This is a genomic window from Streptomyces sp. NPDC051109, assembly GCF_044455885.1.
Lineage (GTDB): Bacteria > Actinomycetota > Actinomycetes > Streptomycetales > Streptomycetaceae > Streptomyces.
Genome location: NZ_JBITFF010000007.1, coordinates 280166 through 336724, shown reverse-complemented (window position 1 = coordinate 336724; position 56559 = coordinate 280166). Strand labels below are relative to the sequence as shown.

Genomic DNA, 56559 nt, shown 5'->3' with positions numbered 1-56559 from the left:
GCGCCTCGTCCTCTTCGACGAGCAGCCCGTCGAAGTACGCGTCAACGGCCGTCCACGTCTGCTGCCCCATGAGCATTTCGGTACTCCCCTTCACCCGTGAGTAAGTTCCCATAGGAAACTTACATGACATCCGGCATCTTCCAACAGGTTGCCGCGCAGGCGAGGGTGGGCGCGGAGGGGCCTTCGACTGCGGCTGCGGGTGCGGCTGCGCGGACGTTTCCCGGTGCGCCCGGTCGTGATGACACGGGTCCGGGCCGCCGCCGGAGGTGTGGCGACCCCGTCGACGGCGACGTACGGCGCCCGGCGGGCGACGGCCGGGCTGATCGTGGCCGAGCGGGCTCGGGCCCGGCGCGCTTTCGGCAGGATTCCGGCACGCAGACGGGCGAAACGGGCGTGGCGGGGGTTTCCGGGCGGCCGGCCGGTCGTTACGGGAGAGGAGGAAGGAGGTCCGCCATGCCCGCACACGGACCCGCGAAGCACCCCACGACCGAGCTCGACGCCCGTTACAGCTCCGCCCTGAACCCCCGCCCGGGCGCCGAGGACGTGAGCGCCACCGACTGGGCCGACGCCCAACGGCAGTTGGAGTCCGCCGAGATCTTCTGGCTGTCCACGGCGCGAGCCGACGGCCGGCAGCACGTCACTCCGGTGATCGCCGCCTGGCACGACGGGGTGCTGTACTTCTCGACCGGTCCGAGCGAGCAGAAGGCGAAGAACCTCGCCCACGACGGCCACTGCGCGCTGACCACCGGGGGGAACTCCCTCACCGAAGGGCTCGACCTCGTGGTCGAGGGCACGGCGGGGCGGGTCGCCGATCCGGCGCTGCTGGAGGAGGTGATCACGGCGTACGAGACGAAGTACGGCGCACACATCACCTCTCCCGAGGGCACGTTCCACGGCATCGGGGACGCGTTCCGCAAGGGCGACGTGATCGTGTTCGCGGTCCCGCCGTCCACGGCCTACGGCTACGGCCGCAGCGACGGGGTGTACACCCACACCCGCTGGACGTTCTGAGCCGCGGGCACCGCGAAGGCGGCGCCACACCGTCCGCGCGTGGGCAGGGGATCCGGTCCCGCCGCGGGGCCGACGGGGTGCCGGACGTACCACTCGGGACCACGGCGGCCACGGCCTCGTCCCGAGGTGCGTCGCACGACCGTGGTCGGCCCGGGGCCGAGGACGGGACGCGGGCGTCGGCGCAGCCCGGCAGGCGGGGTGCACGCACCGAGGATCTCCAGCGCAGCGGCGGGTTCGGCAGCGCGCCGGGTACCTGCCGTCCGTGTCGCGGTCACCACCGCGGTCCGGACGCCGGCGGCCGTGTGCCAGTCGCCGGCGGCCGCGTGCCGACGGCCGTGTGCCGGGCGCCGGCCGCCGTGTGCCGGGCGAGGACGCCGCCCGCGAACAGGGCTTCGCTGTCGGGATGGGCGAAGGAGGCCAGGACGTCCGGCATCGGCATGAGGCGTCACCTTCCTGAGGTGCTTTCACCGGTACCCGCCGTGTCAGTGGCACACCCTTCTGCCGACTCGGGGGGTGTCCGTGGGGGAGAGCCGTCGTCGGGTCGTGCGGCGGCGGCTCTCCAGGGGAGGGGCGGGTCAGGGGCAGCCGGTGCGGGTGTCGCCCGGGTCGGTGGTGCAGGTGTCGGTGCCGGGGCCGCCGTTGGCGGTGTCGTTGGCGGAGACGCCGTCGGTGGTGGTCAGGCGGTCGTTGCCGTAGTCGCCCGTCAGGGTGTCGTTGCCCGGGCCGCCGTTCAGGGTGTCGTCGCCGAAGCCGCCGTCGAGGTCGTCGTTGCCGTAGCCGCCGTAGACGGTGTCGTTCCCGTAGCTCGCGCGGACGGTGTCGTTGCCGCCGAGGCCGCAGACCACGTCGTTGAAGTAGCCGCCGTTGAGGGTGTCCGCGCCGGTGGTGCCGATGATCGTGCAGCCGTGGGCGTTGTTCACGGAGGTGGTGGTCGTCGCCGTGTTGTTGGAGGTCGAGGGGTCCTGCTGGGCGGCGCTCGCGACGGCCGTGCTCGTGACCGTGCCGGTGGTCCGGGGCTCGCCCGTCACGGTGACCGTCGCGCTCGCGCCCGGGGCCAGGGAGCCGAGGGCGCAGGTGGCCCCGGTCGCCGTGGTCGTACACGTACCCTGCGAGGCGGCGGCCGAGGTGAGGCCCACGCCGGCTCCGGAGAGCGTGTCCGACAGCGTGACGCCGGTCGCGGTCGCGGTGGAGGCCGCGGAGTTGGAGACCGTCACCGTGTACGAGGCGCGGTCGCCGATGCTCACGGTGGCCGTACCGCTCTGCACCACCGACAGGTCCGCGCTCGGCGGCGGGGGCGGCGGCGTGCCGTCGCCGCCCTGGTAGCGGGCGAGGGCGAAGGCGTAGCCCGCCCCGACGCCCGCCGCCACGATCTTGCCGTCCGGCTGTACGAGCACCCCGCGGGCGTCGTCCCAGTCCAGGAAGCCCGTGACCACGAAGCCGTCGCCGCCGAAGCCGGTGTCCACCGCGCCGTTGGTGTTGAACCGGGCCAGGCCGAAGTCGTTGGCCTCCTGGCTGTTCGGGTCGTCGGCCTGCCCCGCGATGACGATCTTGCCGTTCGGCTGGAGCGCCAGGGCGTTCGCGCCTCCGCCGTCCCCGGGGAAGTGGACCGAGGTGCGCCCGCCCGTGCCGAAGGCGGTGTCAGGGCTGCCGTTCGCGTTGTAGCGCAGCAGGGCGACGCCGACATCGCGGGATCCCGCGGCGACGATCTTGCCGTCCGGCTGTACCGCCACGGCGTTGCCGAACTCGGTGCCGCCGAAGTCCGCGGTCACCATGCCGTCACCGCTGAAGGTGGGGTCGAGGGTGCCGTCGGGCAGGTAGCGCGCCACGCCGATGTCGAAGGCGGTGTTGCCCACGTACCCGACCGAGACGATCTTGCCGTCCGGCTGGAGGGCCATGCCCCGGGCGGTGCCGCCGGCGTCCTGGGGCGAGGCGGGCGTGAAACCGGCGACGACCGCGCCGTCGCCGCCCAGGCTCGGGTCCAGGTGTCCGCCGGTGTCGAGGCGGACCAGCGCGAAGCCCCCGCCGCGGCCCTTGCCCGCAGCGATGATCTTCCCGTCGGACTGCACCGCCACGTCGGCGCCGTCCGCGGATCCGCCGAACTCCTCGACCCGTACCAGCCCGCCGTCGCCGAAGCCCGGGTCCAGGCTGCCGTCCGTGTTGTACCGGGCCACGGAGAAGAAGCAGCACCCGCCGCCCTCCTCCGCGACGACCTCGGTCGTGCCCACCACGACGATCTTCCCGTCCGAGGGCTGGACCGCCACCGCGTTGGCCGCGTGGGCGCCGCCGCCGAAGTCGCTCGTCACCGTACCGTCCCCGGCGAAGCCGGAGTCGAGGCTGCCGTCGGCGTTGTACCGGGCGAGCGCGAAGCCGCCCTCGCTCATGCCCGCCACGACCAGCTTGCCGTCGGCCTGACGCGCGATGTCGTGCCCTTCCGCGTACCCGGGGAACGGGGTCACCACCCGGCCGTCCGTCCCGAACGACGGATCCAGATCGCCGGGCGCGGCCAGCGCGGAGGCGGGCAGCGCGAGTACGAGGGCCAGGCCGAGCGCGGCGGCCAGTACGCCGGTCGTCCCGCCGGGTCCGCGGCGCCGCCGTGACGGTCTCAGGTGTGCGTGGGTCATGGGCGTACGAACCTCCGGCCTCGCGGGGTGCAGTGAGCAGCGCACAGCTTCGTACGGGAGCCCGCCCGCGCCCCGCGAGCCGTGCCGCACTGCGCCCACTGGGCCCCGCGAACCACCCCGGCGGGGGAGCGCGCGAGGGGTTCGGCGGGGTGGTCGGGGTGCTCAGCCGGCGGCGCCTCCGAACCACTTGGGCAGGTGGCGGAGCAGGTCCTGCTGGTCCTCGCCGACCCACGCCACATGGCCGTCCGGGCGCAGCAGCACCGCCGGCACGTCCAGTTCGTCACTGACGTCGACGACGTGGTCGACCCGGTCCGACCAGCCCGCCGCCGAGAGCCGGCCGGTCTGGTCGAGGAGCAGGCCGCGGCCGCCGCGCATCAGCTCGTAGAGGCGGCCGCGCTTCAGCGCCACGTCCCGCATCCGCCGGCCGACCAGGTCGTGGCGTCGGCGGCCCTCGCCGCCCTCCTCGCCCTCGCCGAAGTCGTAGCGGACGGAGATCGCGGTGATCTTCTCGATGAGGTACCGGTTCACCTCCTCGAAGTCCATCAGTTCCGCCAGGAGCCGGCGCACCGACTGGGGACCGGGCTCGGCGGACATCAGCTGGATCTGCGCGCGGGTGTTGTCCAGCACGGCGGCGGCCACCGGGTGCCGTTCCGCGTGGTAGCTGTCCAGCAGGCCGTCGGGTGCCCAGCCGGAGACCTCGGCGGCCAGTTTCCAGCCGAGGTTGAACGCGTCCTGGACGCCGAGGTTGAGCCCCTGCCCGCCGGTCGGCGGGTGGATGTGCGCCGCGTCGCCGGCCAGCAGGACACGGTCGACCCGGTACCGCTCGGCCAGCCGCGTCGCGTCGCCGAAGCGGGAGAGCCAGCGCGGCGAGTGCGCGCCGAAGTCGGTTCCGGCGAAGGCGTGCAGCTGCTGCTTGAACTCGTCGAGGGTCGGCGCGGCGGTACGGTCCTCGGACACGCCCGCGGCGGGCGCGATGACGCGGTAGAGCCCGTCCCCCATGGGCATGGCGCCGAACAGCAGCTGGGTCTTGCGGACTTCGGCCACCACGGCGGCCACCGTCTCCGCCGGTTCGGCCAGCTCCATCACGCCGAGCAGCGTCTCGACCCTGGCGGGCTCGCCGGGGAAGCCCACGCCGAGCAGCTTGCGCACCGTACTGCGACCGCCGTCGCAGCCGACGACGTAGCGGGCGCGCAGCCGCGTGGTGTCGGCCAGCTCGACGGTCACCCCCTCGTCGTCCTGGCTCAGCCCGACCAGCTCACAGCCGCGCCGGATCTCGACGCCGGCCTCGACGGCGTGCTCCGCCAGCAGCCGCTCGGTGATCTCCTGCGGGATGTGGAGGACGTACGAGTGCGTCGTGTCCATCCGCTCCGGCCAGGAGGTGCCGAGGCCGGCGAAGAAGCCGCCCACCGTGAACTGCCGCCCGAGCGGCAGGAACCGATCCAGCAGACCGCGCTGGTCCATCACTTCGATGCTGCGCACGTGCAGACCTTGGGCGCGGGACTGACGGGTCGGCTCCGTTTCCTTCTCCAGCACGAGCACCCGCACACCGTGCAGCCGCAGCTCGCCGGCCAGCATCAGGCCGGTCGGTCCGCCGCCGACCACGATCACGTCCATCATGAAAACCCCCAGGTACGTAGACAAAGGCGTGTGTACTGCGCGAATCCCTGATTTCGGCAGGTTCTGGCCTCGGTCGATGATTGTGCGGTACGACGGGGGCCTTGCGGCAAGCCCCCCAGTGCGCTATATGTTGAGAGTGGCAAGGAGTGGGTAACCTCCTTGTCTTTCTCTTTGTTCGCGGCCCGGCGGCTTCGCGCACGTTCCGTCCGGCGTCGAGGAGCGCGGCGGCGAGAGCGTGCGAGTTCGCGGGGGAACATTCCGGCGCGCCGCCTCGTTGGTCCGGGGTCCGCTGCTCTGTCCCGTGAACCGCAGGAGTGCCGTGCCCGTACCCGGAACCTCGCCCAGCCCCGCCGTACCCCCTCTCCCGCCGCTCCCCGCCCAAGCCGAGCGCCTGATCGAGCTCGGGGTGCACGAGCTCGCGGGGATTCCCGCCGATGAGCTGCGTACGTTCGCCTCCGCGGCGGACGCCGGAGGCGGGCACGGCGGCGACGCCCTGCTCGCCGTCCACCCGGACCGCGCCCCCGCCTCCGCCCTCGCGCCGCTGCTCCGCCGCGAGGGCAAGCCCGGCTTCGTCGTCACCGACATGCCCGACGTCGACGGCTTCTCCCCGCTCGACGCCATCGAGCTGTCCGACGCCCCTCTCTACGTCCTCACCGGCCTCGACCGCGGCGACCACATGGCCAACTGGAGCCCGGAGGAGGCGCTTCCGGCGCTGACGAAGGAGGAGCGCACCCCGCTGCTGCTCAGCGAGGGCATCCACTGGGTCCTCCAGCAGCCGGCCGCCCTGGAACGAAACCGGTGCTTCATGACCATCGGCTCCCGGCTGCGGAAGGCGAACGGCACCCTGGACGCCCGAACCCCGGCGATCTGGATCAGCAACGGCACGGGTCGGGACGGCCGCGAGCGGCGCAACGCCCCCAAGATCGGCTGGTGTTGGTGGGGCAACCGCCACACCTGGCTCGGCTTCGCCTCGGCGGCGCGCCGCGCGACCTAGGTGGTGTGCCCCGGTTGACGTCGGGGCAGCTCGGCGCGCCGCACCGCGTCGGAAGCCAGGACGACGACCCCGCCCAGGCCGGCGAAGACGCCGCAGCCGGCGAACACCGGCGCCGCGCCCCAGGCCCCGATGGCCGCTCCGACCAACGGGTAGCTCAGGGGCGCGAGGCCGACCATGGTGAGCATGACGACGGAGGTCACCCGGCCGAGGAAGGCGGGATCCGCGGCCGTTTGGATGAGGGTGCTGTCCACGCTGCCGAACACGCCCGCGCTCAGCCCGATGCACGCGGCCAGTACCACGGCGATCCAAAGGCTGGGCACCAGCGCGATGGTGGCCGCACCCGCGCAGCCCACCAGCAGCGAACCGGCCAGCATCAGGCCGGCGCGGGGCAGCCATCCGGCTATCGCGAGCAGCGCGGCGCTCGTCGCGGCCCCCGCACCGAAGCCGCTGACGATCCAGCCGTAGCCGGCAGGTCCCCAGCCGCGCTCGGCGTTGAGGAGCACCATGCCGACGCCGAGGGTGCCCGTGAGGCCGAGTTCGCAGACGGCGCCGGCGGCGACGAGCGGCCCGATGAGGCGGTGGCGGCGGATGTAGCGCAGGCCGTCGATCAGGTCCTTCCGTGCGGTGCCGGGCGCCGGCCGCTCCGCGGCAGGCGCTCCGGCGGTCCGCATCCGCAGCGTCAGCAGGAGCGGCAGCGATAGCGCGAAGAGCAGGCCGGCCACAGTGAAGGCGGCCGCCACGCCTCCGAGCCCCATGGCCAGGCCGCCGATCGGCGGCCCCGCGATCTGGCTGAGGCGCATCGACAGGGACCGCATGCCGGTGACGCGGGCGAGCTGGTCGGGGCTGGTGATTCGTGGCGGGAGGGCTCCGACGGCGGGTACGAACAGCGCGTCCACGGCGCCGAACACGAGCGCCACCACGACCAGGATCCACAGGGCCGGCGCCGTCAACGCGACGGCAGCGGCGACACCGAGGATGAGCAGACAGCGCACCGCGTCGCTGCCGAGGACCACCCGGCGCGGGTCGAACCGATCGGCCACCACTCCTCCGCCGAGCATGAGCAGTGCCCGTGGCAGGGCCCCGGCCGCCATGACGAGCCCGACTTCGGCGGGGCCGGCGGCCTGCTGGGCGGACCAGCCGAGGGCGACGAAGTACACGCTGTCGCCCACGAGGGAGGCGGTGTACGCGGTGAGCCAGCGCAGCACGTTGGCGTCGCGGTATGCGGGTGGGGTGACGCGTCCGGGCGGAGCGGTCAACGGGGTGGCCATGGCGGGGCTCCAGCGGATCGGGACGGGGGGCCGGATCGGGGACGGGGCGGCGTCAGAGCGGGAAGGGGAAGCCGTACAGGTACACGGACACGCGCTCGCGGTCCTCCGTCGCGCCGGCTGCCCGGGAAGCCTTCCCGCGCTCCCGCCAGCGCCGGGCCACCGCCTCCAGTTCGTCGTTCATCTCAGCGAGTTCGGCGGGAGTCAGGTCGAGCATCCACTCGGAGCTGAAGGCGGCGTCGGTCCAGGCCTTGCCCCAGGCGTCGGTCTGGTCCAGGTACGTGCGGTACTGGGCGACGCGGGTGTCGTGGATCCCTCGGGTCACCGCTCCCACGGCGGCGACCCCCTCGGGCGTGCCCGCGAAGTCCGAGCTGCGAAAGCCCCACCCCTCCTCGGACGCCACCTGCCACCAGCGCTCGCGGCCGTCGGTGCTCCGGCTGCCCGCTTCGGCCACGAAGCCGTGCTCGGCCAGCTTGCGCAGGTGGTAGCTGACCAGCGACGGCGTCTGGCCGACCTGCTCGGCGAGTTGGGAGGCGGTCGCGGTGCCGGCGGCGTACAGCAAGCGGTAGAGCTGCATCCGCAGGGGGTTGGTGAAGGCCTTCAACCGGGAGAGGTCGGTGATCTGCTCGGGCTGGGGCTTGGGTTGCATGTCAGCACCGTAGGTATGAAGCAGAAGTTGCGCAATATTATTTTCGGAAATCCGCGGCGGAGGAGCGCTCCGCAGAGGGCTTTCGGGTCCCGGTCGCCCCCGTGGAGGGGGTGGCCGGGGCAGCGGGTACCTTCGGGGCGACTACCAGGTGGGGGAGACGGGCACATGGACGAGCGGCTCGAAGCCGAGGGCGAGGTTGCGGTGGCGCGGCTGGCCATCGACAGCGGGGACCTGGAGCACGCGGCGGCGCATCTGGGGAACGCCCTGACCGTCGCCCCCCAACTCCCCGACGCGTACGAGGCCCTCGCCGAGCTCGCCGTGGCCGCCGGTGGCAACGCCGCCGCGTTGGGGCTGTTCGACATGGACGAGCCCTACATCGGCACGGTCGCCTGCATCGCCCAGCTCCACGCGGCCGCCGGCCGGTGGGACTCCGCCCTCCCGGCACTCGCCTCCGTGATCGGCGCCGATCCCGAGCGGCCCTGGGCCGAGGTCGCCTGGCTGGCCGACCCCGCGCTGCCCGGCCTGGTGCCGCCGGACGCCGTCACGCAGGCCGTCGCCGTACTCGTCCGCACCCTGCCCGAGCCGCTGCCGCCGCAGCTCCGCGAGGGTGTCGGGCCGTTCTACGCCCTGGTCCGGGCCTGTGTGACCGCCCATCCCGGGCACTCGCTGCTGCACACCATGGCCTCCACCCTGGCCCGCCGCTTCGGCGACATGGCCGAGGCGGTCGAATGGGCCGAGGACGCCTGCCGCCTCGAACCCGGCCACTGGCAGGCGGTCGTCCTGGGCGGCGCACTGCGCGCCGCCGGACGCCCGGACGAGGCCTTGGCCGTATGGGAGGCGGAGATCGCCCGCGACCCCTCCGACGTGGATCTGTACGTGGACGTCGCCGAACTCCACCGGCACGGCGGCCGCCCCGCCGAGGGCCTCGCCTGGCTCGACCGCGGCCTCGCCGTCGAACCGGAGCACCCCAAGGCCCTGCCCGCCTCGTTCGCCCTGCGCCACGCCGTCGACGGAGGCACGGCGCAGCTGCTGGCCCTCTCCGACCATCTGCGCGCCCACCCCGAGCACGGCTACGCCGCCGCCCTCCTGGCGGAGCTGTGCGAAGACGAGCCGTGGCTCGGACACGTACACCCCGCGTTCGAGGCGAGCGTCAACGTGCTGCACCGGATGCTCGCCAACCCCAAGACCGCCCGCGACCACGAAATCGAGCTGCTCGGCTCCGCTCTGGAGGCCCCCAGCACACGGCTCGCCGTACGCATGGGCTTCCCGAACTCGAAGATCGACTACCAGTCGGTGGCCGCGCCCGACCCCCGCGTTCCGCAGTACGAGGTCGTCACGCCGCTGTGGCGGTTCGACGGCCCCCAGGGGCTCGACGCCCGGCCGGCCCTCGACCCGCCCTCCGCCGAGTCCGCGGAGCTCGTGCGCGACGTCACCGCCCTGGCATGGCCGGCGCCGGTCGCCGCGTACGACCACGCCGTCCGGCTCTCAGGCCTGGACCCCGAGGACCTGCTCGCCCTCTGCGTACACCCTCCGCTTCCCCGCCGGGACGAGCAGGGGGCGTACCTGCTGGGCCGCCAGCCCGAGATGTGGGTCCGTGCCGTACAGACCTTCGCTTGCCTGGGGATCGCCCATCACCGTGCGGACGAGCCCTGGATGGACTCCCGCCGCAGGGCCCTGCTCCTCGACCTGCTCTTCGGCCCCGAGGACTGGACCAACGAAGCGGCCGGCTTCGCCCTCCTCGCCACGGCCTGGGCGGACCCGGAAGCCCGCGAGGACGTCGGGGTGCGCCTCGTCGACCGCATGATGGCGGTCGGGAAGGCCTGGCGGGAGCGCGACGCGACGAGTCTGGCCTCGCTGTGCCGACTCGTGCTCGCCTGCCCGTGGCTGGACGAGACCTTCCTCGACCTGGCGGAGAAGATGCTCTCGGCGGCCAAGGAGTTCGACGCCCGGTCCCCGGAGGGCGACGAGGAACGCCGCAGCGGCATCACCGCCGAGCTGGAAGCGCGGCAGTCACGGGAGAGCGCACCGGCGGCGCGGGGCTCGAAGCCCCGATCGCTCCTGGGCCGGCTCTTCGGCCGCACCCGCTGAGCCGGGCACCGGGTCAGCGGACCCGGTCGTGGACGAGGGCCGGCACGCCGCGTTGCACGGCGGTCCGGCCGAAGGGCGCCCACTGCCCGACCGGGGAGGCCGTCGTGCAAGAGCGCGGGCCGGCGGACAGAGCCTCTGAGGGCGCCGATCCCGCTCGGCCTCCGCTCAGCGCCTGCTCAGCGCCTGCTCAGCCCCCGGCCGGCCACTCCTTCGGCCACTGGTCCGGCCACGGGTTCGACCAGGCTCCGGCTGCCTCCGCCTGGGCCGCCAGGGAGAGGAGGAGGGGTTCCGAATCGGCCGGGCCCAGGAGTTGGGCCCCCAGGGGGAGGCCCTCGGCGGTGAAGCCCGCCGGGACGTTCACCCCCGGCCAGCCGAGGACGTTCCAGGTCCAGGCGTACGGGCACGCCGCGATCATCGCCCGGTCCGTGGCCATCGCCCCGAGCCCCGCCAGGGCTCCTATCCGCAGCGGGGGAGTGGCCGTCGTCGGGGTCAGGACCACGTCGAACCGGCCGAAGATCTCCCCGACCCGTCGCCGCAGCAGGCCCTCCGCCCGGCGGGAGGCCCGCAGGGGCAGGCCGCCCAGGATCCGGCCCGTGCGCATCGCCTCGTGGGTGCGCGGGTCCAGCAGCGCGGGATCCGGCACCCGCGACGCCCAGTCCCGTACGCCCCCGGTCGCGCGGGGGACGAAGGTCAGGCCGATCTGCCCGTAGCGCGGGTCCTCCGGGACCACCTCGTGGCCCAGGGCCTCCAGCCGGACCGCCAGCCGCTCCACCGCCGAACGGACCTCCGGGTCAAGGGACTTCGGCGTCGCCGTGAAGGCCATCCCGAACGACAGGGCGATGCGCAGCCGGCGCGGCGTGCGCCGGGTCGCCTCGACCGCCGAGACCGGGGCCGGGCGGTGCCGGTCCCCGGCGTGCGGGCCGCTAGCGGCGTCGAGCAGGAGCGCCGCGTCGCCGACGCTGCGGGCCAGCACGCCGTTGACGGTCAGCCCGTGGAAAGACTCCGGCTCCGGCCAGGTGGAGATGCGTCCGCGCTGCGGCTTGACGCCCACCAGATGGGTCCAGGCCGCGGGGATCCGTACGGAGCCCGCCCCGTCGGATCCCAGGGCCGCCGGGACCAGGCCCGCGGCCACGGCGGCCGCCGAGCCGCCGGAGGACCCGCCGGGCGTGTGGGCCGGGTTCCACGGATTGCGGGTCTCGCCGAACGCCGGCCCCTCGGTGAACGGCCACTGCCCCAGCTCCGGCGTCTGGGTCTTGCCGATGACGACCGCGCCGGCCGCGCGCAGCCTGCGTACGGCCTCGCTGTCGGCGGTCTTGGGCGCGAACTCCCCGGCGCAGCCGAACGCGGTCGGCTCCCCGGCCACGTCCATGTCGTCCTTGACCGCTATCGGCACGCCGAGCAGCGGGAGCCGCTCACCGGCGGCCAGGCGGCGGTCGGCCGCGTCCGCCTCGGCGAGCGCAGCCTCGGCTCGTACGATCCGGAACGCGTTGAGGGCGGGCTGCGCGGCGGCGATCCGCTCCAGCGCCTCCTCGGTCAACCGGCGTGCGCGGACGCCTCCTTCGGCGAGCGCCCGCGCCGTGTCCACCAGACCGGCGGAGACGGAAGGGACGGAAGTGGAGACGGGCGAGACAGCTGAAGACTTCGTACCTGATGACGCCACCGACATCGGACCTCCCCGTTACCGCTCGGTAGGACCGAAGGTAACGGGGAGGGCCCGCGGGTGGCTAGAGCGGCTGGATCCAGCCCTCCAGCGAGGCCGTGAACCCGTCGAAGTCGTCCCGGTGGATGGTGTGTCCGGCGCCGGCGACGGACCGCACCTCGAAACCGCCCTCCTCCAGCAGCGCGGCGTCCCAGACGGCCGGGGTCTCCAGCTCCACGTCGATGTCCGCCTCCTCCCAGCGCGGGTTCATCGCCCGGATCTGCTCCCTGGGCGCGGACTTGACCTGCGCGAGCAGCTCCGGACCCATCCCCTCCGCCGGATCGGCCAGATGCCAGGCCGGGTCGCTGAACACCGCCCGCTTCGGTTTCAGCCGGTCCACGGCCAGCGAGAGGGTCAGCCCGCCTGGCGAGTGGCCGATGGCCAGGTCGGCGCCGGCGGGCAGGGTCTCGGCCACGTCCTGCGCGAAGAGCTCCGGGCCGTACTCGGCCCGCCCGCTGGCGCCGTGGCCCCGCAGGTCCACGGCGATGATCCGGTAGCCGCGCTCGGCGAGGGCGGGACCCGCCCGGCGCCAGGTCCGGGGGTCGGCCATGATGCCGTGGATCAGGAGCGCGACGCGGTCGTCCCCGCCCCAGGTGTGGGTGCGCAGCTGCACGGTGATGCCTTTCTGACGAGGAACAGGGGGCGAGGGGGGAGGAGGTTCCCGAACGCGGCGCCGGTGCGCCGCCCCTCACCGCACGCTGCGGGTCGGCTTCACCGCCAGCGCGCCCGCCACGGCCAGGACCGCGGCGACGACGAACAGCGCGGTGGCCAGGTACGAGCCGAAGGCGAGCCCGTTGACGGCCGTGAAGGCGAGCACGGCCGTCCGGCTGTCCGACGCGGCCGGGATCGCGAGCGCGACGGCCGACAGCAGGGCGCAGGCGCCGACGAACGGCTCGCGGCGGTGGAGCCGGTCGGAGAGGTCGGAGAGGTACCCGCCGAGGACCGTGGAGACGACCATCGCGATGCTCGTCAACGGCATCAGCACCGCCACCGCCGCCTCCGGCTCCATGCCGTCGGGCAGCACGGTGTGGTCCTGGAGGACGTACAGCTCGTACCCGCTGACCGCGAAGTACCCGAGGACGAGCAGCGCCCGCCCGGTGAACGCCCAGCGGACGTCGTGGTCGCGCAGGGCGCTGGTGAACGCGGCGAGCCGCTCCTTGACCGGCAGCGGCGCACGCGCCGGTAGCGGTTCCTCGCGGGTGCAGGCGGTGAACAGGACCGCGGCGCCCGCCACGATCGCGCCCGGAGACGAGGCACCCGGTGCGGCTGTCCTCCGAGAACGCGGCGCCGATCAGCGCGCCGAGGGCGTAGCCGAAGGGCAGGCCGAGCCCGACGGCCGCGGAGGCCTTGCCGCGGGCCGACTTGGGGACCGGGTCGGGGACCACGGAGGTGATGGCGGCCTGGTGGACGTGCATGACGGCCCGGCCGAGGCACCGGGCGACCGTGATCAGGCGGATCGTGTCGGCGGCGCCGAGCAGGAACATCGCCGGTACGGCGGCGAGTCCGCCTCCCGGGATCCGGGGATCGCGCCGCCCGCTGCGGTCGGACAGGGCGCTGGCGACGGGGTGGAAGATCGTGGCGAAGATCGCCGAGACCCCCGCGATCAGGCCGAAGTCGGAGACCTTGGTCGCCGCGTCGATGTCCTCGACCTGGAGGGCGAGCAGGGCGCCGGCGCCGCCGACGTAGAGCGTGTACATCGCGCTGTTCCCGACGAGCGGCAACGGGAAACTGGTCGCGTCCGGGAGCGCGAGGGGCGCCGTTGCCGCCGGTGGCGGCGGGTGCGGCGGACGCGTCGTCGAGGGCGGCTCCGGCGGTGTCCGCCCTCCCGGGCGGGTTCTTCGTGCGGACGGGGGTGGGTGGAGCTGAGGCGGGGGGTGCGGGAGGGGGTGTCGGGAGGTACGGGGAAGGAGTGCAGGGAGGGGTACGGGGAGGGTGCGCGCCGCCCTGGCGCGGCGGCGGGGGTGCGACGGAACACGGCAGGGCGGCGGCACGCCGGGACACGGTCGGACACGTGCCGGAGGGCCCCGGGAAGCGGATGTGACGCGCCGGATCACACGGATCAATGAATCGTGTAACCACTGGGTGGCATTCGTTTCCGGCCATGCGCCGGCCCCCGGGTGCAATCGGTCTGGAAAGATGCCACGGCAATGTCACAGTCATCGAAACCGCCGCAGCCGGCCCCCGTGCCGACCAGCGCCGACGTGGCCCGTCTCGCCGGCGTGTCGCGCGCGACCGTCAGTTACGTCCTCAACAACGCGGAAGCCGTCCGCATCAGCGAACCGACCCGCCGCAAGGTCCGCCGGGCCGCCGAGGAGCTCGGGTACGTTCCGCACGCCGCTGCCCGCAGCCTGCGCGCCGGCCACACGCGCATCGTGCTGCTGCCCACCTCGCACGTGCCGATCGGACCGCTCTACAGCGCCTTCCTCAACGAGCTCCAGTGGTCCCTGCGCCGCCTCGACTACACCGTGGTCCAGTACGGCAGCCTGGGCCTCAGCGGCGACGAGGCCGCCCGCGCCTGGGCCGAGCTGCGTCCGGTCGCGGTGATCTCGCTCGGCGAGATCACCCTCTCCGCGCACAACGTGGCCACGCTGAAGCGGGCCGGAGCCCGCGCGGTGATAACGATGGGCCCGGTCGGCGTTCCCGGGGCCCACGCCCTCGTCATGGACCAGAGCGAGGTCGGCGCCCGGGCCGCCGCCCACCTCGTCGAGCGGGGCCACCGGAGGATCGGCGTGGTCGTCCCGGAGGAGGAGGGGATGGAGCTCTTCTCCGCCCCCCGGCTGGAGGGCGCCCGCTCGGTGGCTGGCGCCGAGGTCGAGCCGTTGGCGATGGCCTACTCGGAGGAGTCGGCGGCCGCCCTCGCCGCCCGCTGGCGCTCGCTCGGCCTGCACGCGGTGTTCGCGTACAACGACGAGTACGCGATGCTGCTGATGCGCGCCCTGCTGGACGGGGGTCTGCGGGTCCCCGAGGACGTCGCGGTCATCGGCGCCGACGACCTGCTCATCGGCAGGCTGCTGCGGCCCCGGCTGAGCACGGTGCAGATCGAGCTGCCGACCGGGGACCACCTGGCCGAGCTGGTGGACCGGGCGGTGCGCGAGCCGGGCGAGATCACGCAGCGGCACGACCTGATCTCCGCCGTGGCCGTCCGACGGGAGTCGACCTGACGACCGGCCCGCGACGGGCGGGCCCCTGACGACCGGCCCCGCGACGGCGGCCCCCCGGCGGCCTGCTCGTTCCGGCGGCCCCGCGACGGTCGGCCGTTGGCCGGCGGAGGGCCGTTGACAGCCGGTGACCTGCGGACGGAGACTGCGGGCGCGCCCCACCGGGCGCGCCCGGCACCGCACCGGGTGCCGACCCCGGCACCGCCGCGGCGCCGCCCGTACGGATCCGCCCAGGAGAGCCCCCATGAGCATCCGCAGCGCCCACGACGGACGCAGCGTCCGCGACGTCTACGTGGTCGACGCCGTCCGCACCCCGATCGGCAAGTTCGGCGGAGCATACGCAGGGGTCCGCCCCGACGACCTCGCCGCGCACGTCGTACGCGCGCTGGTGGACCGTACGCCCGACCTCGACCCCGCCCGCATCGACGACGTGGTCTTCGGCGACGCCAACGGCGCGGGCGAGGACAACCGGGACGTGGCCCGGATGGCCGTCCTGCTCGCCGGGCTCCCGGTGTCCGTCCCCGGGGTCACCGTCAACCGGCTCTGCGGTTCGGGCCTCGAAGCGGTGATCCAGGCCGCCCGGGCCATCGCGGTGGGCGACGCCTCCGTCGCCATCGCGGGCGGCGTGGAGTCGATGAGCCGCGCCCCCTGGGTGGTGCAGAAGCCCGAACGGCCCTTCCCGGCCGGCCACCAGCAGATGTGGTCCACCACCCTGGGCTGGCGGATGACCAACCCGCGCATGCCCGCGGAGTGGACGGGCTCGCTCGGCGAGGGCGCCGAACTCATCGCGGAGAAGCACGGCATCACCCGCGAGGCCCAGGACCTCTTCGCGCTGGAGAGCCACCGCAAGGCGGCGGCCGCCTGGGCCGCCGGGCAGTACGGGGACGAGGTCGTCGCCTACCCCGGCGTGGACCTCGTACGCGACGAATGCATCCGGGAGGGCTCCTCGCCCGAGGCGCTGGCCCGCCTGAAGCCCGCCTTCCGGACGGACGGCACGGGCACGGTCACGGCCGCGAACGCCTCCCCGCTCAACGACGGCGCCGCGGCGCTGCTGCTGACCGACGAGGAGGGGCTGGCCGCCACCGGCCGGGAGCCGCTGGCCCGGATCAGCGCCTCCGCGGTCACCGGCATCGAGCCGCAGCTCTTCGGCCTGGGCCCGGTCGACGCCGTGCAGCGCGCGCTCGCCAAGGCGGGCCGGAGCCTGGCCGACCTGACCACGCTTGAGCTCAACGAGGCTTTCGCGGCGCAGGCGTTGGGCTGCCTCGCGGCCTGGCCGGAGCTGGACCCGGCAGTGCTGAACCCGCGCGGCGGTGCCATCGCGATCGGGCATCCGCTCGGCGCCTCCGGAGCCCGGCTGGCCGGTTCGGTGGCGCACCAGCTGGCCGCGGCCGGCTCGGGTACGGGAATGGCGACGCTGTGCATCGGGGTCGGGCAGGGCATCGCGCTCGTCCTGGAGCGCTGAACCCGCCCACGCCGCCGGGCCGTCGATCGTTTCCGGTCACGGCGGCCCGTCAACTGCCCAATAACTGAACAGATGTGGTGCCTCCGGTCTGGCACGATGGCGCGTGCTGCCGCCCCCCCCGCCCCGCCCATCCCCACCGGAGGCCCCGCGCCATGCCGCTCCTCGATCCGATGCTCTGGCAGGACGGACCGACCCTGACCGGGGGCGCTGCCCCGGTCGTCGAACCCGCCACCGGCCGCACCCTGGCCACGCTCGCACTGGCCGCGCCCGCCGATGTCGCCGAGTCCGCCCTACGGGCCCGGGCCGCCCAGGAGGACTGGGCGCGGGCCTCCCACACGGAGCGGGCCGCCGTCCTGCGCCGCGCCGGCGACCTGTTCACGGCCCACGCCGACGAGCTGCGGGACTGGCTGGTGCGCGAGTCCGGCTCCATACCCGGGAAGGCCGACTTCGAGCTGCACGTCGCCGCACAGGAGTGCTACGAGGCCGCCGCGCTGGCCTCCCGCCCGGCCGGGCAGGTGCTGCAGAGCGAGGCGCCGCGGCTCTCCTTCACCCGCCGGGTCCCGGCCGGGGTGGTGGGCGTCGTCGCCCCGTTCAACGCGCCGCTGATCCTGGCGATCCGCTCGGTCGCCCCGGCCCTCGCCCTCGGCAACGCCGTGCTGCTCAAGCCGGACCGGCGGACCGCCGTGTGCGGAGGCCTCGCGCTCGCCGCCGTCCTCGCGGCCGCAGGGCTGCCGGACGGGCTGCTGAACGTGCTGCCCGGGGGCGCGGAGACCGGGGCGGCGGTGGTCGCCGATCCGCTGGTCCGGGTGGTGTCGTTCACCGGTTCCACGGCCGCCGGACGGCTCGTCGGAGAGCTGTCGGGCCGTCATCTCAAGCGGACCCACCTGGAGTTGGGAGGGAACTCGGCTCTCGTCGTGCTCAAGGACGCCGATGTCGGGGCCGCCGTCGCGCAGGCTTCCTGGGGCTCCTTCTTCCACCAGGGCCAGATCTGCATGACGGCCGGCCGGCACCTCGTCCACGCCTCGCTGTACGACGAGTACGTCGAGCGGCTCGCCGCGCGGGCCGACGCGCTGGCGGTGGGGGACCCGTACCGCGAGCGGGTGCACCTCGGGCCCCTGATCGACCGCGGCCAGCTGGAGCGGGTCCACGCCCTCGTCGGGGCGAGCACGGAGCAGGGCGCCAAGCTCGTCGCCGGCGGAACGTACGAGGGGCTCTTCTACCGGCCGACCGTGCTGGCGGGCGTCGCCGACGACACCCCCGCCTACGCGGAGGAGGTCTTCGGCCCGGTGGCGCCCGTACGGTCCTTCGTGACGGAGGAGGAGGCGGTGGCCCTGGCCTCGGCCGGCCCCTACGGCCTCTCCCTGGGGATCGTGACCCGGGACGCGGCGCGCGGGATGGAGCTCGCCGGGCGGATCCCGACGGGGATCGCGCACGTCAACGACCAGACGGTGAACGACGAGGCCGTGGCCCCCTTCGGCGGGGTCGGCGCCTCGGGCACCGGGGCCCGGTTCGGCGGCGAGGCGAACCTGGACGCCTTCACGGAACTGCGCTGGACGACGGTCCGCTCGGCTCCGGCGGGGCACCCTTTCTGAGACGGCGGGTACGTGCGGGCCGCCGACGCCGTGGCTGCCCGCCCGCACGCCGCGCGGAATGCACGGGGCGGGCCGATCGTTCAAGGTGCATACAAGGCAATCAGGAGGTCTGGAACCGTGGCTACTGTCGAGCTCACCAAGGAGAACTTCGACCAGACGGTCAGCGAGAACCCGTTCGTGCTGATCGATTTCTGGGCGGGCTGGTGCCGGCCCTGCCTCCAGTTCGCCCCGGTCTACGAGAAGGCCTCGGAAGCCCACCCGGACCTGGTGTTCGCCAAGGTGGACACGGAGGCGCAGCAGGAGCTGGCCGCCGCCTTCCAGATCACCTCGATCCCGACGCTGATGATCGTCCGGGACCAGGTGGCGATCTTCGCGCAGCCCGGCGCGCTGCCGGAGGCCGCGCTGACGGACCTGATCGGGCAGGCGCGGGCGCTGGACATGGACGAGGTGCGCGCGAAGATCACCGCGTCGCAGCAGGACGGTCAGCCCGGCACGGCGCAGGCCTGAGCTCCGACCCGCAGACCGTCCGCGGGACCGAGCGCCGTACGTGTCCCGCGCGCGGCCGCCGCGCGTCTCCCGCGGGCCCTGCGGTCCCCACGTAAGGTGACAGGGAACAAGCGCCCCTGGAGCCACGGATGGTGACTGTGTCGGAAGCGGTGGAGTACGACGTCGTGGTGCTCGGCGGGGGACCGGCCGGCGAGAACATCGTGGACCGGACCCGCGCCGCCGGGCTGACCACCGCCCTGGTGGAGGCCGAACTCATCGGCGGTGAATGCTCGTACTGGGCCTGCGTCCCGAGCAAGGCGCTGCTGCGCCCCGCGCTGGCCAGGGCCGATGCCCGCCGGGTGCCCGGTCTCGCGGGCTCCGTGGAGGGGCCGCTGGACGCGGCGGCCGTGTTCGCCCACCGCGACTACTGGACCTCCAGCTGGAAGGACGACGGCCAGGTCGACTGGATCGAGTCGACCGGTGCCCACCTCTACCGGGGCCACGGCCGCCTGTACGGGGTCCGCAAGGTCGCCGTCACCAGCCCCGAGGGCGAGCACCACGTGCTGGCCGCCCGCCACGCCGTGGTCGTCGCCACGGGCACCCGCGCCGTGGTCCCGGACGTGCCCGGGATCGCCGGGGCGCGGCCGTGGACCAGCCGCGAGGCCACCTCCGCCCAGCAGGCGCCGGGCCGGCTGCTGATCGTGGGCGGCTCGGTGGTGGCAGCCGAGATGGCCACGGCCTGGCAGGCCCTCGGCTCCCAGGTCACGGTCCTGGTACGCGGCTCCGGGCTGCTGCCGCGGATGGAGCCCTTCGCCGGCGAGCTGGTCGCCGAGGCGCTGCGCGAGGCCGGCGCGGTGGTCCGTACGGACGTCTCCGTCGAGGCGGTCGTACGGGACGGCTCGACCGGGCCCGTCCAGGTCGTACTGGAGGGCGGCGAGATCCTGGAGGGCGACGAGCTGCTGATGGCGACCGGCCGCTCGCCGCACACCGAGGACATCGGGCTGGAGACCGTCGGGCTGACGCCCGGTGGCTGGATCCCCGTCGACGGCAGCTGCCGCGTGGAAGGCCACGACTGGCTGTACGCCGTCGGCGATGTCAACCACCGCGCGCTGCTGACCCACCAGGGCAAGTACCAGGCCCGGATCGCGGGGGCCGCCATCGCCGCCCGCGCGACGGGGAGCCCGGCGCTCGACACCGGCCGCTGGGGGGCGCACGCGGCGACCGCCGATACGCAGGCCCTGCCGCAGGCGGTGTTCACCGACCCGGAGGCGGCGGCCGTGGGCCTCACCTTCGCGGAGGCCGAACGGGCGGGCCACCGGGTCCGCGCCGTCGACTACGACCTCGGCAAGGTCTCGGGCGCCGGCCTGTACGCCGACGGGTACCGGGGCCGGGCACGGATGGTCGTCGACCTGGACCGCGAGGTGCTCCTCGGGGCCACCTTCGTCGGCCCGGGCGCGGCCGAGCTTCTGCACGCGGCCACGATCGCGGTCGCGGGGGAGGTCCCGATCGACCGGCTGTGGCACGCGGTCCCGGCGTTCCCGACGATCAGCGAGATCTGGCTCAGGCTGCTGGAGACGTACCGGGGATAGCCCGGCCCCCGGCGTCGGCCCGCCGGTAGCTGGCGCCGTCGCGGGTGCGGGTCAGCAGGCCCGAGGTGATCAGGTAGCGCCGCAGCGCCGAGCAGTCCTCGTGCACGGTGCGCAGCGCGTCGTTCACCTCGGGTTCGGTGTACGTGCGGCCCTGCGCGAAGAGGGTCTCGGTGAGGTGGGCGAGCAGCTGCTCGCGGCGGGCGGCCTTGCGCGGGATGGTGATGAGCCGTCCGCCGGAGAAGAGGTCGGCGACGTGGCGCTCTTTCTGTGACATGGCAGCGAGCCTCTCCGACGCCCTGCGGGCCCGGCAACGGATTTATGAGCGACGCGCTGTCGGCGGCGGCAACTCCCCTGAAAAGTGACGGACGTTCATCTTACTGAGTGGTAGACCCCGCCAGTACCCTCCCCCGTGACCGCTTCCCGCCCCACGGAGGAGCACGTATGCGACGTCCCGCCGCCCGTCTGAGAACTGCCGTCGCCACCGGGGTGATCGCCCTCGGCGCCGCCCTGCTCTCCCCGCTCGCGACCGCGGCCGCCGCGCCGCCCGCCGATCCCGTGCCCCTCCCCGTCGCCGACTACTGCGGCGGCCAGTGCGCGGACATCCTGCCGCCCGGCCAGAACGGCAACGCGACCCTCGCCCAGATCCTCCTGCACAAGGCCTTCGGCACGATGCCCGCCCACGCCTCCGACCAACTGGCCCGCTACGACTCGCTGGTGGCCGGATACCCCGGGCTCACCGACGCCAAGGTCAACGACTTCTTCAACGACGCGTCATTCGGGGTCCCCGCCGACCAGGTCGAGTCGACCACCAGCCCGCGCTCCGACGTCACGATCACCCGCGACAAGAAGACCGGCGTCCCCCATGTCAAGGGCACCACCCGCTACGGGACTTCCTTCGGCGCGGGCTTCGCCGCCGCCCAGGACCGGCTCTGGCAGATGGACCTCTTCCGCCACGTCGGCCGCGGCGACCTGACCCCGTTCGCCGGCGGCGCCCTCGCCAACCAGGGCCTGGAACAGCAGTTCTGGCCGCAGGCCCCGTACACCGAGGCCGACCTCCAGGCGCAGGTGGACCGGATCCGCACCACCGAGGGCGACCGCGGCCGCCTCGCCATGGAGGACGCGCAGGCGTACGTCGACGGCATCAACGCCTACCGCATGCAGTCGAAGAACGGCCGCTACTTCCCCGGCGAGTACGTCCTCACCGGCCACATCGACTCGATCACCAACGCCGGCGAGATCCAGCCGTTCAAGACCACCGACCTGATCGCCCTCGCCTCCGTCGTCGGCGGACTGTTCGGCGGCGGTGGCGGCGGCGAGGTGCAGGCCGCGCTCTCCCTGCTCTCCGCGCAGCAGAAGTACGGGCTGGAGGAGGGCACCCGGGTCTGGGAGTCCTTCCGCGAGCGCGACGACCCCGAGGCCGTGCTCACCGTCCACGACGGCACGGCCTTCCCGTACGCGCAGAAGCCGGCGAACCCGCAGGGCACCGCGCTCCCGGACCCCGGCTCGGTCACCGCCGAGCCGCTCGTCTACGACCGTACGGGCGCGGCGGCCACCGCGGGCGCCGCCGATCCGCCGAAGCCGGTCAAGCAGAGCATGTCGAACGCCCTGCTCGTCTCGGGGGCGAAGACCGCGAGCGGCCACCCCGTCGCCGTCTTCGGCCCGCAGACCGGCTACCTCGCGCCCCAACTCCTCATGCTGCAGGAGCTCCAGGGGCCCGGCATCAGCGCCCGCGGCGCCTCCTTCGCCGGGGTGAGCATGTACGTCCAGCTCGGCCGCGGCCAGGACTACGCCTGGAGCGCCACCTCCGCCGGGCAGGACATCACCGACACCTTCGCCGTCGAACTGTGCGAGCCGGGCGGCGCGACCCCGACCACCGCGAGCGCCTCGTACCTCTACCGCGGCACCTGCACCCCCATGGAGAAGCTGGAGCGCACCAACGCCTGGAAGTCCTCGGTGGCCGACCCGACGCCGAACGGCTCGTACCGGATGCAGGTCTGGCGGACGGACTACGGCATCGTCACCCACCGCGCCACCGTCGCGGGCAAGCCCGTGGCCTACACCGCGCTGCGCTCCACGTACCGCCACGAGGCCGACTCGATCATCGGCTTCCAGATGCTCAACGACCCCTCGTACGTGACGGACGCCCGTACGTTCCAGCAGGCAGCCCAGCACATCGGCTACGCCTTCAACTGGTTCTACGCCGACGCGCGCGAAGCGGCCTACTACAACAGCGGGTCGAACCCGGTCCGGGCGGCCGGGGTCGACGCCGCGCTGCCGATCGCGGCGAAGCAGCAGTACGAGTGGCAGAACTTCGACCCGGCGGCCAACACCGCCGCGTACACCCCGCCCGCCGAACACCCCCAGTCCATCGGGCAGGACTACTACGTCAGTTGGAACAACAAACCGGCCAAGGAGTACGGCGCGGCCGGCTTCGGCATGGGCTCCGTGCACCGCGGCGACCTCCTCGACCAGCGCGTGAAACCCCTCGTCGCCGCGGGCGGGGTCACCCGGGCCAAGCTCACCCAGGCCATGGCGGACGCGGCCGTCACCGACCTGAGGGCGGAGAACCTGCTGCCCGAGCTGCTCGCGGTGCTGCGCAGCCAGCCGGTCGCCGATCCCGCGGTGGCCGCCGCCGTCGACAAGCTGGCGGCGTGGCAGGCGGCGGGGACCGAGCGCAAGGAGACGGCCCAGGGCTCGAAGACGTACGCGTACGCCGACGCCATCCGGATCATGGACGCCTGGTGGCCGCTGCTGATCGAGGCCGAGTTCAAACCGGGGCTCGGGACGCCGCTCTACGACGCGCTGCGGGCCTCCCTGACCGTCGACGAGGCGCCCGGCGCGGGCCACGGGCCCACCGGTGCGCACGCCGGGTCGGCGTTCCAGTACGGCTGGTGGAGCTACGCCGACAAGGACCTGCGCACGGTGCTCGGGCGCCCGGTCGCCGGTCCGCTGGCCAAGGCGTACTGCGGCGGCGGCTCGCTGTCCGCATGCCGCGACGCGGTGGCGGCCTCGCTCAAGCAGGCGGCCGCCGCCACCGCGGCGTCGGTGTACCCGGGCGACGGGACCTGCGCGGCCGGGAACCAGTGGTGCGCGGACTCGATCGTGCAGCGTCCGGTGGGCGGGCTGAGCCACCCGCAGATCAACTGGCAGAACCGGCCGACGTACCAGCAGGTGGTGGAGTTCCCCGCGCACCGCTGAGGCCCGGCCGTACCCGTGAGGAGGCCCGCCGGCCCCGGAGCTCCGGGGCCGGCGGGCCTCCTCGTACCGGCGTTGCCGTCGACCGTCAGGGGCCGACGGTGATCTGCTGCGCCGGGTCGGTCGTGTCGGTGACCTTGTACACGGCGTTGAAGACGGACGAGGTCGCGCTGGTCGGGCAGCCGAACCCGCCGGTGACCGTGACCGGCACGGAGGCGTTGGTGAAGGTCAGGCTCGGCGGGGCGCCGTTCACCCAGCTCCCGGCGACGTTCGCCGGGGCGGTGGGGGCGGCGGTGACCGTACAGGTGGCCAGGCCGGTCGTGTGCACGACGAGCCCGCCGACGGGGACGGTCATCGTGGCGGTGACGGGGGAGCCGTTCTGCATCGACACCGACCAGGATCCGCTGGTGGTGACCGTGGGGGTCACTCCCGGGATGCTGGAGGTGCACGAGCTGTACGTCGGCGGGGTGATCGGTGAGGAGACGGGACCTGCGGGGTTCTGGTTCCCGGGGGCGGCCGGGACCGTGCCGGTGGAGACGGAGACCGTACAGGTCACCGTCACCGAACCGGCCTTGAGGGTGGCCTTGCCGCTGAGGGCGGCCTTGAACGAGTGCCCGGCCGGGGTGACGGTGGTCGACCCGGCCAGCGGCGCGGGCGCGGCGCTGGCGGTGACCGAGGCCACCGACAGCGCTCCGGCGGCGGCCAACCCGAGGGCGAGCGCGGTACGCGTGCGGCTCATGGCTGTGCTCCTTGGGGATCGGGGTGCGCGGTGGTGCCGGTTGGGGTGGGGGAGTGCGGTGGTACGGGGTCCGGCGGCCCGGGGGAGGGCCGCGGGGCGGCGGCGTTCGGCTGCCAGGCGAACATCAGCCCGCCACCGAGGATCCCCAGCAGGGTGCCGATCAGGAACCCGCCGAGGTTCGACATGACCAGCGCGGCGGTGGCGATGAGCGTGGTGAGGACACCGGCGAGGCTGCGCTGTGCGGGCGAGAACCAGGCCGTGAGGCCGAGCACGATCATGACGATGCCCATCAGGACGGACGGGATGCCCGCGATGCCCTGCTGGAGCATCACCTTCAGGGGTGCGAGCGGCAGGGCGCAGATCTCCGCCCCGGCGAGGACGGCGAAGAGCCCTCCCCAGAACGGCCTGCCCCGACGCCACTGCCGCCACCGCCGCCAGAGGCTCAGAAGCATTCCTTCTTGCCCTTGCTGATGTTCATGCTGAGCCCGGAGAGCTTGAAGGTGCCCGCGTTCGTGGCCCAGGCCGTCTGCTGCAGACCGGTGATGCTGACGGTGTCCGCCTGCTGGGCGAACAGGTCCTGCATGCCCACGGCCTCCGCCGGCCCCTTGTCGAGGGTGGAGGCGTCGCGGCCGATCTCGATGTTGCTGAACACGGCGTCGCCGGCGAGCTGGGTGGCGTCGACGAACAGGTTGCTGGCCTCGACGGGGGCCTTCTTGCCCGCGGTGAGGTTGAGCGAGATGTCGCCGACGACCGGGAGCGTGGTCACGACCGACTGGCAGAGGCTGTGGAGCTTGGCCTCCTTGATGGCGGTGACCGCCACCGGGATGAGCTCCTCGCGGGCGTTGACGTCGACGCTGCCGTACTGGGCGAAGCCCTCGCCCTCCAGGCTCGTCGCCGACACCTTGAACTGCTGGCCCGACACGGCGAAGGAGGCGGCGAGGGCGCCTTGCGCGAGGGCGATGCCGAGGCCCGCGGTCACGGCGACGGCGGGGACGGTCAGGACGGCGAACCGGCGCCAGCGGACGCGGCCGCCGCCCTCGTCGTCTCTGCCGGGCGGGGCGGAGGAATCCGGTAAGTTGGGGGAATCTGCCATGAGATCGTCCCTTATTTCGGCTGTGCACCGTTGTTACCGACGAGTTGAATGTAAGAGTGCCAATGGGGGTTGGCAAGGTTGTTCGACCGTGCCTTTTCGGCCGACTCCTACCGATCGGTTACTGCTTCCGGTGCGGCCTTTCGGGGCCTTACGCGTCCTTGCGGAGCAGTTCGGCGACCTCCGCCTCCACCCGCCGGCCCATCGCCCGGGCGAACTCCGAAGCCACGACCTCGCCCGCCACCGGACGCAGCGCCGCCACCGCGTCCGAGATGTGATCCAGTTGGGTGGCCGAAAGTTGCTCCAGCCCGTCCGGTCCGATCACATGCCGCCGGAACAGTCCGACGAACCGGTCGGCGAGCGCCGCCGCCTGCGTCTGCACGAAGTCCCCCGCGTCGAGGATCTCCGCGAGGGGCACGCCCTGCCGCACGAGGGTGAGCGTGGCCTCCAGCAGGCGCCGGCTCCGGTGCGTGACCCGGTCGCCCTCGATCCGTACGTACCCCAGTTCCGCGGCCCGCCGGGTGTCCTCGGCCGTCCCCGCGGGGCCGAACAGGCCGCGCAGCTCGGCCAGGGTCATGGTGACCGGCTCCTCCTGTACCCAGTCGCGGGTCATCGCCCGCTCCAGCCCCAGGAGTTGGGAGAGGCCGCCGCCGGCCTCCCAGGCGTGCAGCAGCTCGGCGATCCCGTTGACGGTGTACCCGCGCCCGAGGAGATCGCTGATCAGGCGCAGCCGGGTCAGGTGGTCCGCCGAGTACCAGGCGATGCGGCCCTCGCGGCGCGGCGGCGGGAGCAGCCCGCGCTCCTGGTAGTAGCGCAGGTTGCGCACCCTGACGCCGGCCGCGCGGGCCAGGTCCTCGCGGCGGTAGCGCGCGCGGGTGCCGCCGTCCGTACTGCCGCCGTCCGTGCTGCCGCCGTCCGTGCTGCGGCCGTCCGTGCTGCGGCCGCCGCCGGCGGCGCCGCCGTCCGGACTGGCGTCCGTACGGCCGCCTTCCGTACCGTCTTCTCGTACCTGCCTGCTCACGCGGCCGAGTGTAGGGCGAACCGGGGGGCTACCGGCCGGTGTACCGGCAGGTCACATGGGGCGCGGCCGCTCCTCCTGCTTGACCGCCCGCAGCACCACGAACTTCGGTTCGCTCGCGGCGACTTCGCTGTTGCCGAAGAGGCGGCGCAGGTGGGTGTGGTAGCCCATGTGGCGGTTGGCGACCACCCACAGCTCACCGCCCGGGCGCAGCACCTTGCGCGACTGCGCGAACATGCGCAGCGCCGTCGCGTCCGTCGTCGCCTGGTGGGAGTGGAACGGCGGGTTGCACAGCACCAGGTCGACCGAGCCCGGGTCCAGCATGGCCACGCCGTCGCCGACGAGGAAGTCGGCCCGCTCGCGCTCGTGTTGGACGTTGGCGCGGAAGGTGGCCTTCGCCGAGGCGACGGCCTGGTACGACTCGTCGGTGAACACGATCTCGGCGCGGGGGTCGGCGACCGCGACCGCCGTGCCGACGATGCCGTTGCCGCAGCCCAGGTCCACGACCCGGGCGCCGTTCGTGTTGTTCGGGATGCTCTGGAGGAAGAAGCGGGTGCCGACGTCGAGCCGGTCGGCGCAGAAGATCCCGGCGTGGTTGACGGCGGTCAGCCCGGCGCCCGAGCCCGCGTCCTCGTCCAGCGTGTACGTCACCGGCCACGGATCGACGGCCCGCGTCGAGGTGGCGCTCGGCGTGCAGAAGATCAGCCGGGCCTTCTTCTCGGCGAGCGAGGTCCTGGTCGGGCCGAGGATCCGCTCGAAGAGCTTCAGCGTGGAGGTGTGGATCTCCTTGACCATGCCCGCGCCCACGACGACCGTGCCCGCGTGCACGTGCGGCGCCAGCCGGTACAGCTGGTCCTCCAGCAGCGCCAGGCTCTTCGGCACCCGCACGAGGAGCACGTCGATCCGCTCGGGCGGCGCGTCCTGCGTGGTCAGCAGCCGCACCGTGGACTTGGCCGTGCCGATCCCGGCGCGGTCCAGGTTCGCGGCGGTGCCGGCCCGCGCGAGGTAGGAGTCGGTGATCTGCGTGGGGTGGTACGCGGCCAGCGCCGTCGTGAGCGCCCCCCAGCGGTCCCCGAGGATGGTGATCTGCCCGGCGCCGGCCAGGTCCACCGGGCCGTGTTCCCCCGTACCGGAGTCGAGGTGGCGCAGCAGGTACTCGTCGGCGGCGTCCCAGGCGCGGAGCTGGTCGCGCGGGTCTTCGGGGAAGCGGGTGAGCTCGTAGGAGCCGAAAGGCGTGGTCAGACGGTTCATCGTGACCCCAGGCTAACCGAGGCGGCGGCCCGGCCCCGCACACACGGGGCCGGGCGGCGCGCTACGCGGCGCACCACCTGCGGCGCTACCCGGGGAACTCGCCCGCCATCGCGGCGGCCATCCGCAGGTGGGGGCGGGCTTCGTCGGCCCGGCCCTGGCGCTCCAGCGTCCGGCCGAGCATCAGCTGCGCGTAGTCCTCCACCGGCCAGCGCTCCAGGATGGCGCGGAGCTCGTGCTCGGCGCGGGAGAGCCGGGCGGAGTGGTAGTAGGCGCGGGCCAGCAGCAGCCGGGGCGCGAGCTGCTCGGGGGCCTCGGCGGCCAGCGCCTCCAGGATGTTCGCGGCCGTCGTGTACTCCTTCGCGTCGAAGAAGAGCCGGGCGCGCTCCCAGCGCTCGGCCGCCGTGCCGTGCTCGAAGTACGTCGTCGGCGCGTTCATCGCGGTCCCTTCCGCCGTTCAGGTGGTGTGTCCGCCTGCCCCAACACGTGACGGCGGCCGGACATTCCACCGAACGCGGCGCCGGTGGCGGTACTAAGTTGTGCGGTATGAGCAATCTCGATCGCCAGCCCGCTCTCTCCGCCTGCGGCGGCCGCGGCTTCGTCGTGGCCGAACCCGTCCGCGAGCTCCTCAGCCCGCGCACGGTCAAGCTCGGGGAATCCACCGAGGTCCGCCGCCTCCTGCCGAACCTGGGCCGCCGCATGGTGGGCGCCTGGTGCTTCGTCGACCACTACGGCCCGGACGACATCGCGGGCGAGCCCGGCATGCAGGTCGCCCCGCACCCCCACTCCGGGCTCCAGACCGTGAGCTGGCTGCACGACGGCGAGGTGCTGCACCGGGACAGCGTGGGCAGCCTGGAGACGATCCGCCCGCGCGAGCTCGGCCTGATGACCTCCGGCCGCGGGATCAGCCACTCGGAGGAGAGCCCGCGCTCGCACGGCCGCATCCTGCACGGGGCCCAGCTGTGGGTGGCCCTCCCGGAGGAGCACCGCAATGTGGAGCCCCACTTCCAGCACCACGCGGAGCTCCCGCAGGTGACCGCCCCGGGCCTGACGGCGACGGTCATCCTGGGCACCCTGGACACGGCCACCTCGCCGGGCGCGGCGTACAGCCCGATCGTCGGCGCGGACCTGGCGCTCGCGGCGGGCACGGAGACCCGCCTCCCGCTCGACCCGGACTTCGAGTACGCGGTGCTGTCGATGTCGGGGGAGACCTACGTGGACGGCGTCCCGGTCCTCCCGGGCTCGATGCTCTACCTCGGCTGCGGCCGCACGGAACTCCCCCTGCGCGCGACGTCGGACGCCGGCCTGATGCTCCTGGGCGGCGAGCCGTTCGAGGAGGAGATCGTCATGTTCTGGAACTGGATCGGGCGCAGCAACGAGGAGATCGTGCAGGCCCGCCAGGACTGGATGGAGGGCACCCGCTACGGCGAGGTCAAGGGCTACGACGGCCCCCCGATCCCCGCTCCAGAGCTCCCGCCGGTGCCGCTGAAAGCGCGGGGACGGGTGCGCTGACCTGCCTTTGTGAAGTAGTCGACCAGCCGACCGCGTTGTACCGAGCAGCGGGTCTGGCCGGGTCGCGGGGGTAAGGCGGCGAGCAGGAGGTGTCCGCGGACCGCGGCGCTCTCGATCGCGTGGCGGCGCGTCGCCCAACTGGGCATGCCGCACCTGCAGTCGAGGCCGCCGTAGCGGGTTCCGCGCGATTCGGCGCCGGCGGTGTAAAGGCGGCAGCCATGGGTGACTACATGCCGTAAAGCAGCCGGGCTATGAGTCGGTCGAACGGGTCTTCGTACGGCTGTGAGGCGGCCGGGTATGCAACGGAATGAGGTTTCGCCATGGGTTGTTGATGCGGCTGTTCCGCAGCGTCTGCCGTGGACCTCACCCGCACGGGTATGCGTACCGGATGGCTGGCGGCCTTCGGCTCTTGACGGCGTTCGGCGTCGTAGGCGGACCGTCGCAGTGGATCGTGCAGCGTCTGGTAGGCGTCGATGACCTCGGCGAGTTCCGCATCGGCCGACGGCACGCTTGGTCGGGCGTCGGGGTGAAGGGCGCGGATCAGTGCGCGGTAGGCGCTGGTGATCTGCGCCGGCGACGCCTCCTCCAGGAGCCCGAGGACGGCGTAATGGTCGCGCGACGGGCGAGAGCCGCTCATTTCCCTCACCTCCGGAAAAGCCGGAGCGACCCCTCTCTTTTCATCCGTCTTAAAGCCTGTGGGTGATGTTGTCAAGGCGGTCCGGTGCGGGTATGTCGACGGCGTAGAAAGAGCGGCGTGCGGTCGGCACGGGGTGGGGCGCCTCCTGGCCCGCAGGCTGATTCCCGCAGCACCGGGTGCAGCCGACACGCCGCGGGAGAAGGTCACCGACGCAGCGCACACCCCGCCGGGGCAGCTGAAAGGGTCCGCCCCGCTCCCCGACTGGTGGTCAGTCCCGGCCGGTGGCGGTATCGGAACTGGTCGCGATCCGGCCGGGCTGTGCGGGGTCGGGGGGTTCGCTCACCGTGACCTGGGCTGGGCGCAGGAGGTGTTGTCCGACGCGGTAGCCGGGTCGGAGCACGGTGGTGCACGTGGGCTGGTCGACCTCGTCGGACCGCTGGTAGGAGATCGCTTCGTGGCGGGTGGGGTCGAAGGGTTCTCCCGGAGTGCCGACTTCCTGGAGGCCGAGCGTGGCGAGCTGGGTTTCCAGCGCGCCGGCGACGGCTTGCAGGCCGGGGTCGGTGGCGCCGTGCTCGCGGGCCTGGTTGATCGCGTCCAGGACGGGCAGCAGCCCGCTCAGGACGTTGACGACCGCAATTTCCCGGATCGCGAGGCGGTCACGCTGGACCCGCTTGCGGTAGTTGTCGTAATCCGCCTTCAGGCGCTGCAAGTCGGCAGTGCGTTCGGCGAGCAGGCTCTGTTCGGTGGTGGTGCTGACGGCGGCGGGGGCGCCGCCGGGCGTTCCGGGTCCGCCGCCGCTCTCGCTGGGGGTGTGCTTGGGGATGCCGCTGTCTGCTGCTCTGAGTTCGAGAGTGACCGGGTCGATGCGTCGTTTGTCCCTGATCACGATCGGGGGTGGCTGCTTTCGCGGTCCGTTGGAAGACTTCGGTGGGTTCATCGCGCGTCTCCCTTGGGGGTCCCGTCGTCGACGATCTCCGCGTCGACGACTTCCTCATCAGTGCCGGACGACCCGGCGTCCGATGCCGGACCACCACCGTCCGCGGCAGCTCCTTGGGCCTCGTAGAGGGCGGTGCCGATCTTCTGCGCGACGGTGCCGGCGTGCTCCGTCGCCGCGCGGATGGCGGCGGTGTCCTGGCCCTTCAGCTTCTCCTTGAGGTCTCCGATCGCGGTCTCGGTCTCGGTCTTGAGGTCGGCCGGGATCTTGGACTCGTTGTCCCGCAGCAGCCTCTCGGTCTGGTAGACGAGCTGTTCGGCGCTGTTGCGGGTCTCGGCCTCCTCCTTGCGGCGGCGGTCCTCCTCGGCGTGCTGCTCGGCCTCGCGGACCATGCGGTCGATGTCCTGGCGGGGCAGCGAGGAGCCGCCGGTGACGGTCATCTTCTGCTCCTTGCCCGTGCCGAGGTCCTTGGCCGTGACGTGCATGATGCCGTTTGCGTCGATGTCGAAGGAGACCTCGATCTGCGGGACGCCACGCGGGGCCGGGGGCAGGCCGGTCAGCTCGAACATGCCGAGCTTCTTGTTGTACGCCGCGATCTCGCGCTCGCCCTGGTAGACCTGGATCTGCACGGACGGCTGGTTGTCCTCGGCCGTCGTGAAGATCTCGGACCGCTTGGTCGGGATCGTGGTGTTGCGCTCGATGAGCTTGGTCATGATGCCGCCCTTGGTCTCGATACCGAGGGACAGCGGGGTCACGTCGAGGAGCAGGACGTCCTTGACCTCACCCTTGAGCACACCGGCCTGGAGGGTGGCGCCGATGGCGACGACCTCGTCCGGGTTGACGCCCTTGTGCGGATCCTTGCCCGTCAGCTCCCTGACCAGCTCCGTCACCGCCGGCATGCGCGTCGATCCACCGACCAGGATGACGTGGTCGATGTCCGAGACCTTGATCTTCGCGTCCTTGACCGCGTTGTGGAACGGCGCCTTGCAGCGCTCCAGGAGATCGGCGGTCAGCTGCTCGAACTGCGAGCGCGTGAGCTTCTCGTCCAGGTGCAGCGGGCCCTCGGCGGACGCCGTGATGTAGGGCAGGTTGATCGTCGTCTGTGTCGCGGCGGAGAGCTCGATCTTCGCCTTCTCCGCGGCCTCCCGCAGACGCTGGAGCGCCATCTTGTCCTTGGACAGGTCGACGCCGTAGGCGTTCCGGAACTGCTTCACCAGGTGATCGACGATCTTCTGGTCCCAGTCGTCGCCGCCGAGGTGCGTGTCACCGTTGGTGGACTTGACCTCCACCAGCCCCTCGCCGATCTCCAAGAGCGACACGTCGAAGGTGCCGCCGCCCAGGTCGAAGACGAGGATCGTCTGGTCGTTCTCCTTGTCCAGCCCGTAGGCCAACGCGGCGGAGGTCGGCTCGTTGATGATCCGCAGCACCTTCAGCCCTGCGATCTCCCCCGCCTCCTTCGTCGCGGTGCGCTGGGAATCGTTGAAGTACGCCGGCACAGTGATCACGGCGTCCGTGACGTCCTCGCCGAGATACGCCTCCGCGTCCCGCTTGAGTTTCTGCAGGACGCGTGCCGAGATCTCCTGCGCCGTGTACCGCTTTCCGTCGATGTCGCCGGCATCGGGGAAACGCCAGTCCGCCTCGCCGATGTGACGCTTGACCGACCGCGCGGTGCGGTCGACGTTCGTCACGGCCTGCCGCTTGGCGATCTCTCCGACCAGGACGTCTCCGCCCTTGCCGAAGGCCACCACGGAAGGGGTGGTCCTGTTTCCTTCGGTGTTGGTGATGACCGTGGGCTCCCCGCCCTCCAGAACTGCGACGACGGAGTTGGTCGTGCCCAGATCGATCCCGACTGCGCGTGCCATCGTCCGCTCCTCTCAGATCAATGAACTCTTCGACTGCTGACTTCGCCGTCCGGGCCGAGCAGGGCCGCCGCAGTACCGGTCTGGTGCAGGAGGCGTCGTACCAGGGGTGAGGTGACGCCCACCAGGCGCAGAACGGTGCCCCGTTCTGCCGCCCGGCGGCGGGCTTCGAGCAGGACGCCGAGTCCGAAGCAGTCGCAGAACTCGACTCCGCTGAAGTCGACCTCCACCACACGTGCACCGTCGGACAACGCCGCATCCAGGGCTACTCGCAGCTGTGGCGCGCTCAGGACGTCGACTTCTCCCCACAGGGAGACCTTGAGGCGCCCGTCGGCGCGCTGTTGGACCGCGGTCGCGAGAGGCGGTGTCTCGGCCATGACCGCAACCTCGCTTTCGTCCCGGCTGACGTCGGCGACTGCGGGGGGAGGATGGGGGCGGCCCAGGGGCTGCCGGTCATACTTCGCATCGAAGTCGTGCCTGCACGTCAGGCGTTGATCTCCTTGCGTGAGCCGTCGGCGGCCCTGATCTCGATCTTCCGAGGCTTCGCCTCCTCTGCGACCGGAATGCTCAGCCGCAGCACGCCGCCCTCGTAGGAGGCCTCGATGCGTTCGGTGTCCAGCCTCTCGCCGAGGAACAGCCGGCGGCTGAAGGCGCCGGAGGGGCGCTCCGCGATCAACACGTCGCTGTTGTCTCCGGAGGCGGTGGTCCGCCGCTCCGCCGTGATGTTGAGGACGTTCTGTTCGACAGCCAGGTCGATGGACTCGTGGTCGACGCCAGGCAGGTCCAGCTCGACGACGAGGGCATCACCTTCGCGGAAGGCGTCCATCGGCATGGCCGCCGGCCGGGCCGTGCTTCCCAGAACCTGCTGGGTCAGCCGGTCCAGGTCACGGAAAGGATCGGTCCGCATGAGCATCGTCGTTCACTCCTCTCCAGCCTCGTCACAGATGCACGTGGCGACACCACCTATATAGCGCGCGGCAATAAACTTGACAAGAGTCGACTCAAGATAGCCGTGTGGTGCGCGGTGTCGGCTCGGATGTCCGCTTGAGAGATCACGATGCGGGTGGCAGGCGCACGGCAAGGACGGCGATGCCGTCACCGCTGTGGCCGGCGAGGTCGGTCAGGAGCTCATCGAGGGAGGGGGGAACGTCTCGCGGACCAGCGCGGCGCCATGCATGCCGGCGCAGCCGCTCAAGGCCTGTGTCGAGGTGCTCGCGGGGGGATAGGCCATTGGTGTAAGGCGTGACGGTCGAGCCCCCGGGGAGGCTCTCCTGGCCGCCGGGGGCGTGCTGTGCGCGGTTCGACGCCCGACAGCACCCTGTGGCCGCCGGGCAAGGTTCGCCCTCGGCGCCTGCCCTGCGGCCCGGCTCCGCAACCCCCTTCGAGCCGACGAACATGCCCGCCCTGTGTGCACTCGGCCGCCCGATCGGGTCGGGGGTCACGCGCCGCGCTGGTCGCGGGTGTCCTGGCGGAGCTGGTCGGCGTGTCGGGTCAAGGCGTCGCTGCGTTCGGCGAGGTCGGCGTCCTCGGGCCGTAGATGAGGCCGGGCATGGGCCGGCGGCGGCGAGGGCCGCATTCAGATCGGCGACGGCATCCCGGGCGCCTGCCGGGAGGCCGGCGAGGGAGGCGACCCGGCCGGCGAGCCGGCGCAGACGGGCCGCGTTCGCGGGCCCGGGCGGTCACGGTGCGGTCGGCCGCGCGCGAATCGGGGGTGGCCTGGACGCGGTGCTCGTCGGTGCTTCCGGCGGTGCCGGGGCGCAGCCGCAGGCAGCGCCGTTCGGCGGCTTGACGGCTGGCCACCCCGAGCGGGCCCGCGAGGTCGGCCCAGCTCTCGCCCCCTGGCCCATCTCGCCCCCTGGCCGCGGGCGGTCTCGATCAGGACGCTCTCCCAGCGGCGAGCTGCTCGCAAACCTCGCGCAGTACCAGCAGAGCGGCCAGAGCCGGGTGCGGGCCCTCGGTCGGCGTGGGCGCCGCTGTGGAACCCGAGGTCGGCTGCTGCGCGCCCGTCACGGCCTGGCCGATGGTCTCCAGTGCCGCGGCGGCAGGGAAGGAGACCCGGGCGGTGGGTGGGGCGGCTGGAGGCGGCTGTTGCCCCACCGGGGGTCCCGGGGGGCCGCGCCCGACGGTTTCGGACCGAGCAGCTCGGGCAGACGCCGACTGCGTTCGGTGGTGGTGCGAGAGCCGCCGAAAGGGCTACACGGATCGAAGGCGGTGGCCATGGACGTGGACGCGAGTGCCGCCCCGGCTACGGACAGCGGTCAGGGGTACGACGCGACTCCCTACCTGCCTTCGCGCGGTGGACTGGAGGCTCTGCGCCGGGCGGCGGCCGACTGCCACGGGTGCCCGTTGTTCCGGGACGCCACGCAGACGGTCTTCGGCAAGGGCCCGGCGCGTGCCCGGCTGATGCTGGTCGGGGAGCAGCCCGGAGACCAGGAGGACGTGAAGGGAGAGCCGTTCGTGGGCCCCGCGGGGCAGCTGCTGCGCCGGGCGCTCGACGAGGCGGGTCTGGGTGCCGAGGACGCGTACTTCACGAACGTGGTCAAGCACTTCAAATTCACACCGGCCCCACGGGGCAAGCGTCGGATCCACAAGGCTCCGAGCCTGCGTGAGATGACGGCGTGCAAGCCGTGGCTCACGGAGGAACTGAAACGGGTCGCCCCCGAGGTGCTGGTGGTGCTGGGAGGGACGGCGGGAAAGGCACTGCTCGGGTCCTCGTTCCGGGTCGGCGAGCGGCGTGGTGTCCTGCTGCCGATGCCGGACCCCATCGGCGAGGAGGCCGGTTCCCCCGCCGGACAGCTGTTGGCGACGGTCCACCCCTCCGCCGTCCTGCGGGCCGACGACCGGGAGTCGGCCTTCGCGGGTTTGGTGGCCGACCTGTCCGTGGCCGCCACCGTGCTGGAGTAGGCGCGGGGGTGTGCGCACCGGGTGTGAGACGGACGCCGTGGCGACCCCGCCACAGCCGGCGCCGTCGTACCGCGGTCTCGCCGTATGAGCGGTGGTGACGGCCTCCCCGGACCGGCTATGTGACGCCCAAGGGGCGCCTGCGCGTCCCGCACACGGCCGCTGGACACCCCGATGCCCGCCACGCTCAGCTCGCGACGGTGGCTCGACGCGGACTGCGCCGAGGCGCTGGCGGCGCAAGACCGCGGTGACTTCACCGTGGACGGTGGGCTGCTCGCCCTGCGCGCAGGCCGAACTTCGCGCTCCTCCAGCAGCGCCCGGCCAACGGGTGGGCTCCGGAGCCCTGCTGTTGGGCTGAACGAGCACGGCCGACAGCCCTTCGCCGGAAAGGTCGGCACGGCCGCGAGTCCGCGAACGACCCGGGGCAATCGGCCGGTGAGCGCGCATCCGGCGCCTTCGTACGGGCAGGGGCGTATCGGCGCCCGCAGCACGGGCAGGCGCATCATGGGGCGCGAAACGGGAGGTGGCCGACGTGAACTCCGTTCGCAAGTGGCCGGCCCGGCTGCTGGACGTGTGGCGGACCGGCAGGCGCGTGCGGCGCCCGCCAGGTGGCGTCACGACGGCTCGGAAGCCTCGGAAGCCCAGTGGGCCCGCAGCGATCTGCGGCTGCGGCGCTCGCTTTCGGCCGTCTTAGCGGCCGGAGGCGCCCTCTTCGTGTTCCTGGCCTCCGGATCCACTGTCCACACGCCCTCGCCCGGCACCCTCTACGCGCTGCTCGCGGCTTTCTGCTTCCTGCTCGCCGCCGTGGCTCTCGCAGACCTTTACGTGATCAAGCGCCGCACCCCACGAATTCGGTAGACCGCTCTTCTCCGGCCCGTGTACGGCCGGGCCGGTCGGGCAGGCGCCCTTACGGCCACTGACAAGTCATCCGAGACACAAGGAGGTATCACCATGACCACCGCCCGGGAGATCATGACAGCGGATGCCACCTGCATCGGCGCACAGGAGACGATGCTGGAGGCGGCGAAGAAGATGGCCTCGCTCGGAGTCGGCGCGCTGCCGATCTGCGGGGACGACCAGAAGCTCAAGGGGATGCTCACCGACCGGGACATCGTCGTGAAGGTCCTCGCCGCGGGCAAGGACCCCGCGCAGGTGAAGGCCGGTGAACTGGCTCAGGGAGAAGCGGTCACGATCGGCGCCGACGACGAGGCCGAGGAGATCCTGCGGACCATGAGCGAGCACCAGGTCCGCCGTCTCCCGGTCATCGACGGCCACACCCTCGTCGGGATCGTCGCCCAGGCCGATGTCGCCCGCTCGCTGTCCGATCCGCAGGTCGGCGACCTCCTCGAAGCCCTTTCCGCCTGACGGGGGGTAGCGCAGCAGCCGGCTGCCGCCGAGCGGGAACCCGTCGGCGGCAGCCGGCGTGCGTCCGGCCGCGGCAGTGCTCGGGCCTCAGCCGGTCAGGGCGACGGGTCTCGGGCAGGCCATCTGGTCCGTCTGCCGGGCCGTGAGTGGAGGGCGCGGTGCTCACCGTCGCCGCCGCGGCGGCCCGGGCCGGCGCGGCGGCCGGAGGGGCCGCCGGGTCGCGCAGGGGAGATGCGGTACCTGACGCCCCCGCCCACGCGGAGAGCCGTGTGATGGCCTGGAGGCGGGTGGAGCGGCGGTGCGGCGTCCGCGCCGGCGGCCCCACCCGGCTGACTCCTCTCGCCAAGGCGGCGCAGCGGACCCGCGGCCGGCGAAAGGGACACCTCCTGTGGGCCGTCAGTGGCCCAGGGCGCTCTTGAGCTGCTGCTTGGTCATCGTCGAGCGGCCCTCGATGCCCCGCCTCTTGGCCTCCTGGTAGAGGTCGTCCTTGGTACGTTCGGCGGAGCCGCCGCTGCCGCGGGACTTCTCACCGCCCCGCTGCGAGGCGGACTTGCCCTGAGTGGAGCTGCGGCTCGCCGTCTCGCTCTCCCCCGAGCGTGCGCGTTCCTTGTTCACCGTGCGGGAAGCCATCTCCTTCGCACGGCCCTCCGACATACCGCGCTTCTCACCCGACTCCTTGATGTGCTCGTACTGGCGCTCGCGCTTGGGGCTTGATCCTCTGGGCACGACGGAACCCTTCATCGACGACGTGGTGTCACGGTCATGGTGCGGCTGCCACGGTCGCGCCGCACCTCGCGCGGGCCGAGCGGGCGTACCCCCCTGCGCAGGCCGGCACGCTGTTCGTCATGCTGTCCGACGGCCATGGTTCCCTGGAGGTGTGAGCCGTACCGGGCGCCTGCTCACGGCTCGCTACAGCCGGCGTCGTCCCTCGCCTGCTCAGCCCCCGGCCCCGGAACCCGGTGCCGCCATGCCGCGGTGGACCTCTGCCTTGACGCTGTCGGGCAGGACGCGATTGGCCAACGGAACCGGGCCCTGCCGCGTGCCGCACCGCCGCCGGGGGGCTGCGCCCGCCGCGACCGCGGGGCGTACGCCCGCACGGGCGACGGCCCGGCCGCGTGTGCCTGAGCGGATCGCAACCGCCTGCGCCCGCCCCAGCGAATGTCGCCGACCGGCTCGTACGCCGTTCGGCGCGACCACCGGCGAGGGGATCGCCACGGAGCTGCGGAACGACGCCCGTTCATCGGCCGCGGCTCACCGGCTACAGGCTCGTGAGGACCTGGGGCGCGAGATCCTTGATCATGGCGTTGGCCCAGCGCATCTGCCGCAGCGTCCGAGGGTGGCAGAAGGAGGCCAGGTCCGTCAGACGGTCATCCCTCGCCGCCTGTCCGGCCTGGGCGAGCATCTCCCAGTACACGGAGTTGCCCGCCGCGCCGAGATACAGCTCCCGGAGGTCGCGGAGCAGGATCAGGCCGGGTTCCGGCCGGTGGCCGAGGGCCTCGGCGGGCTCCTCACGGAGCGCCGACACGAGGCCGGTGGGAGGCCCCTCATGGGGGCCGCCCAGATCCAGGCCGTAGGCGCGGCCCGTTTCCGCCAAGCGTCGGCAGTGATCGTTCGACCACAGGAGGAGGTCCTTCGCCACGTGGTGGACCTCGTGCTCGGTGCGGTGGCGGTCCGCCACGGTGGACAGTTCCTTCACCAGGCTGCGCTCCCCGTGGTGCAGGGCGCGGAGCGTGAGGGTGGTTCCGTTCACCGTGTGCCTCCCGACGAGGTGCCGAGGTCCGGGTCCGGGGCTTCGAGGACGCGGGCTGCGGGCCCGCCCTCGGTGGCGGGGACGCTGCCGGCCGTCGCGGGCGCGGAAGCGGTCGTGGTGGGTGCGGGGGAGGGCCGGCCGGAGCCCTTCTCCACCAGGGTGAGCGCGGCGGCAGCGGTCTTGAACAGGGGTTGTTTGGAGGCGGGATCCCAGTCCGTGATGGTGGTCTCGTTGGCGGCGCGGCCGGGCACGGCGCCGTCCGGGCCCGACCCGGCCGGTGTGTCCCAGTAGCCGTAGTGGAAGGGAACGAACAGCAGGCCCGGCCGGATGTCGGTGATGCGCAGGCGCCCTCTCAGGGAGCCGCGAGGGCTGGTGACCTCGACGAGGTCGCCTTCGCCGAGCCCTTGGGCGGCCGCGTCGGATGTGGAGATCTCCACCCATACGTCGGGCGCCGCAGCGTTCAGTTGCGGTGCGCGGCCGGTCTTGGTGCGGGTGTGGAAGTGGTAGAGGGTGCGGCCGGTCGTCAGCTGGAACGGGTGGCCGCTGTCGGGCGCCTCGTGTGGCGGCAGGTACTCGGCGGCCTTGAGTACGGCCTTGCCCTCGGGGTTGAGCGAGCGGTACTCGACGACCGACACCGGTGCACCGGTGGCAAGGTCCTTGCCGTAGGACTCGCACACGTCGGGGTGGGCCCAGGCGATGCCGTCGCCGTAGAGCCGGTTCGTGCCCTCGGGAGCACGCTCGTTGCACGGCCACTGGATTCCGCTGCCGCCGCGCAGCTTGGAGTAGGAGAGGCCGGTGTAGTCGCACGGGCGGCCGGCACTGCAGCGTTTCCACGCCTCGAAGGCGGACTCCGCATCGTGCCAGGCGACGAGCGGGCCGCCGTCCTTGTCGCGGAAGTCCATGCGCCGGGCGTAGTCGAGGAAGATGTCGAGGTCCGGTTTGGCCCCGCCGGGCGGCTCGACGGCCTTGTCGGACAGGTGGACGGTGCGGTCGGCGTTGGTGAAGGTCCCGGTCTTCTCGCCCCAGGTCGCCGCGGGCAGCACCACGTCGGCGAGCTGTGCGGTCTCGGTGAGGAACAGGTCCTGGACGACCACGAACAGCCGGTCCTGGGACAGGATGGATCGGATGCGTGACAACTCGGGCAGGGATACGGCCGGGTTGGTTCCGCTGACCCAGAGCATGCGGAGGGAGCCCTGCTCGGCGTAGCGGAACATCTGCATGGCATGAGTGGGCGGGCCGTAGTGCGGGATCGTTGCGGGTTCGACGTTCCACACCTTCGCCAGGTCGGCGACGTGCTCGTCGTTCTCCCAGTTGCGGAAGCCGGGCAGGTCGCCGTTGGCGCCGCACTCGCGGGTGTTCTGGGCGGTGGGCTGCCCGTTCATCTGCAGCACGCCGGCGCCCGGCCGGCCGAGCATGCCCCGGATGAGGTGCAGGTTGTTGACCTGGACGGCTGCGGCGGTGGCCTGGTGGGACTGGTAGACGCCCTGGAGAACGGTCGACGTGAGGCTGTCGGCGGTGCCGAGCAGCTCAGCCGCCTCCTGGATCTGTGAGGCGGGGACGTCGCAGATGTCGGCAGCCCATCGGGGAGTGCAGCCCGCGACCTGCTCGGCCAGCTCGTCGAAGCCCACCGTATGGGCCGCGATGTAGGCGTGGTCGATGCGCCCGGAACGGATGACCTCGTGCAGAAGGGCGTTGAACAGGGCCACGTTCGTGCCGACGCGCGGGGCGAGGTGCACGGCGGCCCGGCGGGCCACCCGGGTCGGGCGGGGGTCCACGCATACCAGGCGGGGCGGGTCGGCGCCGTCCAGCCGGTCGAGGACGCGCATCCACTGGACGGGCTGCGTCTCGGCGATGTTGTGCCCGAACAGGGCGATGACGTCGGCGTGGTCGAAGTCGTCGTAACTGCCGGGCTGTCCGTCGCAGCCGAAGGACTCCTTGAGCGCCTGGGCCGCCGTCGAGGTGCACAGGCGCGTGTTGCCGTCCAGGTGGTTGGTGCCGATGCCGGCCCGGGCGACGACGGCGAGGGTGTAGTACTCCTCCAGGAAGAGCTGGCCGGTGGTGTAGAAGCCGATCGAGCCGGGCCCGCGCTCGGCGAGGAGCTCGCGGGAGCGGGAGACGACCAGGTCCATCGCCGTGTCCCAGTCCGACTCGACCAGGCGCCCGCCGCGGCGTACGAGCGGCCGGGTGAGGCGGTCCGGCGAGGCGTTGGCCTGCCATCCGAACGCGTCCTTCGGACCGAGCCGACCGCGGTTGACCCGGTCCACCACCCGGCCGCGGACGCCGACCACGGCTCCGTCCTTGACGGCGATGTCCATGGCGTCACCGTCGGAGTGGAGGATCGACGCGGTCTGTACCCACCGGTCGACCTCCTCCGGCGCCACCCCCTCGGCCACGTGCACATCGAGGCGCACGGGCCAGTTCTGATGCCGGTCGTAGGGGGTACGGCTACCCCACGGCTCCGCGATCCGGTCGACTTCCTTGCCCATGTCTTCCTCCTGCCACTGCCGCCCACGCGCTGCTACGCCGGTTGCACCCGGTACCCGAAGCCCCCTTCCCCTGGTGTCCGCCGCCGCCGTCCGGCCCCCGAGCCGCGCGAGGCGGAGAACGCGTAGGCGGGTGCCGTCTCGGCGGGCCGGGCGGGCCGCACAGCGGTCGAACTGCTCCGAACTGCTCCGTGGTGATCGCTTGGATCCCGTCGGGCTGGGACATCTGGCAGGCGGCGTTGTTGACGAGGCGGTCGACGCGCCCGAATCCGTGCACGGCAGGTCGATCAGGGCCGTGCGCTGCTCCTCCTCACGGATGCCACGGGCGACCGGTACCGCCCTGCGGCCCGCCGCGCGGATCAGGCGCACCGTCTCGGCTGCCTCGTCCGCCTCCTCGGGGGGAGGCGGTGAAGACGACGTCCGCGCCTTCGCGGGCGAACGCCACGCAGACGGCCCTGCCGATCCCGGAATCGTCCTGAGGCATGGGTTCTCCGTCCTCGCCCTTCTCGGGCGGACCAGGCGTGACGTCAAGGTCATGGTGCGCGTACCCGCATCCGCGCGCATCTCGCTCGGGCGGCCGGGGCACCGCCGGCGTGCCGGGAAATCGTGCTCTCCGGGGACGTACCGCCGGAGGGTCGCCCCTGGCGCCACGCGGTCATCGCCGCGCACCGGCAGGGTGCGGCGAGGAGGGTGCGGGTGGGCTGGAAGACGGCCCGGCAGCAGGCTCGGGAGGTTCGAGCAGTCCCACGGGCCGGGCCGCCCCGGATGGGGGAGACTGGAACCGGCAGACGATCTGGCCTCGCTGGTACCAGAGCCCCCCACTTCCCGGGCTCTGGTCCGATCTGGCGGCGGGGCGGGACGAGAGGTGGCGGCGCCCATGCCCCGCACAGCGCTCATCGTGATCGACATGCTCAACACCTACGAACACGAGGACGCCGAGGCCTTGGTCCCGTCCGTCCGTGAGGCGCTCCGCGGGATCACGACGCTGCTGAAGAACGCCCGGGCCAGCGACTCGCCCGTCATCTACGTGAACGACAACTTCGGGGAGTGGCGCTCGCACCACGGGGAGATCCTGCGGGCGGCCCTTGACGGCCGGCACAGCGACCTGGTGGAACCGGTCGCGCCCGACGAGAACTCGCTCTTCGTCGTCAAGGCGCGTCACTCGATCTTCTTCGAAACCCCCCTGACCTACCTGTTGGGCCAACTCGGGACGGAGCGCCTGGTCCTGTGCGGGCAGGTGACGGAACAGTGCGTCATGTACTCGGCACTGGATGCCCACATCCGTCACTTCGACGTCGTCGTGGCGGCCGACGCGGTCGCCCACATCGACGCCGACCTGGCCGAAGCGGCCTTGCGGATGATGCGTTGCAACATGTCCGCGGACATCTGCGCGGTGGACGACATCACCTTCGATTCCCTGCACGCGCGGTGAAGCAGGCTCCGCCGGTGCGGCCACAGCCCTGACCGGCGGCGATCCGGGTCACTCAGCCGGCGGAGCCCGAATCCCCCACGCGGTTCGTATGCGATACCGCCGCAGGGGTCCGATCGCGCGCGCCGAGTCGGGCCGGCATGTTCCCGACAGGCGTCCGGCTGGACAGAGGACCGCCGCCATGACCGAGTCGCATGAACACTCGGTGCCGGGGAAGACGCCGCGTACGCCGCTCGTGGCGCGTACGGACCGGCCGTGCAGATCGGCCAGAACGGCAGGTGGACCATGACACCGACCGCATCGAGGCTGAGCCGTACGGGCGCCGCCGACGACGGCGAGGACCGGACGGCTGCTCCATGGAGGGACTTCGGCAAGGTTTTGGAGCAGATGGCGGATCTCCTGGACAGGGGTCACGCAGACAGGGGGGCGGGAGCCCGCGCGCCGGTCTCCGGACGCGACCCGTTCGGGGCAGCCGACGACCATGAGCGACGCCGATAGCGCGGTGGACCCCGCAGGGGCGGGCGGCGGCCGGTCGAGTGGTCTGCGGGGAGAGGGCGGCTTCGAGGGCGTGAGCGGGGCATACGTAGGGAGCCGAAGGGTCCTACGTGAGGAGAAATCGTAGTGAAGCCGGCCCTCATGTACGAGCGGGACCGCCCATGAGAGCGGCGATGACCAGGGCCGCTCGCGCCGCCCTGTGTGCCGGTGCCGTCGGCTCGCTGCTCGCCGGATGCGGAGCATCCGCGGGGCGGGTGGACGGGGCACGGGCCGCCGGTGAACGGTTCGAGCGAGCTCTCGCGTCCGGCCACCACGAGGCGGCCTGCCGGCTGGTGGCCCCCGACACATTGGCGCAGTTGGAGCAGGACGACGGAAAGGCGTGCGCCGAGGCGCTGGGGGCGGAGCAGCTGCCGACGGCGGGGGCGGTCCGCCAGACCGAGGTGTACGGACGTCAAGCCCAGCTGAGCTTCGAGGGCGACACGTTGTTCCTGTCGCAGTTCAGCGGTGGATGGAAGGTCGTGGCGGCCGGCTGCACCCCGCAGGGGGAGCAGCCCTACCAGTGCGTGCTGAAGGGCGGCTGAGGATGCGCTTCCTGTTCGTGACGTGTCTGGTCGTGGTGGTGGGCGGGCTCGCCTACTTCACCGCGATCGGAGCGATGCACCGGTGAGCGACGACGCGCACGAGATGCCGCGACGGGGCGGTTCTGGCGGGACGACACCGCGGCGGCCCGCGCCGCCGGGGCCGTCACCGTCTGGGACCACTGCCACTCGGCCGGGGCACGCACCTGACGCAGCCGGACCTCCGGAGCCGCACCCTGCGGAACTGGCGGTCCGAGCTGCTGGCGGTGGCCGCCATGGACATCCTGTCCGTCTACCCGCGCGCTAGAGGGGCCAACCCGAGTCCAAGCCCGTGGGCGCCGCCCCCACGCCGACGGGCGTCGAGGGCCGAGGCATCCGGCCCGCGCCGGCTCCGGCACCCACAGCGCGGAACCGGATACGGAGAGCGACCGCTTAAGGGCCGCTCGGACGGGCAGGCGCCGCATATGTCGATCGCCCGGGTTCCGGGCCGGCCGCCCTCGGCCGAAGTGGTACAGGAGTGTAGTGATGGTGTACGTGCCCAGGTGCTCTACGGAGAGTGAGGTCTCCACGAGGTGGCGCCCCCGTGGTGCCAAGCAGGCGGTGGGTGCTTCATGTGTGGTGTGAGCGGGGAGATGCGTTTCGACGGCTGCAGACCGGACCTCGCTGCAGTCGAACGGATGACCGATGTTCTGGAGCCGCGAGGACCGGACGGCCGGGGGGCGTGGTCGCAGGGGGCGGTGGCGCTGGGGCATCGGCGCCTGAAGATCATCGATCTTTCGGAATGCGGCGCACAGCCCATGACCGACACGCACCTGGGTCTCACCGCGGTCTTCAACGGTTGCATCTACAACTACCGCGAGCTGCGTGAGCGCCTGGAAGGGCTCGGACACCGCTTCTTCTCGCGCTCCGACACCGAGGTGGTCCTCAAGGCGTACGCCGAGTGGGGCTGGGAATGCGTCCACTCCCTCGTCGGGATGTTCGCCTTCGCCGTGGTCGAGCACCACACCGGCCGGGTGGTGCTGGGCCGCGACCGGTTGGGCATCAAGCCCCTGTACGTCACCCAGGACAGCGACCGGCTCCGCTTCGCGTCCTCCCTGCCCGCCCTGCTGGCGGGCGGGGGACTCGACACGTCCCTGGACCCGGTGGCGCTGCACCAGTACCTGAGCTGGCACGGCACGGTCCCGGCGCCCCGTACCGTACTGGCCGGAGTGCGGAAGATCCCGCCGGCCACCGTCCGCACCGTCGAGCGGGACGGTACGCACCGTGACCACTGCTATTGGCAACCGTCCTACACCCGGCACTCCGAGCTCGGCGAGGACCCGGCGCTCTGGCAGGAGGCGGTGCACGACGCGCTGCGCACCGCGGTTCGGCGGCGCACGGTCGCGGACGTACCCGTGGGCGTGCTCCTGTCGGGCGGGCTGGACTCCAGCCTGATCGTGGCACTGCTCGCCGAGGCCGGGCAGGAGGACCTCGCGACCTTCGCCATGGGTTTCGAGGAGGAGAACGGGGAGGACGGAGACGAGTTCCGGTATTCGGACCTGATCGCGCGACGGTTCTCGACCGACCACCATCAGTTCCTGATCCCCTCCGATCGGCTTCCGTCGGCGCTGGACGCCGCGATCGGCGCCATGAGCGAGCCGATGATCAGCCACGACGCCGTCGCGTTCCACATGCTGTCGGAACAGGTCTCCAAGGAGGTCAAGGTCGTGCTGTGCGGCCAGGGCGCCGACGAGGTCTTCGCCGGCTACCACTGGTACCCGCGCATCGCCGCGGCCACCCGGCCGGACGCGGACGAGGCGTACGCGGACTCGTACTTCGACCGGACGCACACCGATCTCACCGCCATGCTGCACCCCGACCTCACCGCCGACCACGACGCCTCCATGGAGTTCGTCCGGGCGCACATGGCCGCGCCGGGGGCCGCGACCGCTCTCGACGCGGCGCTCCGTATGGACGTCCACGCCCTCATGCCGGACGACCCGGTCAAGCGGGTCGACAACATGACGATGGCCTGGGGCCTGGAGGCGAGAGTGCCCTTCCTGGACCACGAGCTCGTCGAACTGGCCGCGTCCTGCCCGCCGCAGCTCAAGCTCGCGCAGGGCGGCAAAGCCGTTCTGAAGGACATCGGACGCAAGATCCTGCCCCCCGAAGTCGTCGACCGCCCGAAGGGCTACTTCCCGGTGCCGGCGGTCCGGCACATGGCGCCGCCCGTGCTCGCCCGCGTTCGCGACGCCCTCACGGCCCCGGACGCACGCCGACGCGGCATCTTCGACCAACGCCTTGTCCACGAGCTGCTCGCGGCACCCAACCGCCATCGCACCAAACGCGGGGCCAACACCCTGTGGCAGGTCGCGTCATTGGAAATCTGGCTGCAAAACCACGGCATCAAGTGAGCGGTCGACACCAGAAGCGAACGCGGAACCCCGGGAGAGGCGGCCCATGCCCCTGGAACACACGAAACCCCCGAGGCACGAGCACGAAACCCCCGGCAAAGCGCCCGGCCCGCCCGTCAGCGGAGCGCACCGAGCGGGCCCGCTGCCGGATCCGGCGCCTGCGCCCGCGCCCGCGCCGGTGCGGGTGCCCGGCCATCGCGGCATCGACCCCCCGACCCTCCTCGTCGCCCACGGATGCTGGTACCCGTCGGCCGATCCGACGGGCGAGCACGTGGCGTTCATCTGCGACCGGGCCGGCGTCCCCCAACTGTGGAGCGGGCCCGCCCGGGGGAGTGAGGTGCACGTGCTGGACGGCGACCCGGACCCGGTGACCGAAGTCTCCTGGTCGCCGGACGGGCGCTGGATCGCCTACACCTCGGCGCCCGGGGGCGGGGAGCACACCCGGGTCCTGGTGGTGCGCCCGGACGGCACCGGACGTCGGGTTCTCGCGGGTGCGGAGCCGGGGAGTTCGGCCCACCTCGGGTGCTGGACGCGCGACGGCACCGCCCTTGCCGTCACGGTCGCACAGCCCTCCCCGACGGGCTCGGAGCACGCAGGGCCGGGGCACCTGCCGCCGGACGCGGAGGGGCCGGCGGCGGACGGAAGGGCTCCGGGACCGGCATGGTCCGAACGCGACGGCCCGGCCACGCTCCTCGACGTCGGAGCCGCACGACGACCGGCCGGGCGGTACCCCGCGCCGTCCGTGCGCGCAGCGACAGGTCCTGCGCCGAGCGGTGCGCCGACCGCTGACCTCGGCCCGGCGCGCAGCGGCGGACTGGCCGCCTACCTGGTCGACCCGGACGGGGCCAACGACCCGGTTCGGCTGTTCAGCGAGGAGGGGGCCGCCTCCCTGCGCGTGTGCGACATGAGCGCGGACGGCCGCTACGCGCTCGTCCGCCGCGGCCCGCGCGGCCGGCGCGAGGCCCTCGTACTCGACACCGACTCGGGCCGCACCACCTTCGCGCTGCGCGCCGCCGACGGCGACCCCTGGATCGGCCGGTTCTCCGCCGACGCGCGGACACTGTGGCTGCGCAGCGACGCGGAGCGGGAGTTCGCCGCCCTCCTGCGGGTACCGCTGGACGGGCAGGGCGCGTCGCGAGGGCTGTCCGTCGCCGCCGAGCGGGAGGAGTCCGCCCTCGATCTGCTGAGCGTGCCCGACCACGGCCGGTGGGCCGTCCTCGCCTGGAACGCGCAGGGCGCGAGCGAGCTGGAAAGCGTGGGGCTGGCCGTCGACCGTACGGACGGCGGCATCGGACCGCGCCACCAACCGGTCCTGCCGCACGAGGTGGTGACCCGCATCGCGCCCTTGGAGCGCGGCGGATTGTTCGCCGCCCTGTCGGGATCCCGGCGCAGGCCCGGCATCTGGGAAGTGGACGAGGCCCTCGTCCCCGCGCGCACCGGCTGGTCGGCGCGGGACGAGGACGCGGTCCCGCCCGGGCGGCCGCCCGTACGGCCGGTGCCCTTGCGCTGCGAGGCCCGGGACGGGCTCGTACTCGGTGGCTGGTACTACCGTGCGCCGGAGCAGGACCCGGGCCGGCCGGCGCCGTGCGTGATCCACCTCCACGGCGGACCGGAGGAACAGGAACGGCCCGTGTTCAGCCCGCTGTACCACGAGCTCCTCGGCAGGGGCCTGGACGTGTTCGCCCCCGACGTCCGGGGCTCGTCCGGCCGCGGACGGTCCTTCGTGGACGCCGACCTCGGCGCCGGCCGGTTCGCGGCGATCGAAGACGTCGCCGACTGCGCCGCCCATGTGGTTTCGATCGGGTACGCAGACCCCCTGAGGCTCGGGGTGATGGGCCGCTCGTACGGCGGCTACCTCACCATGGCCTCTCTCGTATGGCATCCGGACCTCTTCCGCGCCGGCGTCGCGGTCTGCGGGATGTCGGACTTCGCGACCTTCTTCGCCGGTACGGAGCCGTGGATCGCGCAGTCCGCAGCAGTCAAGTACGGGCACCCCCAACATGACCGCGAACTGCTCCGCGCCCTGTCCCCGATGAGCCGAATCGATCAGCTGCGCGCACCCGTACTGGCCGTCCACGGAGAGCACGACACCAACGTGCCGCCGACGGAGTCGGAGCAGTTCGTCCGGGCGGCACGCGCGCGCGGCGTGCCGGCGCGGCAGCTGACGTTGCGCAACGAGGGCCACGAATTCCTGCGGGCGGACAACCGGCGTCTCTACCGGCGCTCTGCCGCGGACTGGCTGGAGCAGCACCTCGGTACCGCCCCGTGAGGAAACGCGCGGGTATCGACGGGCGGCCGCTCCCCATGATCGCGCGACGCCGACGCCCGGAGCGAGCCCCGTCCTCGAACGGAGGGGGCTCACTGCACGGGGCTGGTAGGCGATCAGCGGGCGCGGGGCGTCGCCGCCCGAAAGGCACGCGCGGGTTCAGCCGCGGCGCGTCTTCTTGGAGTCGCCTTCCGGGTTGATACCGGTGTACGCCGATGCGTCCTTGCCGCCGCTGGGGCGTTGGGAACGCCCGCGCGAGCCCATGTCGTGGTGGCCCTTCTGGCCGCTTCCCTTGGCCTGGTCCTCCCCGCGCCGGCTGCTGCTCTTGACCGGAACGCCCTCATCGACCTTTCCGGATGAGCCGGAGGTCTTGGCTTTCGACTCGGGGGCGTGTTCATCGGGGTGGAACGAACGCTTCGCGCTCGGGTTGTCCTGCTTGTGGGTCGCATCGACATCGGGAGACCAGCCGTGCTGCTCCGTTCCCTGGTGTCTGCTGGGCCCCTCGCCATGCGGTACATGCGACTTCGGACCGGTCGACATGAGCCCGCCCTCCTTTCCGCCCTCCCCTCGAACAGTTCTCCTGCACGCTGCACATGCCCAGACTCCAGCCCTCAAACCGCCCCCGGCGACCGGGAGGGCGAGCCGGCAGCTCCGCCGGTGGCCTGCGGCGCTACCGGCTGCGCAAAAGGAGCAGGGCGATGTCGTCGGCGCGGGTGTGTTGCAGACCGGCGTGGTGGAGGAGGCTCTCGGCCAGGGCGTCGAGCGGCCGGTCGCCGTTCCTGGTGAGCCGGTCGGCGAGGTCGGTGATGGAGTCGGTGATGTCGGTGTCAGGGGTTTCCACGAGGCCGTCCGTGTAGAGGGCGAGGAGGGATCCTGCGGGCAGGGGGGCGGTGGCGACGGGGTAGTCGGCTTCGCTGCACATCCTGATGCCGAGCAAGGGGCCCGGCTCCACTTCCAGTGCCTGGGTGTGCGGTGCGGGGGCGGGATTGCGGAGCAGTGCGGGCAGGTGTCCGGCGCTGGCCAGGTGGAGGCGTCGCTCGGCAAGGTCGATGTGGATGTACAGGCAGGACACGAACAGGTCGGTTTCGAGATCCATCAGTACGCGGTTGGTGCGGGCCAGTACTTCGCCGGGCAGGGCGCCGGCGGTGGCGTGGACGGCGGTGCGGACCTGGCCCATGAGGGCGGCGGCGTTGATGTTGTGCCCTTGTACGTCACCGATGACCGCGGCGGCGGCGGTGTCGCTGAGACGGATCAGGTCGTAGAAGTCACCGCCGATGTCGATGCCGTGGGCGGCCGGCAGATAGCGGGCGGCGACGGTGAGGTGGGGGATGAGGGGCAGGGTCACCGGCAGGAGCGCCTCCTGCAGGCCGTGGGCGAGGTCGTGCTTGGCGTCGTACAACAGCGCTCGGTCCATGGCCTGGGCGATGAGCCCGGCCAACGACACCATGACGGCGCGGTCGCTCGCGCTGAAGGGGTGCGGGTGGTCATAGGTCAGGACGCAGCAGCCGACGCGGCGCTCGGAGACCAGCAGGGGCAGGAACGCCCACGCCCGTTTACCGCTGAGGGCGGGTGCCCGCGGGTGGGCGCGGGCCATTTCGGCGGGATCGGCGAAGAAGGCCGCGACACCGCTTTGCAGGACATGGCCGGCAGGAGTGAGGTCGGTGTCCAGGGGCAGGCCGTCCAAGGCCGCGACGGCGCGCGGATCGTAGCCCCGGTGCCCGATGATTCTCAGCCGTCCGGCCTCGGCGGCGGAGATGACCATGCCCTGGGCGCCGAAGGCGGGCAGGATCTGGTCGGCGACCATGTCGATGACGTCGGCCACGGTGACGGTCTGGCTCAGGGCCGCCGCCAAGTGGATCAGCTGGTGGATCCGTCCCCTGCCGACCGACTCCGGTGAGGCGCCCAGATCCGGGGAGACGTGGGGTGGCGAGGCGTCGGCCGGCTGCCTGCGGAGGCTGGGGGAGATGAGGGCGCTGATGCCGCTGTCGTCGGGGTAGAGGCGGAAGTCGAGCCAGCGGTCGGGCGGCCGCAGCGCGGTGTAGGCGACGGCCTCGCGGCTGAAGACGGCGGCGCGGTAGTGATCCTCGTGGACCGGGTCGTCGAGCCAGGGCACCGCCTGCCACGGCTGGGCACCCAGGAGGCTGTCGGCGCTGCGGCCGAGCAGTCGTGCGGCCGCGTCGTTGAGGTAGGTGATGCGCCCCTGCAGATCGATGCCGAGGGCTCCGACGGGCAGTCGCTGCAGCAGGTCGATGGCGGCGAGCCCGGCCTGTGCCTGGTCCGGACCGGGGTGGAGCAGGGGCACGGCACGCGGCCGATCGGGAATGCTCCATGGAGCGGGCGCCCGGTCCAGCACTCGGGTGATGCGGTTTGCGCTGGACAGGATGTGCCCGCGTTCCCGTCGGGTCAGCGAGGGCGGGCGGCTCTTGGGCCACACCAGGACCAGCACCCCCCACCGGCGGACGCCGTGCAGGGGGGCGAAGGCCAGTGCGAACTGGTACGGCAGACCTGCGGCCGCGTGGGGGTACATGCGCGCCATGTCCTCCTGGCGCCCCACCCATACGAGGCGGTCCTCCCGCACCGCTTCCGACAGCGGGCCGACAGCCGACACCGTCACCCGCCACCATGGGGCCACCGCCCGCGCCGGCAGGCCGCACAGCGCCGTCAGGCACAGCACCGGCTCGTCCGGCGAGAGCAGGTACACGCCGGCGGCCAAGGCCCCCGTGCGCTGCACCGTGCCCCTGAGTGCCTGGTCCAGAGACACCTCGCCGTCAGACGCGATGCTGTCATCAGTCACATATAAGACATTAAGCGGCAAAAGCGATACGGGGTGCTGGTGGCCCCCGGCTTCCCCGCTTTCATGGACGGACGCGGCCCGCCGGGCGCGGTGGAGCTGAACGGACCGGGGCAGGCGCCGGCGGCGCACGGTCAGGACCGTCGGCAGGTGGCGCCGCAGGGCCGCCCGGGCCGCATTGGCACCCGGCGCGCCGTGCACACCCCCGCCGGGGTGCGCCGACGCCGACGCGAGGAAGAGCCCCCTTGACCGGCGTTTCGGGGCGTCCGTTGCCCGGGACTGGCCGCAAGACGAGCTGCTGGTGCAGGGCGGCCGCGACGCCGTTGAGGGCGCCGCCGCTCAGGTTGGCGTCCGTCGCCTCCAAGTTGGGAGGAGCCAGGACCCTCCGGCGCGGGGCGCGGGTGCGAGTCCCGTGGCGATCCGGGCGGCGTAGGCGGTCAGGCCGTCGATGCCGGCGGCCCAAAGCACGGTGCCGGCCGTCGCCGCCTGCGGGGCCGCCCACGGCACCCGGGGACTCCAGTGCCCAGTCCACCTTGAACGTGGCGAAGTCCCACTGGAAGCGCTGCAGGTCCTTCAGGACGCGGTCGGGCAGGTGCTCCTCGCCGACCAGGGAGCCGTACGGCGCAGGGGCCGACACGTCGGCCAGGACCGGCTCCTGCCCGGCGGGTGCGCTGTCCGTCCGGCCGCACCGCGTGATCTTGGACCGGACGAAGCAGGATGGGGTTTGAGGCGCCGCGAAGCGGAAAGCCTCCCTTCTGTGCCGCGGTTCCGCACTCATGCGGAGGGAGACCGAGGCCCTGAGCCTTCACGGACGGGTCCGCTGCGGCACACCAGAGCCACCCGCGAGGAGCGGGGTTACCGGGTGACGTCCCCTGCAACGGTTCCAGGAGAAGGCGGCGCCGACGTCTCGCAAGTGTGGTGGCCCGCTCAGCCCGGACGTGAGCGCAAGGGGAGGCTCTCAGGGTGACGCTGCGACCGCCGGTGGATCCCATGCTGGCGCAGGCCGTGGAGTCGGTGCCGGGCCCTGGCGTGCTGGGCGAGCTGGCTTTCGAGCAGAAGTTCGACGGATACCGGGCGCTGCTGTTCACTCCCACCGGGGCGGGCGGACCGCTCGTCCAGACCCGGCGTGGGAGGCTTGTCCAGGACCGCTTCCCGGACCTCACCGCCGCCGCCGAGCAGTTGCCCGGCGGCTTGGTCCTCGACGGGGAACTCGTCGTCTGGAACATGGACACGGGAGAGCTGTCCTTCGAGGGGCTGCAACGCCGGGCCGCCGCCCGCGGCCGCACCGCACGGGAGCTCGCCCGGCCCATGCCCGCGTTCTTCATCGCCTTCGACATCCTCCAGCAAGACGGAAAGGAGCTCCTGCACGTTCCCTACCGGAGACGCCGCCTGCGCCTGGAAGCCCTCTTCGACACCCACAGGCTGAAGGCCCCGTGGACCCTGTGCCCGATGACCACGGATTTGATCAAAGCGCAGAAGTGGCTGGAGTCCTGCACCGACGTCGCCGGGATGGACGGCATCGTCGTCAAGGCCATGGACCACCCCTACCGGACCGGATACAGAGGCTGGTACAAACTTAGACGCCGGGATACCACCGAAGCCGTCATCGGAGCCATCACCGGCACCCTGATCCGGCCCCGGTTCCTCCTCCTGGGCCGCCACGATGCCCGCGGCCACCTCCATTCCGTAGGCCGCACCGCTCCACTGCGCCCCGAAGCAGCCCGCCTGGTCGGCGGGAACCTGACCGCGGCCGGGCCGGAGCACCCGTGGACCGGCATGCGGTTCACCTCCGCATGGGGCAGCCGGGACCTCTTGGCGGTGACTCTGGTCCGCCCGGAGCTGGTCGCGGAGATCAGCGCCGACACCGCCGTCGACCGAGGCGGTGTTTACCGGCACCCGGTCCGCTTCAAACGGCTGCGCTTGGAGGCGACGGTCGGGGATGTTCCGCTGTTCCGGGCGCCGGGCCAGGCCGCGGCGGCCGGCTGAGGGGCACGTGGCCGGTCACTCGCCGGCCTCCCGCAGCCGACCCGCCGACGTGTTGCGCGCGGGGCGGCTCTGTCTCCGCTCGGGCGGCCTGCTCGACAGTGATCGCGGAGCGCAGGCTGCCGTGGGAGTAGCGGACCGTTGAGCCTGGACGGCGACGGTCGCACTGACGGCGGAGGGAGCTTCAGTGCCGCACATCGCAACGATCGGCGTATACGGCTTCACGGCCGGAGCGTTCCTGGAGAAGCTCGCCGGCGTGGGCGCAGGCCTGCTTCTCGACCTTCGCCAGCGCCGCGGCGTTCGGGGCCCCGACTACTCCTGGGCGAACTCGGCGCGGCTGCAGCACGCGCTCGCGGCGGCGGACATCGAATACCGGCACGTGAAGGAGCTGGCGCCGACGACGGAACTGCGCCGGCTCCAGTACCGCGAGGACGACCGCCAGGGCGTGGGCAAGCGCAATCGCATCGCGCTGGCGCCCGAGTACGCGCAGCGCTACACCCGTGAAATCCTCGACCCCTTCGACCTCGACAGGCTGGTGGCCGAGCTTCCGAGCGGCTCGGTCACCGTCCTCTTCTGCGTCGAGCGCGATCCGGAGGCGTGCCACCGCTCGCTCGTGGCCGAGCGCCTGCGCTTCGAGCACGGCCTGCCGGTCACCGACATCCGCCCGGGCTGACCCCCGGGTCCCTCCACGCCGTGGACAGGTGCGGCACTGCCGTCAGACCGCGTACCCCGTCGGCTCGTGATGCCTCGTCGACGACCTCCATCCGGCCGACGGGCCACCCGGAACCCCCGACTCGGGCCCACCCCGCCACCGCGCCACCGGCGCCGTGGCAGCGCGCGAGGACCTTTCGCTGTTCACCGCCGGTTGGAAGGTGGTGGCCGCGTGCTGCACACAGCAGCCCGGGCCTGTGGGGCGAAGAGGTCAGTGTGCCCGGCGGGAGGGGTGCCATTCGACGAGCAGGATCGTCGCGTCGTCGCGCAGGTGGTGCTGGTGGTAGGTGAGGAGGCTCTGGACGAGGCGGCGCAGTGCTTCGGGGGCCTTATCGCCGGAGGCGGTGGAGCGGATGACGGTGTCGGCGAGGCGTTTTTCGCCGAAGAGGTCGCCCTCGGGGGAGCGGGCCTCGGTGATGCCGTCGCTGTACAGCAGGACTCGGTCGCCGGGTTGGAGCCGGACGTGTTCCTGCGCCGGAGGCTCGGCGGTGTGGAAGCCGTAGCCGAGGGGGAGGTGGGCCGGGCGTTCGAGGGCGTTCTGCAGCACGTGGCCGTCGCGGATGAGGAGCGGCGGTGGATGGCCGCAGTTGATCCAGGTGAAGTCCCCTTGGTCGGAGTCGAGTTCGGCGATGACGGCGGTCAGGAGCCGGTCCGGGATCCACTGGGTGAGGGTGCGGTCGATGGTGGCGACGATGTCGCGGAGGTCGCCCCCCGAGCGGCGGGTGGCGCGGCACGCTGCCAGGGCGGCGCCGCTGGCGCCGCCGGAGGCGAGGTCGTGACCCATCGCGTCGACGAGCGTCAGGTGCAGGATCGCGTCGATGAAGCTGTGGTCGAAGGCGTCGCCTCCGATGTCGTACGCCGGCTCCAGCACGGCGGAGGACGTGGCCAGGTCCGTGCCGATGGTCCGCGGCGGCAGGAACGCCCACAGCAGTTCGGCCTGCAGGGTCATCGGCCGTGTGCGTTGTCCGCGGATGAGCCGGTCGTGGTGGGTGGACTTCGACACCACCAGCAGGCTGGCCAGGCTCGCCAGTGCGCGGCCGGCCTCCCGCAGGCCGGATGGGGTGCCGGTCGCGGGGGTGAGGGCCTGCATGACGCCGATCCGCTCGATGCCGTCGACCATGGGGAACCAGGTCGTGTCCCCGTCGCGCGTCGACTGCACTTCCTGGGTGCGGTACGCCAGACCGCCGAGGGAGCCGTCGACATCGAGGCCCTCGCGTTCCGGGGGCGTGAGGTCGGGCTGGGGCAGCGGGAGCAGCCGCTGCTGCTGCAGGTCGGCCAGGTAGAGGCGGGTCCGCGGGATTCCGAGCCGGCGGGCGGCGTCACCGATGACACCGGCCAGCTGGCGTGCGGACGCACCGTGGGAGCGCTCAAGCACCCATGCCAGAACGGGCCCCATGCCCTCCGGCGCCGCCGGCCCGGTCTCCGCCGCCGTCACAGCAGACCCGCTTGCGCCATTTCACGCTCCACGACGCGCCTCGATCCTCACGGTCCGGCCCTCTGTGTCCCATCGTGGTCCTTTCCGGCCGCCGGGGCGACCGCCACGGCGGGCCAACGGCGGGCCGTGCCCGGGGTTGGGGCTCGGGAGCGGGCGGTGCGCTGCGGGGAGGCCGTGCCGGGCGCGGCCACCGCGTGGAGCTCGTCTGCTTCCGCCGGGTGCCTGGGCGGGCGGGCGCCGGCCCGGCGGGAGTGGGCCTCCGCAGGGCAGGCCCCTTCGCGGTGAGCTCAGCGGTCGCCCGCCGCGACGACGCCTGTGTCAGGGTCCGGACGGGACGGCGGGGGTCCCGGGGCGTCGGCCGGGGCGTCCGCGGCATGGGCGGCGATGATGCCGAGGGTGAGCCGGGCCTCGGTGTGCGCCCAGGATCTCGCGGAGAGCCCGCAGGTCGTCGTCGCAGGGGTCGTCCAGGCAGTTCAGGGCGCGCAGCAGTCGCAGGGGCTGGGGCGGCCAGTTGTAGACGAGCACCGTTGCGCCGCGGCGTCGTCCGAACCGCCGCAGGGCGATCAGTGCGTGAAGTCCCGCCACGTCCATGAGCGAGACGTCGTGCAGGTCGCACGCCACGACGTCAGCGTCCCGGGGAAGGCGTGCGCACACCTCGTCGAACGTGCGTTCCGCCTGGAGGTCGGCCTCTCCCGCGAGGAGCAGGTGCACGGTGGGTCCGTACCGCCGCATGGTGGTTCTCAGGGGGCCGCTGCCGAAGGACTCCACGGCGTCTCTCACCTCCCCACGACGGGGGATCGCGAATGCTTCGATATTGGCTCCGCCCCTGCCCTCCGTACAAGCCCTTGCCGTGGGATGGTGGAGGGGATGGACCAGCCTGGTTCCGTCGCTCCGAGGCTTCGGCGCCCCGCCGTTCCGGCGGCGGTGCACGCACGCGTGATGTGTCGTCGCGGCTTTGAACGCCGGACCCGTCCGCGGCTCCCGCCGTGCTCCGGACCCCCGCGGACCCACGGGCCCCGGCTCTCCTGGGCTGCCGCCCCACAGGGGAAGCCCGATGAAGCCCCTCACCGCCCACGCGCAGTTCCTGGGCCCGCTCGCGATCGTCACCCTCTGCCCCGAGGGGTCGGCTCCGACGCCGCCGGGCGACTCGGGAATCCTCACGCGCGCCCTCGGCCTTCTGCCGCCCGGCGTACGGTTCGTGGTCCTGGACGTCGGCGGGGTGTCCGACCGCCCCACTGACGGCCTGGCGGGTCTCGCGGGTGCCTGGGGCGCCGGACGCCGCGTGTACGTGACGACGATCGGCCAACGTCGAGGTGCCGGCCCGGGGCCGGGCCCGGGAACGGCGTCCCGTGAGTGCCTGCCGTCCGCCGACGGCCCGCCCGACGTGCCCGCCATCCTGCGCGACTGCCTGGAGGGGCGAGTTCTGGAACACCGGGCCGAGGCGCATCCGGCGGGCGCGCACCGACGACGCGCACCCGTGCCCGGACGTCTGACCGGTGGCGCGGTGGGTGCGACC

The 56559-nt window shown here is 72.7% G+C and carries 48 protein-coding genes and 3 pseudogenes (1 of these 51 running past the window's edge); 20 read left to right on the top strand and 31 right to left on the bottom strand.

Annotation, left to right across the window (positions count from 1 at the left end):
* A protein-coding gene (locus ACIBAD_RS16570; RefSeq protein ID WP_398907330.1) for an O-methyltransferase crosses the window boundary here: on the bottom strand, window positions 1-70 show its start. Its footprint begins 593 nt before the window's first position; 70 of the gene's 663 nt are visible here — the first part of the coding sequence; the start codon lies at window positions 68-70; its stop codon lies off the left edge, out of view.
* A 383-nt stretch (window positions 71-453) separates the two neighbouring features.
* Between ACIBAD_RS16570 and ACIBAD_RS16565 the strand changes: the two genes are divergently transcribed.
* Window positions 454-1011, top strand: coding sequence for a pyridoxamine 5'-phosphate oxidase family protein (locus ACIBAD_RS16565; RefSeq protein ID WP_134069509.1), 558 nt, complete (start codon window positions 454-456; stop codon window positions 1009-1011).
* A gap of 271 nt (window positions 1012-1282) precedes the next feature.
* Here the strand turns inward: ACIBAD_RS16565 and ACIBAD_RS16560 are convergent, their stop codons facing one another.
* From ACIBAD_RS16560 to rox, 3 genes are all read right to left on the bottom strand, one after another.
* Window positions 1283-1450 carry a hypothetical protein gene (locus tag ACIBAD_RS16560; RefSeq protein ID WP_398907328.1) on the bottom strand — a complete coding sequence of 56 codons (168 nt, stop codon included), beginning with the start codon at window positions 1448-1450 and terminating at the stop codon, window positions 1283-1285.
* Window positions 1451-1586: 136 nt separating this feature from the next.
* Window positions 1587-3632 carry a calcium-binding protein gene (locus ACIBAD_RS16555; protein ID WP_398907326.1) on the bottom strand — a complete coding sequence of 682 codons (2046 nt, stop codon included), beginning with the start codon at window positions 3630-3632 and terminating at the stop codon, window positions 1587-1589.
* 162 nt (window positions 3633-3794) lie between these two features.
* Entirely contained in the window at window positions 3795-5249 is a 1455-nt protein-coding gene (gene rox, locus ACIBAD_RS16550) for a rifampin monooxygenase (protein ID WP_134069505.1), read from the bottom strand.
* Between the two features lie 319 nt (window positions 5250-5568).
* Between rox and ACIBAD_RS16545 the strand changes: the two genes are divergently transcribed.
* Window positions 5569-6243: a DUF5701 family protein gene (locus tag ACIBAD_RS16545; protein WP_134069503.1), complete on the top strand. Its 675-nt coding sequence runs from the start codon at window positions 5569-5571 to the stop codon at window positions 6241-6243.
* Here ACIBAD_RS16545 and ACIBAD_RS16540 read toward each other — a convergent pair.
* Both ACIBAD_RS16540 and ACIBAD_RS16535 read right to left on the bottom strand, forming a co-directional pair.
* Entirely contained in the window at window positions 6240-7511 is a 1272-nt protein-coding gene (locus ACIBAD_RS16540; RefSeq protein ID WP_398907323.1) for an MFS transporter, read from the bottom strand. The genes ACIBAD_RS16545 and ACIBAD_RS16540 overlap by 4 nt on opposite strands.
* A 52-nt stretch (window positions 7512-7563) precedes the next feature.
* Window positions 7564-8157: an ArsR/SmtB family transcription factor gene (locus tag ACIBAD_RS16535; RefSeq protein WP_398907321.1), complete on the bottom strand. Its 594-nt coding sequence runs from the start codon at window positions 8155-8157 to the stop codon at window positions 7564-7566.
* 165 nt (window positions 8158-8322) lie between these two features.
* Here ACIBAD_RS16535 and ACIBAD_RS16530 point away from each other — a divergent pair, with 165 nt between their 5' ends.
* Complete coding sequence (locus tag ACIBAD_RS16530; RefSeq protein WP_398907319.1) at window positions 8323-10245, top strand: tetratricopeptide repeat protein; 1923 nt, start codon at window positions 8323-8325, stop codon at window positions 10243-10245.
* Window positions 10246-10432: 187 nt separating this feature from the next.
* Here ACIBAD_RS16530 and ACIBAD_RS16525 read toward each other — a convergent pair whose 3' ends face one another.
* The 4 genes and pseudogenes from ACIBAD_RS16525 to ACIBAD_RS16510 form a co-directional block, all read right to left on the bottom strand.
* Window positions 10433-11911, bottom strand: coding sequence for an amidase (locus tag ACIBAD_RS16525; RefSeq protein ID WP_398907317.1), 1479 nt, complete (start codon window positions 11909-11911; stop codon window positions 10433-10435).
* Between the two features lie 58 nt (window positions 11912-11969).
* Window positions 11970-12557: an alpha/beta fold hydrolase gene (locus ACIBAD_RS16520; RefSeq protein ID WP_398907315.1), complete on the bottom strand. Its 588-nt coding sequence runs from the start codon at window positions 12555-12557 to the stop codon at window positions 11970-11972.
* A 75-nt stretch (window positions 12558-12632) separates the two neighbouring features.
* On the bottom strand, window positions 12633-13178 hold the full coding sequence (locus ACIBAD_RS16515) for a hypothetical protein (protein WP_398907313.1): 546 nt from the start codon (window positions 13176-13178) through the stop codon (window positions 12633-12635).
* Window positions 13179-13278: 100 nt separating this feature from the next.
* Window positions 13279-13641 (bottom strand): annotated as a pseudogene (locus ACIBAD_RS16510) (MFS transporter); the annotation flags it as partial.
* Window positions 13642-14091: 450 nt separating this feature from the next.
* Between ACIBAD_RS16510 and ACIBAD_RS16505 the strand changes: the two are divergent.
* From ACIBAD_RS16505 to ACIBAD_RS16485, 5 genes are all read left to right on the top strand, one after another.
* Window positions 14092-15105 carry a LacI family DNA-binding transcriptional regulator gene (locus tag ACIBAD_RS16505; RefSeq protein WP_134069493.1) on the top strand — a complete coding sequence of 338 codons (1014 nt, stop codon included), beginning with the start codon at window positions 14092-14094 and terminating at the stop codon, window positions 15103-15105.
* Between the two features lie 241 nt (window positions 15106-15346).
* Window positions 15347-16564, top strand: a complete 1218-nt coding sequence (locus tag ACIBAD_RS16500; RefSeq protein WP_134069491.1) for a thiolase family protein — start codon at window positions 15347-15349, stop codon at window positions 16562-16564.
* Window positions 16565-16716: 152 nt separating this feature from the next.
* Window positions 16717-18156: an aldehyde dehydrogenase family protein gene (locus tag ACIBAD_RS16495; protein WP_134069489.1), complete on the top strand. Its 1440-nt coding sequence runs from the start codon at window positions 16717-16719 to the stop codon at window positions 18154-18156.
* 117 nt (window positions 18157-18273) lie between these two features.
* Window positions 18274-18663 (top strand): thioredoxin family protein, encoded by a 390-nt coding sequence (locus ACIBAD_RS16490; RefSeq protein ID WP_134069487.1) that lies wholly within the window; start codon window positions 18274-18276, stop codon window positions 18661-18663.
* A gap of 128 nt (window positions 18664-18791) precedes the next feature.
* The gene (locus ACIBAD_RS16485) at window positions 18792-20231 is read left to right on the top strand and encodes a dihydrolipoyl dehydrogenase family protein (protein WP_398907310.1); all 1440 of its coding nucleotides are present in this window, start codon (window positions 18792-18794) and stop codon (window positions 20229-20231) included.
* On the opposite strand, the gene ACIBAD_RS16480 is transcribed toward ACIBAD_RS16485, so the two are convergent.
* Entirely contained in the window at window positions 20203-20505 is a 303-nt protein-coding gene (locus ACIBAD_RS16480) for a DUF2087 domain-containing protein (protein ID WP_134069484.1), read from the bottom strand. The genes ACIBAD_RS16485 and ACIBAD_RS16480 overlap by 29 nt on opposite strands.
* Window positions 20506-20672: 167 nt before the next feature.
* Between ACIBAD_RS16480 and ACIBAD_RS16475 the strand changes: the two genes are divergently transcribed.
* Complete coding sequence (locus tag ACIBAD_RS16475; RefSeq protein ID WP_398907307.1) at window positions 20673-23429, top strand: penicillin acylase family protein; 2757 nt, start codon at window positions 20673-20675, stop codon at window positions 23427-23429.
* Window positions 23430-23514: 85 nt separating this feature from the next.
* Here ACIBAD_RS16475 and ACIBAD_RS16470 read toward each other — a convergent pair whose 3' ends face one another.
* The 6 genes from ACIBAD_RS16470 to ACIBAD_RS16445 form a co-directional block, all read right to left on the bottom strand.
* Window positions 23515-24165, bottom strand: coding sequence for a hypothetical protein (locus ACIBAD_RS16470; protein ID WP_134069481.1), 651 nt, complete (start codon window positions 24163-24165; stop codon window positions 23515-23517).
* Window positions 24162-24617: a DUF6114 domain-containing protein gene (locus ACIBAD_RS16465; protein ID WP_398907305.1), complete on the bottom strand. Its 456-nt coding sequence runs from the start codon at window positions 24615-24617 to the stop codon at window positions 24162-24164. The genes ACIBAD_RS16470 and ACIBAD_RS16465 overlap by 4 nt, the downstream gene beginning before the upstream one ends.
* The gene (locus ACIBAD_RS16460; protein ID WP_398907303.1) at window positions 24608-25258 is read right to left on the bottom strand and encodes a DUF6230 family protein; all 651 of its coding nucleotides are present in this window, start codon (window positions 25256-25258) and stop codon (window positions 24608-24610) included. The genes ACIBAD_RS16465 and ACIBAD_RS16460 overlap by 10 nt, the downstream gene beginning before the upstream one ends.
* Before the next feature lie 148 nt (window positions 25259-25406).
* On the bottom strand, window positions 25407-26276 hold the full coding sequence (locus tag ACIBAD_RS16455; RefSeq protein WP_398907301.1) for a MerR family transcriptional regulator: 870 nt from the start codon (window positions 26274-26276) through the stop codon (window positions 25407-25409).
* A 51-nt stretch (window positions 26277-26327) separates the two neighbouring features.
* On the bottom strand, window positions 26328-27524 hold the full coding sequence (locus ACIBAD_RS16450; protein WP_134069477.1) for a methyltransferase: 1197 nt from the start codon (window positions 27522-27524) through the stop codon (window positions 26328-26330).
* 85 nt (window positions 27525-27609) lie between these two features.
* The gene (locus ACIBAD_RS16445; protein ID WP_134069475.1) at window positions 27610-27960 is read right to left on the bottom strand and encodes a tetratricopeptide repeat protein; all 351 of its coding nucleotides are present in this window, start codon (window positions 27958-27960) and stop codon (window positions 27610-27612) included.
* Window positions 27961-28067: 107 nt separating this feature from the next.
* On the opposite strand from ACIBAD_RS16445, the gene ACIBAD_RS16440 reads away from it, so the two are divergent.
* Window positions 28068-29033: a pirin family protein gene (locus ACIBAD_RS16440; RefSeq protein WP_398907298.1), complete on the top strand. Its 966-nt coding sequence runs from the start codon at window positions 28068-28070 to the stop codon at window positions 29031-29033.
* 226 nt (window positions 29034-29259) lie between these two features.
* Here the strand turns inward: ACIBAD_RS16440 and ACIBAD_RS16435 are convergent, their stop codons facing one another.
* The 5 genes from ACIBAD_RS16435 to ACIBAD_RS16415 form a co-directional block, all read right to left on the bottom strand.
* Window positions 29260-29670 (bottom strand): J domain-containing protein, encoded by a 411-nt coding sequence (locus ACIBAD_RS16435; RefSeq protein WP_398907296.1) that lies wholly within the window; start codon window positions 29668-29670, stop codon window positions 29260-29262.
* A 268-nt stretch (window positions 29671-29938) separates the two neighbouring features.
* On the bottom strand, window positions 29939-30556 hold the full coding sequence (gene grpE / locus ACIBAD_RS16430) for a nucleotide exchange factor GrpE (protein WP_398907294.1): 618 nt from the start codon (window positions 30554-30556) through the stop codon (window positions 29939-29941).
* A gap of 47 nt (window positions 30557-30603) precedes the next feature.
* Window positions 30604-32466: a molecular chaperone DnaK gene (dnaK, locus tag ACIBAD_RS16425; protein ID WP_398907292.1), complete on the bottom strand. Its 1863-nt coding sequence runs from the start codon at window positions 32464-32466 to the stop codon at window positions 30604-30606.
* Between the two features lie 17 nt (window positions 32467-32483).
* On the bottom strand, window positions 32484-32840 hold the full coding sequence (locus ACIBAD_RS16420; protein WP_134069463.1) for an STAS domain-containing protein: 357 nt from the start codon (window positions 32838-32840) through the stop codon (window positions 32484-32486).
* A gap of 107 nt (window positions 32841-32947) precedes the next feature.
* Window positions 32948-33376, bottom strand: a complete 429-nt coding sequence (locus tag ACIBAD_RS16415) for an Hsp20/alpha crystallin family protein (protein ID WP_398907289.1) — start codon at window positions 33374-33376, stop codon at window positions 32948-32950.
* Between the two features lie 1304 nt (window positions 33377-34680).
* Between ACIBAD_RS16415 and ACIBAD_RS16410 the strand changes: the two genes are divergently transcribed.
* The 3 genes from ACIBAD_RS16410 to ACIBAD_RS16400 all read left to right on the top strand — a co-directional run bounded on the left by ACIBAD_RS16410 (window position 34681) and on the right by ACIBAD_RS16400 (window position 36729).
* On the top strand, window positions 34681-35367 hold the full coding sequence (locus ACIBAD_RS16410; protein ID WP_398907287.1) for a UdgX family uracil-DNA binding protein: 687 nt from the start codon (window positions 34681-34683) through the stop codon (window positions 35365-35367).
* Between the two features lie 570 nt (window positions 35368-35937).
* Window positions 35938-36222, top strand: a complete 285-nt coding sequence (locus ACIBAD_RS16405) for a hypothetical protein (RefSeq protein WP_398907285.1) — start codon at window positions 35938-35940, stop codon at window positions 36220-36222.
* A 93-nt stretch (window positions 36223-36315) separates the two neighbouring features.
* The gene (locus tag ACIBAD_RS16400; protein ID WP_134069457.1) at window positions 36316-36729 is read left to right on the top strand and encodes a CBS domain-containing protein; all 414 of its coding nucleotides are present in this window, start codon (window positions 36316-36318) and stop codon (window positions 36727-36729) included.
* 396 nt (window positions 36730-37125) lie between these two features.
* Here ACIBAD_RS16400 and ACIBAD_RS16395 read toward each other — a convergent pair whose 3' ends face one another.
* The 4 genes and pseudogenes from ACIBAD_RS16395 to ACIBAD_RS16380 form a co-directional block, all read right to left on the bottom strand.
* Window positions 37126-37455, bottom strand: a complete 330-nt coding sequence (locus tag ACIBAD_RS16395; protein ID WP_134069455.1) for a plasmid stabilization protein — start codon at window positions 37453-37455, stop codon at window positions 37126-37128.
* A gap of 532 nt (window positions 37456-37987) precedes the next feature.
* Window positions 37988-38479, bottom strand: a complete 492-nt coding sequence (locus ACIBAD_RS16390; protein ID WP_398907283.1) for a hypothetical protein — start codon at window positions 38477-38479, stop codon at window positions 37988-37990.
* The gene (locus ACIBAD_RS16385; RefSeq protein ID WP_134069451.1) at window positions 38476-40965 is read right to left on the bottom strand and encodes a nitrate reductase; all 2490 of its coding nucleotides are present in this window, start codon (window positions 40963-40965) and stop codon (window positions 38476-38478) included. Before ACIBAD_RS16385 ends, ACIBAD_RS16390 begins: the two co-directional genes overlap by 4 nt.
* 169 nt (window positions 40966-41134) lie before the next feature.
* Window positions 41135-41446, bottom strand: a pseudogene (locus ACIBAD_RS16380) (SDR family NAD(P)-dependent oxidoreductase); the annotation flags it as partial.
* A gap of 393 nt (window positions 41447-41839) precedes the next feature.
* Here ACIBAD_RS16380 and ACIBAD_RS16375 point away from each other — a divergent pair.
* The 5 genes from ACIBAD_RS16375 (at window position 41840) to ACIBAD_RS16355 (ending at window position 48126) form a co-directional block, all read left to right on the top strand.
* Window positions 41840-42394, top strand: a complete 555-nt coding sequence (locus ACIBAD_RS16375; RefSeq protein WP_134069449.1) for an isochorismatase family cysteine hydrolase — start codon at window positions 41840-41842, stop codon at window positions 42392-42394.
* A 665-nt stretch (window positions 42395-43059) separates the two neighbouring features.
* Window positions 43060-43467, top strand: a complete 408-nt coding sequence (locus tag ACIBAD_RS16370) for a hypothetical protein (RefSeq protein WP_398907280.1) — start codon at window positions 43060-43062, stop codon at window positions 43465-43467.
* A 122-nt stretch (window positions 43468-43589) separates the two neighbouring features.
* On the top strand, window positions 43590-44024 hold the full coding sequence (locus ACIBAD_RS16365; protein WP_398907369.1) for a DUF6766 family protein: 435 nt from the start codon (window positions 43590-43592) through the stop codon (window positions 44022-44024).
* Window positions 44025-44075: 51 nt separating this feature from the next.
* Window positions 44076-45857 (top strand): N-acetylglutaminylglutamine amidotransferase, encoded by a 1782-nt coding sequence (locus tag ACIBAD_RS16360; protein ID WP_134069447.1) that lies wholly within the window; start codon window positions 44076-44078, stop codon window positions 45855-45857.
* Between the two features lie 46 nt (window positions 45858-45903).
* Complete coding sequence (locus tag ACIBAD_RS16355) at window positions 45904-48126, top strand: prolyl oligopeptidase family serine peptidase (protein ID WP_398907278.1); 2223 nt, start codon at window positions 45904-45906, stop codon at window positions 48124-48126.
* Window positions 48127-48282: 156 nt separating this feature from the next.
* Here ACIBAD_RS16355 and ACIBAD_RS16350 read toward each other — a convergent pair whose 3' ends face one another.
* From ACIBAD_RS16350 to ACIBAD_RS16340, 3 genes and pseudogenes are all read right to left on the bottom strand, one after another.
* On the bottom strand, window positions 48283-48663 hold the full coding sequence (locus ACIBAD_RS16350; RefSeq protein WP_134069445.1) for a hypothetical protein: 381 nt from the start codon (window positions 48661-48663) through the stop codon (window positions 48283-48285).
* Window positions 48664-48793: 130 nt separating this feature from the next.
* Window positions 48794-50917: a SpoIIE family protein phosphatase gene (locus tag ACIBAD_RS16345; protein WP_398907367.1), complete on the bottom strand. Its 2124-nt coding sequence runs from the start codon at window positions 50915-50917 to the stop codon at window positions 48794-48796.
* Between the two features lie 111 nt (window positions 50918-51028).
* Window positions 51029-51605 (bottom strand): annotated as a pseudogene (locus ACIBAD_RS16340) (NAD(P)/FAD-dependent oxidoreductase); the annotation flags it as partial.
* Window positions 51606-51877: 272 nt separating this feature from the next.
* Here ACIBAD_RS16340 and ACIBAD_RS16335 point away from each other — a divergent pair.
* Both ACIBAD_RS16335 and ACIBAD_RS16330 read left to right on the top strand, forming a co-directional pair.
* Window positions 51878-52900 carry an ATP-dependent DNA ligase gene (locus ACIBAD_RS16335; protein ID WP_398907275.1) on the top strand — a complete coding sequence of 341 codons (1023 nt, stop codon included), beginning with the start codon at window positions 51878-51880 and terminating at the stop codon, window positions 52898-52900.
* A 184-nt stretch (window positions 52901-53084) separates the two neighbouring features.
* The gene (locus ACIBAD_RS16330) at window positions 53085-53570 is read left to right on the top strand and encodes a DUF488 domain-containing protein (protein WP_398907273.1); all 486 of its coding nucleotides are present in this window, start codon (window positions 53085-53087) and stop codon (window positions 53568-53570) included.
* A 249-nt stretch (window positions 53571-53819) separates the two neighbouring features.
* Here the strand turns inward: ACIBAD_RS16330 and ACIBAD_RS16325 are convergent, their stop codons facing one another.
* On the bottom strand, window positions 53820-55004 hold the full coding sequence (locus ACIBAD_RS16325) for a PP2C family protein-serine/threonine phosphatase (protein WP_398907271.1): 1185 nt from the start codon (window positions 55002-55004) through the stop codon (window positions 53820-53822).
* 357 nt (window positions 55005-55361) lie between these two features.
* The gene (locus ACIBAD_RS16320; RefSeq protein ID WP_166682010.1) at window positions 55362-55823 is read right to left on the bottom strand and encodes an STAS domain-containing protein; all 462 of its coding nucleotides are present in this window, start codon (window positions 55821-55823) and stop codon (window positions 55362-55364) included.
* Window positions 55824-56559 lie beyond the last annotated feature (736 nt).

Bases quoted from the DNA above. Each gene is read 5' to 3' on its own strand.
- ACIBAD_RS16420 (WP_134069463.1), bottom strand. From the start codon at position 32,840: ATGGCCGAGACACCGCCTCTCGCGACCGCGGTCCAACAGCGCGCCGAC.
- ACIBAD_RS16355 (WP_398907278.1), top strand. From the start codon at position 45,904: ATGCCCCTGGAACACACGAAACCCCCGAGGCACGAGCACGAAACCCCC.
- ACIBAD_RS16525 (WP_398907317.1), bottom strand. From the start codon at position 11,911: ATGTCGGTGGCGTCATCAGGTACGAAGTCTTCAGCTGTCTCGCCCGTC.
- ACIBAD_RS16460 (WP_398907303.1), bottom strand. From the start codon at position 25,258: ATGGCAGATTCCCCCAACTTACCGGATTCCTCCGCCCCGCCCGGCAGA.
- ACIBAD_RS16350 (WP_134069445.1), bottom strand. From the start codon at position 48,663: ATGTCGACCGGTCCGAAGTCGCATGTACCGCATGGCGAGGGGCCCAGC.
- ACIBAD_RS16465 (WP_398907305.1), bottom strand. From the start codon at position 24,617: ATGCTTCTGAGCCTCTGGCGGCGGTGGCGGCAGTGGCGTCGGGGCAGG.
- ACIBAD_RS16370 (WP_398907280.1), top strand. From the start codon at position 43,060: ATGACCAGGGCCGCTCGCGCCGCCCTGTGTGCCGGTGCCGTCGGCTCG.
- ACIBAD_RS16500 (WP_134069491.1), top strand. From the start codon at position 15,347: ATGAGCATCCGCAGCGCCCACGACGGACGCAGCGTCCGCGACGTCTAC.
- ACIBAD_RS16480 (WP_134069484.1), bottom strand. From the start codon at position 20,505: ATGTCACAGAAAGAGCGCCACGTCGCCGACCTCTTCTCCGGCGGACGG.
- ACIBAD_RS16410 (WP_398907287.1), top strand. From the start codon at position 34,681: ATGGACGTGGACGCGAGTGCCGCCCCGGCTACGGACAGCGGTCAGGGG.
- ACIBAD_RS16385 (WP_134069451.1), bottom strand. From the start codon at position 40,965: ATGGGCAAGGAAGTCGACCGGATCGCGGAGCCGTGGGGTAGCCGTACC.
- ACIBAD_RS16530 (WP_398907319.1), top strand. From the start codon at position 8,323: ATGGACGAGCGGCTCGAAGCCGAGGGCGAGGTTGCGGTGGCGCGGCTG.
- rox (WP_134069505.1), bottom strand. From the start codon at position 5,249: ATGATGGACGTGATCGTGGTCGGCGGCGGACCGACCGGCCTGATGCTG.
- ACIBAD_RS16415 (WP_398907289.1), bottom strand. From the start codon at position 33,376: ATGCTCATGCGGACCGATCCTTTCCGTGACCTGGACCGGCTGACCCAG.
- ACIBAD_RS16360 (WP_134069447.1), top strand. From the start codon at position 44,076: ATGTGTGGTGTGAGCGGGGAGATGCGTTTCGACGGCTGCAGACCGGAC.
- ACIBAD_RS16555 (WP_398907326.1), bottom strand. From the start codon at position 3,632: ATGACCCACGCACACCTGAGACCGTCACGGCGGCGCCGCGGACCCGGC.
- ACIBAD_RS16540 (WP_398907323.1), bottom strand. From the start codon at position 7,511: ATGGCCACCCCGTTGACCGCTCCGCCCGGACGCGTCACCCCACCCGCA.
- ACIBAD_RS16445 (WP_134069475.1), bottom strand. From the start codon at position 27,960: ATGAACGCGCCGACGACGTACTTCGAGCACGGCACGGCGGCCGAGCGC.
- ACIBAD_RS16505 (WP_134069493.1), top strand. From the start codon at position 14,092: ATGTCACAGTCATCGAAACCGCCGCAGCCGGCCCCCGTGCCGACCAGC.
- ACIBAD_RS16375 (WP_134069449.1), top strand. From the start codon at position 41,840: ATGCCCCGCACAGCGCTCATCGTGATCGACATGCTCAACACCTACGAA.
- ACIBAD_RS16450 (WP_134069477.1), bottom strand. From the start codon at position 27,524: ATGAACCGTCTGACCACGCCTTTCGGCTCCTACGAGCTCACCCGCTTC.
- ACIBAD_RS16435 (WP_398907296.1), bottom strand. From the start codon at position 29,670: ATGAGCGGCTCTCGCCCGTCGCGCGACCATTACGCCGTCCTCGGGCTC.
- ACIBAD_RS16485 (WP_398907310.1), top strand. From the start codon at position 18,792: ATGGTGACTGTGTCGGAAGCGGTGGAGTACGACGTCGTGGTGCTCGGC.
- ACIBAD_RS16560 (WP_398907328.1), bottom strand. From the start codon at position 1,450: ATGCCGATGCCGGACGTCCTGGCCTCCTTCGCCCATCCCGACAGCGAA.
- ACIBAD_RS16475 (WP_398907307.1), top strand. From the start codon at position 20,673: ATGCGACGTCCCGCCGCCCGTCTGAGAACTGCCGTCGCCACCGGGGTG.
- dnaK (WP_398907292.1), bottom strand. From the start codon at position 32,466: ATGGCACGCGCAGTCGGGATCGATCTGGGCACGACCAACTCCGTCGTC.
- ACIBAD_RS16400 (WP_134069457.1), top strand. From the start codon at position 36,316: ATGACCACCGCCCGGGAGATCATGACAGCGGATGCCACCTGCATCGGC.
- ACIBAD_RS16495 (WP_134069489.1), top strand. From the start codon at position 16,717: ATGCCGCTCCTCGATCCGATGCTCTGGCAGGACGGACCGACCCTGACC.
- ACIBAD_RS16535 (WP_398907321.1), bottom strand. From the start codon at position 8,157: ATGCAACCCAAGCCCCAGCCCGAGCAGATCACCGACCTCTCCCGGTTG.
- ACIBAD_RS16565 (WP_134069509.1), top strand. From the start codon at position 454: ATGCCCGCACACGGACCCGCGAAGCACCCCACGACCGAGCTCGACGCC.
- ACIBAD_RS16470 (WP_134069481.1), bottom strand. From the start codon at position 24,165: ATGAGCCGCACGCGTACCGCGCTCGCCCTCGGGTTGGCCGCCGCCGGA.
- ACIBAD_RS16325 (WP_398907271.1), bottom strand. From the start codon at position 55,004: ATGGGGCCCGTTCTGGCATGGGTGCTTGAGCGCTCCCACGGTGCGTCC.
- ACIBAD_RS16440 (WP_398907298.1), top strand. From the start codon at position 28,068: ATGAGCAATCTCGATCGCCAGCCCGCTCTCTCCGCCTGCGGCGGCCGC.